Here is a 56,625-nt window from a genome sequence, read left to right as displayed (position 1 = left end):
CTCGTCGTGCGGATCACCCGCAAGGGCGAAGAGAGTAAGGCCGCGGGCAAATATCAGATCGAAGGGCGCACCCTCACCCTCACGCTGAAAATCGCGGGCGTGGAAGACTCGCGCTCGGTCACCGTCGCCAAGCTGACCGACGGTCAACTGCTGGGAACCGGTGAGAAGGGCCGCCCGCTGCTCCTCGTGCGGATGCGGGACAAGTGAATGCGAGCGAACGGCGCCCACTTGAATCAACGACCGCGCGGCCGACGGCACCCGTCGGCCGCACGCCATTTCAGCCTTCCAGATGTGGCTCGGCGACGGTCACCTCGACGCCGCCGCTGGTGTCCGCGGGGTCGTAACGCAGAGTCACGGGCCGCGGCGACGACCGGGTGCAACTCCACAACGACAACTTCAATGTCGCTCCAGGGCGTGTCGCCGTTGTACAGCACATCGGTCGCGCCGCAGCGCGGGGCGGTGGTGCTTGACGTAAGAAATCAGGTGCGCCTGGAGGACGTGCAGTTTGGGCCACATCTTGCCCAGCGCGGACCACTTCTTCACGCCGCGCGGCTCGGCCCCTTCGGAGAACAGCCCGTCGGACTTGCGCCGGATCTTGAAGTACACCTCCGATAGACCGGCGCGGCCGCGCTCGAGCGCGGCCTCGTAGCGGCGGCCCTGCTCGTCCAGCCAGTCCGCGTAGGCGGCGCGGGCCGTGTGGTCGTTCGGGTTCGTGTCCAGCGTGGCGAGGAACCCGCGCTCGTCTGCGGTCATCGTTGCGGCTCCGGGCTAGCGCTCCCACGGCTTGGCGGGGGCGCGGCCGGCGTCGGCCAGGATCGCGCGCATCACCTCGCCGGTCACGTCGCGCCCGCCGCGCAGATTAACGAAAAGTGACTCGATGGTGAAGAAGATGCCGAACGGGAACCCCCACCAGCCGAGGAACAGGCTGACCAGCGTCGGGCCGACCGACTTGCCGAACGTTCCCTCACCGGGGGGCACGAAGTGAATATCCGTCGGCCTCTTGAAGCTCAGCACAACAACCGAAACGGCGTACTGAAAGATCACGAACCGGCCGCCGCGCTCCACCGAATCGACCAGTTCCCGGACCGACATACCGTCAATGCCGTTGATCTGCACGGGCGAATCCCTGAATACAGTGCCGCCCGTTGTGCGGAACCTGTTCCCGCACAACGGGCGGCCCGACGAGCCTACACCGGCGCGAGCGCCTGAGCAATCACTTCCCGCACCCGCTCCTTCGGAATCCGTTCCTGCTTGAGCGTGTCGCGGTCGCGGATCGTAACGGTGCCGTCCTTCATGGTGTCGCCGTCCACCGTGATGCAGAACGGGGTGCCGGCCTCGTCCTGCCGCCGGTAGCGCCGCCCGATGGCGCCGCTCTGGTCGTACACGACGTTGAAGTACGGCTTCAGCGAGCGGTACAGCTCCTTCGCGGCCTCGTCCATCCCGTCCTTGTTGACGAGCGGGAAGATCGCAGCCTTGATCGGCGCGAGCCGCGGGTGGAACCGCATCACGATCCGCGTCTCGGTGCCGCCCTTCGCGTCCGGCACGCTGTCCTCGCTGTACGCCTCGCACAGCACCGCGAGCGTGAACCGGTCGGCCCCGGCCGACGGCTCGATCACGTGCGGCACGAACTGGAACCGCGCCTTCTCCTCCTTTTCGAGCTTCTTCTTCTCTTCCTCGCGCTTGGCCTTATCGTCCTTGAACGGCTCCAGGCGCGTTTGCAGAAGCGCGTTCCAGCCCTCCTCGTCGAAGTATTTGAGATCTTTCCCGCTACGGTGTGCGTGGGCCGAGAGGTCGAAGTTGCCGCGGTGTGCGACCCCTTCAAGTTCCTGCGGCTCGTCCGAGAACGGGAACAGGTACTCGATGTCGGTAGTGCCGATCGAGTAGTGCGCCAGCTCCTCCTTGCCCTGCTCGCGCGGGACGAGGTTGTCGCTCTGGATGCCGAGCGTGCTGTACCACTTCTTGCGCAGGTCGCGCCAGTACTGGTACCACTTCATCGACTCGTCCGGGTGGCAGAAGAACTCGATCTCCATCTGCTCGAACTCGCGCGACCGGAAGGTGAAGTTCCGCGGGTTGATCTCGTTGCGGAACGCCTTCCCAACTTGCGCGATCCCGAACGGCAGCTTCAGTCGTGATGAGTCGAGCACGTTCTTGTAGTTGGCGAAAATCCCCTGCGCGGTTTCGGGCCGCAAGTACACTTTGTTCTCGTCCGACGCGATCGGCCCGGCGTGCGACTCGAACATTAGGTTGAACGCCCGCGGCTCGGTCAAGGTGCCGTCGCAGTCGTCCGTCGGACACGGCCGCGGCCACGACGCCGGGATGGATGCCGCCGCGTGGTGCTCCAGTTGCGGAGCCGCCTTCAGCGCTTTCCCGATGGGGCTCTTCTTCTTATCGAGCTTCGCGATCTTCTCTTTGAGCAGCGGTTCAGCGTCGGTCGCGTTGTCGGCCTCGACCGAAACGGCGTGCGGGGCACCGTCTACAACGGCGCAAGCGAACTGAACTTTGTCGGCGCGGAACCGACGCTTGCACTTGAGGCAGTCCACCATCGGGTCCGAGAACCCGCCGACGTGACCGCTGGCGACCCACACCTGCGGGTTCATGATGATCGCGCAGTCCAGCCCGACCATCCGGATCTCTTGCCCGTCGGGGCCGGGGGGCGGGCAGCGGACCATGTCCTGCCACCACGCCTCCTTGATGTTCCGCTTCAGCTCGACGCCGAGCGGGCCGTAGTCCCAGAACCCGTTGATCCCGCCGTAGATTTCCGAGGACTGGAAGATGAACCCCATGTCCTTGCAGAACTTGGCGAACTTCGCCATGTCCTCGATCTTCTTCGCCATCGCGCGTACCTCTTTCTCTCGACCGGGCCTGTCAGCGGAGCTTCCCGCGGCCCGGTCATGTGCGAAGCCCTTGGCCTGGACCCCGCTAAATGGTGGAGAGCCGCCGCGGGTGTCCGGTTCGGGCGAACCTTGCCGCGCGGCGTGGACATGATATGGACTGGCCTGCCCTCGCGCTTGTGGCCCGCACCGGTCCGGGGCTACAATCGGGACACGCTGCACCGCCACGCACACCCGGAGCCTGTTGTGAAACGAACCGTGTTAGCCGTCGTGCTCGGCGCTTGCGCGCTCGCGGTGGCGCGCACCCCGGCCGCGGAGGTGCCGCCCCCGCGGGTCATCACCGACCGCGACGCGCTGTTCCGCAAGCCGCAGGTGCTCGACCTCGTCATCACCCTCGACAAGAAGGAGACCGAGGCGCTCCAGCGCGACCCGCGGAAGTACGTCAAGTGCCTGCTCAAGGACGGAAAAGACGAGTACGTCGATGTGGGCATCCACTTGAAGGGCGCCGCGGGCAGCTACCGCGACTTCAACGACAAGCCGGGGCTCACGCTGAACGTGGACAAGTTCACCGACGCGCAGCGGTACCGCGGGATGGAGAAGCTCCACCTCGCGAACTCGGCGCAGGACCCGAGCTACCTGTCGGAGCTGATCTGCGGCGAGATGTTCCGCGCCGCGGGCGTGCCGGCCTCCCGGATCAGCTTCGCGAAGCTCACGCTCAACGGCCGCAGCCGCGGGCTCTACTACATCAAAGAGGGGTACGACAAGACGTTCCTCAAGGAGAACTTCGGGAGCAGCAACGGCAACTTCTACGACGGCGGGTTCCTGCGCGAGATCGACCAGCCGCTGGAGGTGAACCCCGGCAAGGGCGACGTGAAGGACCACGCCGACCTGAAGGCGCTGTGGGCCGCGGTGCGCGAGCCGAACGAGCGGAAGCGGTTCGAGAAGCTGGAAAAGCTCCTCGACCTGGACCGGTTCATCAGCTACATGGTGATCGAGATGATCACCTCGGACTGGGACGGGTACCCGTCGAAGTGCAACAACTACCGCATCTACCACGACCCGAAGACGAACAAGATCACCTTCATCCCGTCCGGGATGGACCAGATGTTCCACGACATCAACTGGCCGATCATGCCGGACTGGGGCGGCGGCGTGGCCCGCGAGCTGATGAAGACAAAGGAGGGCAAGAAGCGCTACCTCGCCCGGCTCCGCGAGATCATGGACAAGAAGATCTACAACCCGGTGGCCCTTATCCGCCGGCTCGACGAGTTGGAAGCCGTCGTGCAGCCGGCGCTGGCCACGGTCGATCGCGGCGCGGCCCGCGACTACAAGAACCAGGTGAACCGGCTGCGGTTCGCGATCAAGGAGCGGGAGAAGATCGTCAACGACCAGATCAAGCGCCTGCCGCCGGAAAAGTGACTCCGGGCGGCTCACTCCCGCCCCTCATTCTTTTTGACTCCCGACGTGTACCCGAACCGGGGCGGCGACGCTGGCGTTGCCGCCCCGGTTCGGGTACGCTCAGCGAATCCCGCCTGTGTCCGGCCGTCCGGAGTCCCGCCTCATGCCGATGCGCCTCTCTCTCCCGTTCGCGCTCGGGGCCGCGCTGCTCGCGGTGCGAACCGGCGCCCCCGCAGCGCCGCCGCAACCGGTCGCTTTTGAGCGAGACGTCAAACCGATCTTCGCCAAACACTGCGCGTCGTGCCACGGGGCCGAAAAGCAAAAAGGCGGGTTCCGGCTGGACCGCAAGGCCGACGCCCTCGCCGGCGGCGATTCCGGCAAGGCCATCCAACCCGGCAAATCCGTCGACAGTCACATCCTCAAACTCGTCACGAGCACCGACGCCGACACCCGGATGCCCCCGAAGGGGGCGGGGCTGAGTGCGGCCGAAGTCGCCGTGCTGAAGCGGTGGATCGACGACGGCGCGAAGTGGCCCGACGACGGCTCGGCCGCCGCGAACCCGCTCGACTGGTGGAGCCTTCGGCCGCTCAAGCGGCCCGCCGTTCCCGGCGCTGAGAAGGAGCATCCCGTTGATGCGTTCGTCCGCGCGAAGCTCCGGGAGAAGGGGCTCGCGCCCGCACCCGAGGCCGACCGGCGCACGCTGATCCGGCGCCTGTACTTCGACCTCATCGGCCTGCCGCCGGCGCCGGAGGAGGTGGACACGTTCGTCGCGAGCACGGCCCCGGACGTTTACGAGCGGCTCGTGGACCAGTTGCTCGCGTCACCGCAGTACGGCGAGCGCTGGGCGCGGCACTGGCTCGACGTGGTCCACTTTGGTGAGACGCACGGGTACGATAAGGACAAGCCGCGCCCGAACGCCTGGCCGTACCGCGACTACGTCATCCGCGCGCTCAACACCGACAAGCCCTACGGCCGGTTCGTGGCGGAACAGATCGCCGGCGACGTGCTGTACCCCGGCACCGTTGACGGGATCGAGGCGCTGGGGTTCCTGGCGGCCGGGCCGTGGGACCTCATCGGCCACGCCGAGGTGCCCGAGTCGAAGGTCGATGGCAAGATCGCACGCCACCTCGACCGGGACGACATGGTCGCGAACACGGTCGGCACGTTCATGGGGCTGACGGCCCACTGTGCCCAGTGCCACAACCACAAGTTCGACCCGATCACGCAGGAGGATTACTACAAGCTGCAAGCGGTGTTCGCGGCCCTCGACCGCACCGACCGCGCTTACGATGCGGACCCGAAGGTCGCCGCCCGGCGCGCGGAACTGGAGGGGCGCAAGAAGGCCGCGACGGCCGCACGGGCCGCACTCGAAATTGCGGCCCGGAACAAGGCCGGGGCCGACCTCGCCGCGATCGAGAAGCAGATCGCCGACGCGGCCCGCCCGGCCCCCGCATCCAAGCCGCCGGAGTTCGGCTACCATTCGGCGATCGCGACCAAGCAGGACGCGGTGAAGTGGGTTCAGGTCGATCTCGGCGCGAGCCAGAAACTGGACCATGTTGTGCTGAGGCCGTGTCACGACGACTTCAACGGCATCGGCGCCGGGTTCGGGTTCCCGGTCCGGTTCCGGGTCGAACTGAGCGACGATCCGGCGTTCAACACGAGCACCGTTTTAGCCGACGAAACCGCAAAAGATTTCCCGCCCCCCGGTATGGCGCCGTACCGCGCAACGGCCGGTGCCCGAACGGGCCGATACGTCCGCGTGACGGCAACCAAGCTCGCGCCGCGACAGAACGATTACATTCTCGCGCTAGCCGAACTTGAAGCGCTCGACGCCGCGGGCAAGAACCTCGCCCGCGGTCGCCCGGTGACCGCGCTCGACAGCACCGAGGCGCCGGTGCGGTGGCGGAAGTCGAACCTGACCGACGGGCTGGCCGCTCCGGGGCCGGCACTCACCGCCGGGGAGCGCGCCCGGCTCGCCGAGCGGCGCGACGCACTGCTGCGTGCCGCGCTCGGGGAGAAGGAAGCGGCTCGGCTCGGCGAGCTGGGGGCCGACATCGCCGCGATCGACGCCGAACTCGGCGCGCTCCGGGCCGCCCGCCGGGTGGCATACGTCGGCGCGGTCCACACCGGCAGCGGCACGTTCGTGGGCACCGGCGCGAGCGGCGGCAAGCCGCGGCCGATTCACGTGCTCGCGCGCGGCGACGTGACCAAGCCCGGAAAAGAAGTGGCGCCCGGGGCGATCGGCGCCGTTCCCGGGGCGAACGCGCATTTCGCCTTACCTACCGGTCACAGCGAGGGCGAACGGCGGGCGGCGCTGGCGAAGTGGCTGACGGACACGAACAACCCGCTCACCTGGCGGGTGATGGCGAACCGGGTGTGGCAGTACCACTTCGGCCGCGGGATCGTGGACACGCCGAACGACTTCGGCAAAATGGGGCAACTCCCCACGCACCCCGAACTGCTCGATTACCTCGCCAGCGAGCTGCGCGAGCACCAGTCGCTGAAAAAGCTCCACAAGCGGATCGTCACGAGTCAAACCTACAAGCAGGTTTCTGGTTCGAACGAGGCGAACGCAAAGACCGACGCCGACAACCGCTACCTCTGGCGCCAGAACCGGCGGAAGCTCGAAGCGGAGGCCGTTCGCGACTCGATCCTTGCAGCCGCCGGAAAGCTCGACCTCACCGCCGGCGGGCCGAGCTTCCAGGACTTCGTGATCGAGAAGCCGGAGCACTCGCCGCACTACCAGTACCACCTCCACGACCCAGAAGACGCGAGGACGCACCGGCGCGCGGTCTACCGGTTCGTGGTGCGGTCGAAGCAACAGCCCTTCATGGCCGCGCTCGACTGCGCAGACCCGTCGCTGGCGGTGGAGAAGCGGAACGAGACGCTGACGCCCCAGCAGGCGCTGGCGCTCCTGAACAACCGGCTCTCGGTGGCGATGGCGAAGCACTTCGCGGCCCGGGTCGAGAAGTTGGGCGCCACCGACGCGGAGCGAATGACCGCCGCGTTTCGGCTCGCGCTCGGGCGCGCGCCCACGGCGGCGGAGCGGGACGCGCTCGCGGGCTACGCGAAGGAGCACGGCCTGGCGAACGCGTGCCGCGTGGTGCTGAACCTGAACGAGTTCGTGTTCGTGGATTGACTGGAGCGCGGGCCTCTGGCCCGCTGCCGCACCGCGCGTCCGAACCGCCACGCGGAACGGGGCCGCCAGCGCAGAAGCGGGCCAGAGGCCCAATGGCACTTAACTTCTAGGTCGTTTGTTTCTTAGTCCGTTTCCGCTCGGGGTACCCGCGACTTCGTGGTATGAGCTCGCGCGGGTACTGTCGTCCGGGCGGCCGGTTCGGCAGCACCCGTTGTCCGGCCGCCCGGACGAGCCTCTCGAACCACGCCCCCAAGTGCCCCTCGGGAGGCCCCGGGCGGAGTGCCGGGACCATCGCCCGTACCAAGCTCCAGACCGCCGCGAAGCTGATCCGCCGGGGCTCCACCCCGCGGGCCCCGGCGGCCGCCCGGCGCACCTGGGTGGCCAAGTTGTACGCCAGCAGCCAGGCGCTCAGCTCCTTGTCCACCATGGGCACGGTGCGCCCCCGCATCTGGTCCACCCCCAGGGTCCGCTTCACGTCCCGGATGTCGGTCTCCACATCCGGGCGGCGCCGGTACAACGGGCCCAACTCGGCCCCGGTCCCGTCCACCGTGGCGAACAGCCACCGCGTCAGGTCCGCGCGCACCACCACCTGGTGCCGCCAACCGGTGACCGACGCGTCGGGACCCAGGCCCGGGTTCCCCTTGCGGTCCGCGGCCGTCGGGGTCCACGTCAGGGACCACCGCCCGTCCCCGGCCGGTCGGGCGCCGCGGGCCAGGGACCGGAACCGCGCCTGGGTGAGCCGCACCAGCACCCGGTGCCCGCCCGCGGCGGCCGCGTGGGCCAGCGACCGCCGCTCGAGTACAGGTGCTCACCCGGTGCAGCCTAACGCACGGGAGCATAATATCTTAGCAGCCAGGCACGCACGCATGGCCAAGGATAAAGTTAAGTGCCATTGGGCCTCTGGCCCGCGCTCCGGCGCGGGCAAAGGCACGTTTCAACCGCTCGCCGCTTGCCCTCCGGTACCAACCGCTCACTTCTTCTTGCAGTAGCTCAGCGCCATCAGGGCGTAGCCGGTGACGAGGTTCTTGTCGCCTTCCATCCAGCGGTCGTTCTTGTTCACGAAGCTGCCGTCGGCCTCCTGGCGCTTCGTGATGGCGGCGAGCAGGTCGGCGCGCCAGTCGTGCTTCACGCCTTTCGCGTCGGTGAACTCGTCCACGCCCAGGGCGTCCATCGTCTTGGCGAAGGTGTGGTAGTAGTAGTACAGCCCCCGCTGGCTGTTCGCCTCGGGCATGCCGGGGTTGCTGTCGAGGGTGTAGTTCTTGCCGATCCACTCCAGCGCCTTCTGCACCCGCTTGTCGTCCTTCGACAGCCCGCAGTAGATCATGCTCTTCACGCCCGCGTAGGTCATGCTGCCGTAGCCGCCGGTGTCGCCCTTCGTGTCGTCGCTGCGGCGGTTCTCGCCGCCGTTGGCCCCGGTGTAGATGAAGCTCCCGTCGTTGGCCTTCGCGGCCCACGGCGCCTTGTTGAACTCGCTCTCCAGGTTCTGGCACTTGCTCACGAACACCAGCGCCTTCTTGAACGCCGGGTCGTCCTTCGGCACGCCGGCGGCCTTGAGGGCCTCAAGGAAAAACGCGGTGTTGGACAGGTCGGGGCGGGACTTGTCGCCGGCGTACCCGGCGCCGCCGTAGTAGTCGCTGTCGTCCTTCTTCCCGCGGTTCTCGTCCCACTGGTACTCTTTGAGGTACTTGGCCGCGTTGCCGATCACGCCCTTGTACTTGTCGGCCTTGTTGGCGGCGCTGAGCGCCTGAATGTTGATGCTGGTGGTGTAGTTGATGAGCCCGGCCTTCGAGTCGTTCCCGGCGATGTGCCCGGCCTTCTCGTTCACGAGCCCCTCGATGAACTTGATCCCCTTCGCGACCGGCTCCTCATCCGCCCCGGTGCCGGTGCGGATCAACCCCGTCACCACGATCCCGGTGACGCCGCGGTTCTGCGGCTCGGCGGACCAGCTCCCGTTCTCGTTCTGCGACTTCTTGAGGTACGCGGCGGCCTTCTCGGCGGTCGCCTTGATGGGATCTTCTTTCGGCTGCGCCTTCGGGGCCGCCGGGGCCAGTGCCGCCGCGACCGTGAGGACGAGGGCCGGCACGAGCAAACGCAGTTTGAGCATATCGAGCGCTCCGCAGGAGGGTCAGTGGTGACATCCTACGGAGCAAATCCGGAGCCCAACGAGAAAACGCGGGCGTGTGCGAAGTGCTGACGGTGCGGGTGGTTAAGTCGTGCCCACGGGTGGTCGCGGGGCGCCCACCCGTGGCCGCGGTCACTTGGCCTTCACGTCGTAGCAGTACATCACCGTCTGGTCGCGGATGAGCAGCTTGCCGTTCACGATGACCGGGTGCGGCCAGCTCTGCGGGTACGACTTTTGGTCGGCCGTCGGCAGCTTGAACGACGACACCACCTTCAGTTCGTCCGGCGACGGCTCGATGAGCACCAGCACGCCGTTCTCGTACCGGAAGTACAGCCGGCCGTCGGCGTAGAGGACCGCGGCGGACCGTTGGCCGCCGGCCGGGGGCTTCTCCGGCCCCCACTTGATCTCACCGGTCTTAAGTTCGACGCACACCGGGCTGCCGCCGTTCTGGTCGTGACCGAAGTAGATGTGATCGCCGACCAGCACCATGCCGCCGTGGTGGTTGTTCAGCTCCGGCTTCTTGTACGTCTTCAGCTCCTTCGCCTCGAACCCGCCCTGGCCCTTCGGCACGATCCGGAGCAGCGCGGAGCCGCCGGCGTAGCTGCACGAGACCCAAACGAGGTCGCCCTTGACGATCGGGATCGGGATCTGGGCCACGCCGCCGGTGGCCGCGGTCCCCTTGTACTGCCACAGCACCTTGCCGGTGTCCGCGCTGACGCCGACGAGCCCCGACCCGCTGCCGAGCAGCGCGAGGTACTGCGGCACCCCGCCGATGGTCGCCTTGACCGGCGACGAGTAGCCCTGGCCGGCGAACCCCTTGACCTTCGGGTCGCCGATCTCGCCCGCGTCGGCCTTCCAGACGGTGGCGCCGGTGTCGGCGTTGAGCGCGGCGACCGCGGCGCCCTTGGCCCCCGGGATGCAGACGATCTTGTCGCCGTCGGCCAGCACGGAGTCGCTGTACCCCCACGCCACGCCGGCCTTCCCGCCCGGGGCGCCGCCGAAGTCCTTCTGGTAGTTCTTCGCCCACACCGGCTTGCCGTCCTTCGCGTTCAGGCACGACACGGTGCCGTTCGCGCTGACGGTGTACACCTTGCCGTTGTGAACGGTGGGCGTGCTGGCCGGGCCGTTGGTTTGGTTCAGCAGGTCCCCGGCGGGTGCGGCGAACGGGGAGAACCACAGCTCCGAGCCGTCGGACTCCTTGACGGCCCAAACGCCGTCCTTGTCGTCGCGGGTGCCGACACCGTAAATGACGCCGCCGGCGACCGACGGCGTGCCCCAGCCGAGGCCGAGGTTCTTCGCGGTCCAGAGCACCTTCGGCCCGCCTTCGGGCCACGTCTTGAGGAGGCCGGTTTCGGGCGACACGCCGTCCCGGTTCGGGCCGCGGAACCCCGGCCAGTCCGCGGAAACGGAGGTCGTTGCGGTCGCGCCGATCAGGAACGCGCAAACCAGTAAGCGAACGCGCAGCGTCATTGTGGCAGCAGCTCCGAGGGGGCGGGGGGCGGGCGGATGGGGAGGTACACACTAGTTTAGTGCGCCGGCCGCTGCGGGAGAGCGCGGGAGAAGTGTTCGCCGGTAACGCGGCCGTCCCGGCCGCCGCCCTGTGGGTGAGCGACGCCGCGCGGAACGCGCGACGCGACTTCACCGGCAGAGCGGCGGCCGGGACGGCCGCGTTACCACAAGCAACCGGAACGGATCACCAGTGCCGGTATCCGTATCCGTAGCCGTAACGGTAAGGCGGCGGCGGACCGATGTATACCGGCGGCGCGGGGCGCACAAGGACCACCGGCGGGGGCGATTCGTAGATCACCGGGCCGGGCTCGCGGACCACCACCCGCGTGGGCCGGGCCGCCGGGCGCGTCGTCTGCATTTCCGCAATGACCCGCGCCGACACCCCGTTCCGTTTCAGCTCGCTCAGGTCCGATGCGGTGAGCGAAAAGGTGCTGCCCGTGGAGCGGATCTGGTTGATGATGACCTGATCGTCCTGGCCCTCCTGGGCCATGCGGATCACGTCGAACACCCCGACCCGCTGGCCGGCGGCCTGGGCGTCCGCGAGCGCCGCGGCCTGGGCCACCTCGCGGTCCCGCTGCTCGCGCTTGTCAACATCGTTACCCACGAGCGCGCCGCCCGCGGCCCCGAGTCCGCCCCCGATCAGCGCGCCGGCCACCGGTCGCCCGGTCAGCGCGCCGATCCCGGCCCCGACCGCCGCGCCGCCGGTGCCGCCGATCGCGGCGCCCCGCTCCGTGTTGTTCATGGTCGAGCACCCGGACCCGCCCGCCGCGTACGCGAGCGCACCGAGCGCGAGCAGCCGTCGAAAGTTCGTGTGAACCATCTGACCCTCTGCGTATTCCAACCCGGCAGGGCTTATGGCGAATTCGGGCGGACTGGTCAACCGCGGTTCCGCTCCACCAGTTTAACGGTCCGGCGGCGCGAACTTGCACCGCCCGGCGCCGCACAAGTGGCAACGCCCGTATACCGTGCGGCACGGCCCGCCCAGCCCGCACAAGCGGTCCCGATCCGCCCACCCCCGCCGTTGACGACATGGCCCCACCGTTATCGGCTCTCCACGAACCGCGCCCGCACTCATGATGTCGGTAGTAAGATGGGAAGCGTCGATTCCGCCAGATTTGCTAAAGGACCAGACATGCTGCCCGATCGGCCGGTAGACAACGCCCCGTACCACACGATCACCCACGCGGGGCTCACGATCGAGGGGTGGTCGCGCGCGGCGGTGCAGAGCTACTGGCGCATCCCCGAACTGAAGATCGGGTTCGACCTGGGCGCGCAGCCGTGGGACTTCATGGGCACGCCGAACTGGTTCGTGTCGCACACCCACCTGGACCACGTCGCGGCGCTGCCGGTGTACGTCGCGCGGCGGCGCATGATGAAGATGGACCCGCCGACGGTGTACGTGCCGGCCGAGGGGCTCGAAGACGTCAAGAAGCTGATGGCGGTCATGCACCGCCTGGACCGCGGGCGCCAGTTGGCGCACCTGAAGGGGCTGACCGCCGGCGACGAGATCGAGCTGACGCGCGAGCACGTGGTGACGGTGTTCAACACGGTCCACACGATCCCGAGCCGCGGGTTCGTGGTGTGGGAGCGGCGCAACAAGCTCAAGGACGAGTACATCGGGCTGCCCGGCGACAAGATCAAGGAGCTGAAGCTCGCGGGGACGGCGATCACGCGCGAGGTGCGCATCCCGATCGTGGCCTACACCGGCGACACCGCCCCGGCGGGCCTGGACGCGTGCCCGGCGTGCTTCGACGCGAAGATCCTGATCACCGAGATGAGCTTCGTGCGGGCGGCCCACCGGCGCGACAAGATCCACAAGTTCGGGCACATGCACCTGGACGACTTCGTGGAGCGCGCCCAGCGGTTCAAGAACGAGCTGATCATCGCGGGGCACTTCAGCACCCGGTACCACCCGAACGAGGTGCGGAAGCTGCTCGACAACAAGCTCCCCGCCGACCTGAAGGCGCGGATGCGGTTCTGGGTGTGAGGCGCGCGTTTGGGCTACGCACTTTCTACCATCTGGTACGAGCGGCAGCGTTTCCTGCCCGCGATCCTCGCCGTGGCGTTCAGCGCGGTGCTGGTCGCGGTGCAGTCGGGGCTGGTGCTCGGGCTGCTGTCGGTGCTGTCGATGCCGGTGGACCGCGCGCCGGCCGACGTGTGGGTGGCGTTCCCGTCGGTGCGGAGCGTCGATTTCGGGCGCCCCATCCCGGAGCGGTGGGTGTCCCGGCTGGCGGCCCAGCCCGAAGTGGACCGGGCGGAAGGCGCGATCATCGGGTTCGCGCCGTGGACCCGACAGGGCGCGAATCCGGCCCGGACCACGACGCAGGTGTGCAACGTGGTCGGCGCGCGGCTGGACCCGCGGTCGCTCGCGGCGCCGGACGTGGTGCGCAACAGCCCCGAACTGCTCGCCGCCCTGGCCGAGCCGATGGCGGTGGCGGTGGACGAGTCCGAACTCGACCGGCTCGGGGTCCGCGGGGTCGGGGACACCGCGGAGGTCGTGGGCCGGCGCGTGCGGGTAGCGGGGCTCGTTTCCGGGTGCCGGAGCCTCGGCGGGCCGTACCTGTTTTGCTCGCTCGAAACCGCCCGGGTGCTGCTGGGCTACCAGCCGGATCAGGTGACGTACCTCGTCGCGCGGTGCAAGCACCCGGGCGACGCCGGGGCGGCGGCGCGGCGCATGAACGGCTACCCGCAACTGAGCGCGTTCACGTCGGACGAGTTCTCCGCCCGGTCCCGGCTGCACTGGCTCACGACCACGAAGGCCGGGGTGGCGATCGGGTTCACCGCGCTGCTCGGGCTGCTGGTGGGCGCCGTCGTGACGAGTCAGACGCTGTTCGCCGCGACCGCCGCCAGCCAGCGCGAGTTCGCGACGCTGCGCGCGATGGGCATCCCGAAGTGGCGGCTGAAGTTCTCGGTGCTGGTGCAATCGTTCTGGGTCGGGCTGTTCGGGCTGGCGCTCGCCGCGCCGATCACCCTCGCGCTGGCCGAGGGGGCGAACGCGCTGGGAACGGCGGTGCGGCTGCACCCGTACATTCTGCTCGGCTCCGCGGCGGTCACGATGCTGATGGCGCTCGGGTCCGGGATGGCGGCGCTGCGGTCGTTCCAGGGCGTGGACCCGGCGCACAACATTCGGTGAGTGCCTTTGTTTTGTGGCACAGACATTCCTGTCTGTGCGGCTTCGCGCAGCAAACGAGCACAGACAGGAATGTCTGTGCCACAAAACGAAACACTACTTCACGTCCACCGCGGGCGCGCCGAACTCACGCAGCTTGGGTCGAATGCCGAGACCCGGTTCGGTCGGGGCCGCGAGCCGGCCGTTGACGCGCTGCGGGGCGCCGTCGGCGATCGATCGCGTGACGTAGCTGTTGAAGTCCGTCGAGCTGAACAGGAACTCGGTCGGCGTGCTGTGCGCCAGGTGCGAGATCGCAGCCGTGACGATGTCCCCGCCCCAACTGTCTTCGAGCGTCATCCCGATGCCGAGCGAGACGCACAGGTCGCGGAGCTGCTTGGTCTTCGTCAGCCCGCCGAGCTTGCTGATTTTCAGGTTCACCACGTCCATCGCGCCGTCCGCGTGCGCCCGCATCAGCACGTCGATGCCGTCGATGTTTTCGTCCATCACGAACGGCTGCGTGATCTGCCGCCGCACGGCCCGGCACTCGTCGTAGGTGAGGCACGGCTGCTCGATGTACACGTCGAGGTCGCGCACCGCTTTCGAGATGCGAATCGCTTCGTGCTGGAGCCAGCCGGTGTTGGCGTCCGCGACCAGCCGGTCGCCCGGCTTCAGCACCGCCGCCACGGCCTTGATGCGCTCGATGTCGGTGTCCGGGTCGCCGCCGACCTTCAGTTGGAACCGGCGGTACCCTTCGGCGCGGTAGCCCGCGACGTTGGCGGCCATCGCGTCGGGCGCCTCTTGCGAGATCGCGCGGTAGAGGTGAAAGTCCTCGCCGTACCGCCCGCCGAGCAGCGCGCACACCGGCAGACCGCTCACTTTACCGAGCACGTCCCAGCACGCGACATCGACGGCCGATTTCACATACGGGTGCCCCTTGAGGGCCGCGTCCATGAGGCGGTTGAGCTTGCCGAGCTGGGTCGGGTCCTGGCCGATGAGCGCGGGGGCGATCTCTTTCAGCCCGGCGCGCACGCCGTTGGCATACGCCGGCAGGTACGCCGGGCCGAGCGGGCACACCTCGCCGTAACCCACCACGCCGGCGTCGGTCTCCACCGCGACGACGGTGCTGTCGAACACGGTGACCGACTTACCGCCGGACCACTTGTAGCTGCCCTCGTGCAACGGCAGATCGACCTGCCACGCCGCGATTCGGGTGATGCGCATGACCGCTCCTGAACAAAGGGATTCGACGGGTTCACAGGATCAGACCTACGAAACGGAACACCGGCTTTGCCCTGTGAATCTTCCGAAAGTGAGGCGCGTGCAATGGTGGGAGGGGCTATTGCCGTTGGAGTGCGCACCGGCGGCGAGCCGGTGAGGCCGTGCCTTGAGACGTGCAACGTCTCAAGGCGATTGATGCGGCGTCGGTTGCTCCCGCTCGCGAGAAGTGAAGCACCGCGCGTCGGCCCGCGAAACACGGCCCGACGCGGTGCGTTCAGGTGGGAAGGGGCATCAAACTTGAGCGGCGCCAAGGGGAGCGGTCGCGCGCCAGCGCCGGGTCAGGAGTGCTCCGGCGCCCGCGTACACCAAGCACATTATCACATCGAACGCATGAGCCGGTCCGTGATCGAGTCCCACGCCACACAGCACAAGAACCCAAACGGCGGCCGCGGACACGCGAAACGGCCATTCCCACCGCGCGACCGCCCCGCGCATCACAAAACCGGTCGCGATCACCAGGCACACCGCCCCGATCAGTGTCGGCGGCAGCCCCAGACCCACGACGCCGGAAACCAACCGCCCGAGGGCAAGTGCGGGCGCGCCGGTTAACTCGATGTACGGTATCGCGGTTGCCCGGAACGACTCGCCACGCCTCAGCATCCACCCGCCCGCCACGGTGCCGCAGAACACAGTGACGCCCGCCGTCGCCAGGGAAATCCCAAGGCCGAGGGCCGGAGCGGACGCGCTGCCGAGTACCTGATCCGCAACGACTTTTGCGAAGAACACGCCGCCGCGCGTATCGGCGGGCACGGTCCGCAGGTCCTCGTACCGCTCGACCAGAGCGTCCGACGGAACCCCGCGCCCGTCCGCCGGCATTCGGGTCGCGTTGCCGAGCGTGGTCAGGTCCGCGATCGCCGGTACGACGACCATCGCCAGCGTTGCCGTCCAGCCGATTCCGGCCGCGTAAGCCGCCAGGGTGGCGGTCAGCGCGGCGCTCAAACCGGCCGACACACCTTCCCAGTGGTTCGCCGGGCGTGCGACCCGGGCCACAATCAGACCGATACCGACGAGTGCCACCGCCCCGAGCGCCGCGAGCGCCCAGAGAACCGCGGTGGGCGGTGCGACGGGAACCGCGAGCGCGGGCGCTTCGAGCCCCGGAAACTGGGTGTACGTGTTCGACACGTTAACCAGCAGCACCGCGAACGAGGTGCACGCGACGGCCGCCGTTGCGGGGGCGGCGAGGAGGCCGACCAGCGCCGGCCCGAACGTGCGCCGGAACTGATCCCAAAAACCGTGCCGCGTGCCGGGCGGGACGGAACCGAGGTGATCTGTCACGGCCGTAATCCTCTGAGCCGCGTGCCCCAATCCACGCGGCCCGTCAAATGTAGGACACGGTCAGGATCGGGACGCCCGGATTCGCACTCATGGTTCGACGATCGCGCGGCGGCCGAAAGCCACTTCACGCTTTTACGCGATCAGCTCGTTAATCACGTGGCCGTGAACGTCGGTGAGCCGGCGGTCGATGCCGTTGTGCCGCACCGTCAGTTTGGTGTGGTCGATGCCGAGCAGGTGCAGGACCGTGGCGTGGATGTCGTACACCTCGGTCGGGCTCTTGCGGTCCGCGGGCTTGTACCCGAAGTCGTCGCTCGGGCCGTGCGTGGTCCCGCCCTTGATCCCGCCGCCGCAGAGCCAGTTGGTGAAGCAGTACGGGTTGTGGTCGCGGCCCTTGCCGCCCTGCGACGACGGCATCCGCCCGAACTCGGTCGTCCAGAGGACGATGGTGTCGTCGAGCAGCCCGGTCCGCTTCAGATCGGCGATGAGGGCGGCGGCGCCGCGGGCCATCCCGTGCGCGAGCGGGCCGTGGTCGCGCTTCACGTCCTCGTGCGAGTCCCAGTTGCGCCGCGGGAACCCGTTGTCGTTCCCGCTCCAAATCTGCACGAACCGCACGCCGCGCTCCAGCAGCCGGCGCGCGACGAGGCACTTGCGGCCGAAGTAATCGGTCTCCTCGACCGGGTTGATGTCCTTGTCGAACGTCCCTTTCCCGTGATCGAGCCCGTACAGTTTAAGTGTTTCTTTGGTCTCTCGTGAGAGGTCGAGCGCGTCGGGCGCGGCGAGCTGCATTTTCGCCGCGAGTTCGTAGCTCTTGATGCGCGCCTCCAGCCGCTCGTCGCCCACCCGGGTCGCAAGGTGCTGGCGGTTGAGCCGCGCGAGCAGCGCGCCGCCGGCCTGATCGCTTTCGGGCGTGACGAACGTGGCCCGCTCGTCCGGGAAGAGGTCTTCGATGGGCGTCTTGGTGCCCGGGTAGATTGCGGTGCCCTGGTGCTGGGCGGGCAGGAACGCGCTGTCCCAGTTCTTGGTGCCGTTGGAGGCCAGCCCGCGGTGGTCCGGGAGCACGACGAACGTGGGCAGGTTCGCGTTCAGGGTGCCGAGCCCGTAGCTCACCCAGCACCCCATTCCTGGGAACCCGGGACGGTTGAACCCGGTGGCCTGGAGCAGCGTGCCCTGGCTGTGGACGCCGGTTTTGCCGACCATGTTGTGAACGAACGCCAGTTCGTCGATCACGCCGCCGAGCGGCGCGACGACCTCGCCGAGTCGCTTCCCGCACTTCCCGTAAGGTTTGAATTCCCACACGGGCTTGAGCCACGGCCCCAGGCCGTTCTGGAACGCCTCGACCTGTTCGCCGAAGTTCGCCTCCTGCCCGTGGCGCTTCACGAGTTCGGGCTTGAAGTCGAACAGGTCGATGTGGCTGGCGCCGCCGGCCATGAACAGTTGCACCACGCGTTTGGCTTTGGGCTTGTGGTGCACGCCGCCGTCGGCGCGGGCGCGGTCCGCGCCGAGCAGCGCCGCGAGCGCGAGGCCGCCGAGCCCGCCGCCCGAGTGGAAGAGGAAGTCACGCCGGTTCATAGGTGCCTTTCTGGAGCGCGGGCCAGAGGCCCAATGGCACTTAACTTCTAGGTCGTTTGTTTCTTAGTCCGTTTCCGCTCGGGGTACCCGCGACTTCGTGGTATGAGCTCGCGCGGGTACTGTCGTCCGGGCGGCCGGTTCGGCAGCACCCGTTGTCCGGCCGCCCGGACGAGCCTCTCGAACCACGCCCCCAAGTGCCCCTCGGGAGGCCCCGGGCGGAGTGCCGGGACCATCGCCCGTACCAAGCTCCAGACCGCCGCGAAGCTGATCCGCCGGGGCTCCACCCCGCGGGCCCCGGCGGCCGCCCGGCGCACCTGGGTGGCCAAGTTGTACGCCAGCAGCCAGGCGCTCAGCTCCTTGTCCACCATGGGCACGGTGCGCCCCCGCATCTGGTCCACCCCCAGGGTCCGCTTCACGTCCCGGATGTCGGTCTCCACATCCGGGCGGCGCCGGTACAACGGGCCCAACTCGGCCCCGGTCCCGTCCACCGTGGCGAACAGCCACCGCGTCAGGTCCGCGCGCACCACCACCTGGTGCCGCCAACCGGTGACCGACGCGTCGGGACCCAGGCCCGGGTTCCCCTTGCGGTCCGCGGCCGTCGGGGTCCACGTCAGGGACCACCGCCCGTCCCCGGCCGGTCGGGCGCCGCGGGCCAGGGACCGGAACCGCGCCTGGGTGAGCCGCACCAGCACCCGGTGCCCGCCCGCGGCGGCCGCGTGGGCCAGCGACCGCCGCTCGAGTACAGGTGCTCACCCGGTGCAGCCTAACGCACGGGAGCATAATATCTTAGCAGCCAGGCACGCACGCATGGCCAAGGATAAAGTTAAGTGCCATTGGGCCTCTGGCCCGCGCTCCGGCGCTGGGAGTGAGCGTTGAGTTCACGCGGAGCCGCACCGAACCGCCAACCTCAAGCGGGCCAGAGGCCCGCGCTCCGGCGCCGGAGGCGTGACTACCGTCAAGCGGGCGGGGCGTGCGGGCGAGGGGTAACGTTCACCCCTCACCCGCACGCCCCGTCGCGACTGGCCGGACCGTAAATCAGATCTTCAGCACGCCGGTGCTGTCGCCGAACGCCTTGGCCGGGGCGCCCATCCGCTCGAACAGCGCGAGGTACAGGTTCGTCAGCGGGACGTCGGAGCGCTTCGGGAACACGATGTGCCGCCCGCCGGTGATCGTTCCGCCGCCCTTGCCCGCGAGCAGGATCGGCAGGTCATCGTGATTGTGCCGGTCCCCGTCGCCGATGCCGCTGCCGTACACCAGCATCACGTTGTCCAGCAGGCAACTGCCGTTCGGCTCCTTCACGGCCTTCATCTTGCCGACGAGGTACGCGAACTGCTGCATGTGGAACGCGTTGATCTTCGCGATCTTCTCCAGCTTCTTCGGGTCGCGGCCGTGGTGCGACAGGTCGTGGTGCCCTTCCGGCACGTCGATCATCTTGTACGGGCGGTTGCTCCCGTCGTTCGCGAACGGCAGCGTGGCCACGCGGGTGAGGTCCGTCTGGAAGGCCAGTACCATCAGGTCGGCCATCAGCCGCATGTGGTCCTGGACCTCCTTCGGGATGCCGGTCGGGGCCGCCATGTCCGGCTTCGCGACCGGCTTCTTGTTCGCCTCGCGCGCCTTCTGGATCTGGAGTTCGACCTCGCGGACGCTGCTGAGGTACTCGTCGAGCTTCTTCTGGTCGCCGGAGCCGAGCGTCGCGTTCAGCCCCTTGGCGTCTTCCATCACGAAGTCGAGGACGCTCTTGTTGTACAGCTCGCGCTTGGCCCGCGCCTCCGCGAGCTCCTTCGGGTCGTTTCCGCTGAACAGCCGCTCGAACACGGCCTTGGGGTCGCACTCCTTGGCGTTCGGGGTGGACTCGCCCCGCCACGACAGGTTCGAGGAGTACGCACAGGAGTAGCCGGAGTCGCAGTTGCCGGCCTGCTGCCCCCGCTCGATGCCCAGTTCCAGCGACGGGAACCGGGTCTGGTCGCCGATCACGCTGGCGACGTGCTGGTCGGCGGACATGCCGGCCCGGATGTCCGCGCCGTGAGTCTTACGGGGCTGGCGGCCGGTGAGGAACGCGGACATCGCCCGCGCGTGATCCCCGGGGCCGTCGCCGTTGGCCCGGGCCTTGTCGAGCGCGAGGCCCGAGATCACGTTCACGTACTCTTTGTGCGCGTTGAGCGGCTCCAGGGTGCCGGTCAGTTCCGACAGCGCGCCGGTCACGGACGGCGTCCACTGGGACATGTTCACGCCGTTGGGCACGTACACGAACGCGAGCCGCTTGGGAGCAGCCGCGGCCACTGACGCCGGCGCGGCTGAAGCGAACGACTCGAGGAACGGCAGCGCAATGGCCGTTCCCAGGCCCTTGAGTGCGGTCCGGCGGGAAATGGACTTCGGCATTGGCAGCTCGCTGTGAGGCGTTCCCCGCCCGTGCGGGCGGGGTGATCGGTTTCGGGTGTGGTTCGATCGTCGGTCGGCGGGTCGATCTCGGTGGCAGGGCGGGTCAACAACACGGTTCGTCGGTCGGCACCACGTTATTCGCTGCGCTTACCCTTCCGTTTCTGGAACGGGTCGGACTTCACGACCGCGAGCACCAGCGCGGAGAACTTGTCCCCGTTCTCCTTCGACGCCTTCGTGATCTCGTCCAGAGCGCATTTGTCGTAATACTCTAACCCGCGGCCCAGGCCGAAGGTAAGCAATTTCTCCGCAAAACACGTCCGGAACTGATCCGCCTTGCCCAGCAACACCTTGCGCAGCTCGGCCGGACCGTTGAACTTCAGCCCGCCGGGCAGCTCGCCGCTCGCGTCCACCGGCTTTTTGTTGTCCAGGGCGCGCCAGCCGCCGATGCCGTCGAAGTTCTCCAGCCCGAACCCGAGCGGGTCGAGTTTGGCGTGGCAGGTGGCGCAGCTCGGGTTCGCCCGGTGTTGCTCCATCTGCTCGCGGAGCGTCCCCTTGAGCTGCCCGGTCGGCGGCAATTCGGGCACGTCGGGGGCGGCCGGCGGGGGCGGCGTGCCGAGCACGTTTTCGAGGATCCACTTCCCGCGCTTCACCGGGCTGGTGCGGGTCGGGTTCGAGGTCACGGTGAGGGTGCTGGCCATCGTGATGATGCCGCCGCGGCGGACGTCCGGCAACGTCACCTTGCGGAACTCGGCCCCCTTCACGTCCTTGAGGCCGTAGTGCTCCGCGAGCCGCCCGTTCACGAACGTGTAGTCCGCGTCGAGGAAGTCGAGCACCGGCCGGTCGTTCCGCACCACGTACTCGAAGAACGCCTCGGCCTCCCCCACCATCGCGTTCCGGAGCTGGTCGTCCCAGCCCGGGAAGAACCCCTTGTCCGGGGCCAGCGTCTTCAGGTTCCGCAACTGGAGCCACTGCCCCGCGAAGTTCTCCGACAGCGCCTTCGCCTTCGGGTCCGTCAGCATCCGCTTGACCTGCGATTCCAGGGTCGCGGGCTTCCGCAGCTCGCCCTTGGCCGCGAGCTTGAACAGCTCCTCGTCGGGCATACTGGACCACAGGAAGTAGCTCAGCCGGGTGGCGAACTCGAAGTCGTTGAGCGTGCGGACGTCGTTCGCGTTCTTGGGGTCGTCCTCGATGCGGTAGAGGAAGTGCGGGGACACCAGCACCGCCTTCATCGGGAGCTTGAGCGCGACGTGGAACGGCTCGCCCTGCTTGGTCGCGAGGTCGAACAGCTTCAGCAGCCGCGCCACCTCGTCGGGCTTCACCGGGCGGCGGTAGGCGCGGCGGGCGAAGTTGGTCAGCACCGTCTCGGCCGCCGCCCGCGCGTCCACGCCGGCGCCGGGGCGGGCGATCAGGAGCTGTTTCACAGACGCCGAATCGGGCGGGGGGACCGGGTTGAACGGCCCTTCGATCTCGATCAGCTCCAGCCCGAACTCGCGGACCTTCTTCTCGTTCTTGTCCTCGAACCCGTTGGTGAAGGCGACCGCGACGCGCTTCTCGCCCGCCCGCACCTTCACCGACGCTTCGTAGGTCTTGGCCTTGCCCGGTTCGCCGTCCACGGTGAACGTCTTCACGTCCTCGCCGCCCACCCGCACGGTCACCTTCGGGTGCGCGCCGCCGACGTTCGAGCCCCACCCGCGGAACCGGACCAGGTACTCGCCCTCGGCCGAGAAGTTGAACTTCTCCAGGAACCCCTGCCCCTCCGACTTGAAGACGATCTTCACGCCCGGGTCCTTGGACTTCGCGTCGCGCGGGGTGGCGAGGATGTTCTGCGGGCGGTACGTCTGCTTCGCGCTCTTCGGGGGCTCGGGGACGTTGAGCGCGGTGCCGAGGATCTTCTCGGCCGCCGCGAGGTACTTCTCCAGCAAAATGGGCTGGAACGAGAGCACGTCGCCGATGTTGTCGAACCCGTAGCCCACGTCGTCGGACGGGAACTCCTCGGCCGGCTTGAAGTCCACGCCGCACAGGTCGCGGATGGTGTTGTTGTACTCGGCGCGGTTCAGCCGCCGGATGGTGACCCGGCCCGGGTCCTTGGGCACGTCGGGCGAGCAGTTCACCCGCGTGAGCGAGGACGCGATCCACTCGACGACGAACTCCTTCTCCTCTTTCGTCGGCTGGGGCTTCTTGGACGCTTTCGGCGGCATCTCGCCGGAGGAGATGGTGTGCTGGATCGCGCTCCAGTTTTTGCGATCCTTGCGTGCGGCGGCCTCGGACACGTAGCCGTCGAGCGCCAGACCGCCCTTGGCCTTCTCGCCCTTGTGGCAGTCGACGCAATACTTCTGGAGGAACGGGAGGACTTTGTCTTTGAACGCGGGGTCTTCGGCCTGGGCCGGCGGCGCGGCGCGAACGAACGTTTCGGCCCCGGCGAGGCCGTCGAGGGGTATGGGAGAGCTGGGGGCGGCGGTGGCGCTCGCCTGTTCGCCGCGCGCGAGGAGCAACCCGGCGGCGAGACTGGCCGCGGTCGCGGTACCGAGGAGCGCGAGAAGAACGGGGCGCAGCACCATCGAGGTCTCCCGGTCAGAAAGGCGTTCAGGCGGTGTGCGAGCGAATATTCGAGAGCAGTACCGGCCGGCGGGTTCTTTGATTCGGATTCTAGCGAAGCCGGTTCAAAAACTCAACGAGAAGGTCTGCCGTTCGCACCGGCTCGCTCGATTCGAGGCCCCATCTCCCACGCGCATCTCGCGGCCGTAACCGGGCGTCGCGAGTTCCGTTACCGCGGGTTCACTGACGACGAATGCCACCGCTCATTTCGCTCTCCGCCGCGGCCCGCGCTGCATGGCCTGATCCGGGCGGCTATAACAGGCGCCCGAGCGTGCCACCGCCCCTGCCGCCGCGGTAACCGGATACGTGGCCCCGCTCCCGGGCGGTCGCGGCTCATCAACAAAAGCGGCCGTATTACCGGATACGTGTATGAGAAAAGGTGCGATCATTCGCCTTGGGGCGTTTTGTCGAGGCTGCGCCAGAGGTACCAGAGGGCAACGCTGCGGTACGGTTGCCACGGCTTCGCCACCCGGGTGAGCTTGGCCGGGTCCGGGAGCGTGCGGAGCCGGAATAGGTTTTTCACAGCCACCCTGATCCCGTAGTCCCCCACCGACAGCACGTCCGGGCGCCCCAAACCGAACAATAGGTACATGTCCACGGTCCAAGGGCCGATGCCCTTGATGACCGTGAGCCGCTCGCGGATCGTGTCGTCGTCCAGGCCGGCGATGCTCGGCAGCAGGTCCGGGTTGGCCCGCGCGTGCTCGACGACCGCCCGGAGCGTTCGCTGCTTCGGACCGGACACCCCGCACGCCTTGAACTCCGCTTCCGACAGCGCGGCGAGCTTGTCCATCGGCATGATGCCCTCGCGCTGCCACATCGCCAGCGACGTGCCATCGGCCGGATGTGGCCCCTCCGGCGGCGGGTTCACCGCCCGCGCGAGCCGGTTGTAAATCGACTCCGCCGCCTTCGTCGAGATCTGCTGACCGATCACGCACCGCACCAGCAGCGTGAACGGGTCCTCGCCGCGCGGCATCAGCAGACACGGCCCGACGCGGCCGATCAGCCCGTTCATGACCGGGCAGGCGGCCGACAGGTGCTCCCGGGCCTGTTGGTAGAATGGTGTGGACATGCGGCCAGTATAACAGCGTGCGCCGCGAGATGCGAGCCAAAGTGTCCCGATCGCGTTCGGCGACCGGGCGCTTGAGCTCTGCGACCTCGGATGCGATCCGGTTGGTTGTGCTTGTTTCTTGTGGCACAGACAGTCCTCACGCGGGCGGCAATTGAGGGTGAGGTGCAACGGGTGGCGTGGGGAGCGGGGCGCCGATGGGCACTTGCGGGCGGTTCGCTACCTCTCGAACTACCCGTTCGCTACCAATCCGCTGCCGGTCCGCTGCCGGTTCGCTGCCAGCGGATAATCAACACAAGCGGCAAAGTCGCTCCTGCTTGTGCGACCTTCTCACGCCGCACAGACAGGAATGTCTGTGCCACAAGAAACAAGAGTCAAGCGAGTGGTGTTTGAGTGTGAAGTGCAACGGGTGAGCGTGGGAACGGGGCGCCGACGGGGCAATCGCGGGCCGTTCGCTACCTCTCGGACTACCCGCTCGCTACCAGTCCGCGGCCGGTCCGATGCCAGCGAATAATCCGCACAACCCGCAGGGGCGGCTCGGGTATCCGACACGGCCTGAGTTGCAGCACGCGGGGATGAGGTGTAACGGGGGTTACAGCGCGGCCGTCTGGTCTCACTGCCGCGGCACTCCGCAGCCCGGAGAATCGGCTACTTCGCTACTCGGCGCGGGCCGTCGTAACAGACCGAGCGGTGCCGCTCGATCACGAACTCCCAGTCCAGGCGGTGCGGCGGGTCGAGGTAGTTGCGCCACGCCGCTGCCATCTGCCGGGCAGCCTCGTCGAACGGCACCCCGCCGAAGCCGGTGCCCATCGCGGGGAACGCCACGGTTTCGATCCGGTGCCCGTTCGCGTTGTTGTACGCCTGCACCGCCAGCAGCGCCGCCCAGGTGGCGCAGTAGACCTTGTCGGTGCCGTCGATGTTGCCGGGCACCCGCATCGTCGGCGCGTGGACCAGAAAGGGGAGTGACGCATGGCCCGTTTCCAGCACGAACGCGGTGCCGATCGGCTGTTCGCCGAAGTAGTCGTTCAGGATGCGGTGCTGCACCCGGGCCATCAGCTCTTCGCCGAAGAACCGCACCACCGCGGCGTCGATGCCCGCGGTCATGATGCCGAAGGCGTTGCCGGCGGTCACGAAGCAGTCGTGCGGCCCCAGATCCTCGAACCGCCCCTGAACGACCCGCACGTTGCGCAGGCCGTCGAAGCGGCGCGCGAAGGCGTCGCACATCGCGCGCTCGGGGTGAACCAGCCAGATGGTGTCGATCATATCGGCGCCCGCGCCCGCCGCGACCGCGGCCGGGTCCGGTCAGCGTCAGCCGACACGCGGGCGGTTGTTCGTCGGGGGCTTTTTCGTCAACTTGCGGACGAGCGCGAACAGCGCGACAAGCCCCACCACCCCGAAATAGACCCACACCGCTCCGAGCGTGAACGGGACTTCCGGGGGCGGATCGGTCGCGGGCGCGTCGCTCGCGGCGGGCAACAGCTCTTCGGGGTTCGTCGGGCCTTTTTCCTTCGCGGCCTTCACCACCGCTTCCCGGTGCGCCATCAGCACTTTGCGGTTGCTGTACGCCAGCGAGGAGACGCACTCGTTCATGATCCGCTCGGCCGCCGCGAACTCGCCCCGCGCCGCGTACACCTCCGCGAGCAGCCAGTAGAGCCGGGTGTCGTGCGGGAACCACAGCACCAGTTGCTGCACCGTCGCCAGCGCGTCCGGCGGGAGCTTCGCCCGCTCCGCGGGCACCAGGGCGCCGTCGGCCACCTGGGCGAAATTGACGGGGAAGATGGCGTCCGGCAGCTCGTTCTCCGGCGTGGGCCGGCTGCGGGCTTCTTCCATGCGCAGGCGGAACAGTTTCAGCAGCACCCCGTTGTTAAGCTTCAGTTGCCACGCGAGCTGTTGCGCGGTCAGCCCCGGGAGGCTCTTGGGCGGGGTCTCCTCGTTCGCGATCGTGAGCAGGTTGTACGCCCGCGCCCAGTCCAGCACCTTCGGGTCGCTCGGGCTGGGCTGGGCCGCCGCAATGTGGGCCAGGGTGACGTTACCCAGATAGCCCTGTCGCTGCCGCCCCACCAGAGTGCCGTCGGCGTCGTCGGCCTTACGGAAGCGGAGCAGATCGACGGCCAGCGCCACGTTCTCTTCCTGCGTCCGCTGCGGGACCTTGAGGCGCCGGTCGATGCGGTCCTTGAGCACCCCGCGGTCGCTCCGCACCATCTTCTGCGGGTCGTTGGGGTTAGGGCGTTCGAGGGGCCAGTCCGGGTTCCCGGCGTTCATCAGCACGAGCCGGCGGCGGGCGAACTCACTAAACGGCAGCGGTTCGGGCACGCCCTGGGCGCTCACCGGAACCGCCATCGGTTCGTCCGGGTGGTGCAGCGCCGCACGCGCCGCGGGGCGGGTGAGCAGGGACGCCAATACGACCAGAACAGCGACCCCGCCGTAGCGCCTCACAGTGACACCCTCTGGCACACCGAACAGCGACACACCTGACACATTTGAGGTGCGCGGCGAAAATTTTTTACGACTACTTCGATTGTAATCACGTCAGGCGGGAGTCACGTCCGTGTGCGGGGCAATTTCGTTCCCGTTTGCGGGAACTCTTGCGCCCGGCTCCAGCACGGATACGATTTCTGTAGTACAGTCAACGCCACCGGTCGTATTGATCCAGACGGACCAGAGCGTCCAGGCGATCCCCCAGGGAACGCCCCACGGGCCGAGCGCGAGTGCGAGCAGGCTGAACCACAGGCCCCGCAGGTACCGGACCTGCCAGGAGCCGGTGAGATAGACCGGTGACTGCCGGCGCACTGTGACGAACAGCAACGAGAAACAATACTCGAACCGAACACAGCGCGCCCCGGCCGCGATCCGGGTGCGCAGTTCTTCGGCGAACAGGGGACGGGTGCCGCGCAGTTTGAGGAGATCCGAAGAAGAAGGGACATTCCGGACTGCGGTTTGCATTGCGTCAACTACTCTCAGAAAAGAAGCCCCTGGCGTGCTTTTGCGACCAAAGTGCGGGCACTTCTGCCCGACGCATGAGCAAGCCTGAGACCATAACAAAGACCATGAGCACAATTCCCATGCCGCTACTGGACCTGGTGACCCAGCGCGTGACCGATCGTACCGGCCGCCGGGTGCGGAACCTGGAAGTCGAGATCGCCACCGGCGGCGAGCGCGTGGTGATCCGCGGGCGTGCCAACTCGTACCACGTCAAGCAGCTCGCCCAGGAGGGCGTGTTCGAGGCGCTGCCGAACGTCCGGCTCGAGAACGCGATCGTCGTCGAGTAAGCCGCACGCTCCGCACAACCGGCACAAGCGGCAGATCGGGAGGCACGCTCCGCGTCTGCCGCCGGTTGGGTGTCAGCTCTTCTGCGCTTCGAAGTTGCACGTCACGGTCGTGGAGATGCCGCCGCGCGGGGTCCACACCGACACCACCTTGCACCGCACCGGGTTGCACGCCGCCACGAAGTCGTCCAGCAGCCGGTTCGTCACCTGCTCGTAGAAGATCCCCTGGTTACGGAACCGCTGGAGGTACAGCTTCAGCGACTTCAGCTCCACGCACGTCTCGGCCGGCGTGTAGGTGAACGTGATGGTGCCGAAGTCGGGCTGGCCGGTTTTCGGGCACACGCTGGTAAATTCCGGGCACACGATCTCGACCGCGAACTCGCGCCCGGGGCGGGGGTTCGGGAACGTCTCCAGTTGCTCGACGGACGGCGTTTCGGTCAGTTCCATGCTGCACATCTCGTGGGGTTGCACAGTATGTTGATAGCTGAACGTGCTGACGTCTTGTAGGGCGCGCCGCGCAAAGCGCGGCCGCCGCCGTCCGGAACCATCTCATGTCAAAAGCGGTTGTGCTCCTGAGCGGCGGGCTGGACAGCACCACGGCCCTCGCGGTCGCGCGGGGGCAGGGGTTCGAGTGTTACGCGCTGTCCGTGGATTACGGGCAGCGGCACCGCGTCGAGTTGGAGCGCGCCGCCGTGGTCGCGAAGGCGCTGGGGGTGATCGAGCACCGGACCGTGAAACTGGACCTGCGGGAGATCGGCGGGTCGGCGCTGACGAGCGACCTCGCGGTCCCGAAGGACCGCTCCGACGGCGAAATGGGGCACGGGGTGCCGGTCACGTACGTCCCGGCGCGCAACACGATCCTGCTCGGGGTCGCGCTCGGGTTCGCGGAGGTGGTGGGCGCGTTCGACATTTTCATCGGCGCCAACGTTCTCGATTACAGCGGCTACCCCGACTGCCGCCCGGAGTTCCTGAGCGCCTTCGAGGCGCTCGCGAACCTCGCCACGAAGGCCGGCACCGAAGGCGCGGGGCGGTTCCGGGTTCACTCGCCGCTGCTGAAGTTGACGAAGGCGGAGATCATCCGCGAGGGGGTGAAGCTCGGGGTCGATTACGCGCTAACGCTGAGCTGCTACGACCCCGACGCCGCGGGCCGCGCGTGCGGCCACTGCGACTCGTGCCTGCTCCGCAAGAAGGGCTTCGCCGAGGCGGGCGTCCCGGACCCGACGCCCTACGCGGTCGGCGGGTGAACGAGAACCGGAGGGGCGGGGGACGAATGCCCGGCGTGTGATTCGGGGGAGCGAAAGGCGTCCGTACTACGAGTGTCGCCCACTCACTCCCCGCTCCCGCCCGGACCTTTGCCGAACTTCTCCTTGAGCCCTTTGAGCTTCTCGGGGTCCAGTTTGCTCTTGTCGAACTTGTCGCCGAACTTCTCTTTGAACTGCTTCACCTTCTCGGGGTCCAGCTTGCTCTTGTCGAAGCCGCCCTTCGCGAGCTTCTCCTTGAGCGCTTTGAGCTTTTCGGGGTCCAGTTTGCTCTTGTCGAGCTTCCCGGTTCCCTTTTTCGGGCCAGCCGGCGGGGTGTCGGCCGGCACCTCACGCGGGGGCGGAGCCACATCGACGCCGCGGGCGTCGTAGCTCACCACGCCGGTCAGCACGAGCAGAGCGGCGGCGAACAACTTGCGGAACATTGCGGGCACCTCGTTGGCGGGCACGGAACCGAGCCGATACCCTATCAACACGCGAGTGTCGCACCGGTTACACGCGCCCGATGGACCAATTCCGAGAACCGCAAGAGATGATCGATCTGTCCGTTTCGCTGGGCCGGCTCGCGCTGCGCAACCCCCTGCTGGTGGCCAGCGGCACCTTCGGCTACGCGAAGGAGATGGCCCCGTTCGTGGACTTCGCGAAGTTGGGGGGCGTGATCCCGAAGACCGTCACGCACGCGCCGCGGGCCGGGAACCGGCCGCCGCGCACGGTGGAAACCGCCTCCGGGATGCTCAACGCGATCGGGCTCGACAACGACGGCCTCGAGCACTTCCTCACCCACCACCTCCCGTACCTCAGAACGCTGCCCACGGCGATCGTCGGGAACATCGCGGGCAAGAGCGAGGACGAGTTCGTCGCGATGGCGGCCCGGGTGCATCAGAGCCGGGACGGGTTGGCGGCGCTGGAACTGAACCTGTCGTGCCCGAACGTGGCCGGCGGCACCGACTTCGCCACCGACCCCGAGCTGACGAAGCGCATCATCCGGCGGTGCCGCGACGCCTGCCCGGACCTGCCGCTCATCGCCAAGCTCACGCCGAACGTGACCGACATCACCCTGATCGCCCGGGCCGCGGCCGACGGCGGCGCCGACGCCGTGAGCGCGGTGAACACGTTCGTCGGGATGGCGGTCGACTGGCGGCGCCGGAAGCCGATCCTGGGGAACGTGACCGGCGGGCTGAGCGGGCCGGCGATCAAGCCCCTGGCACTGCGCGCGGTCTGGCGGATCGGGCAACTGAAGGCGGTGCCGGTGATCGCGGTGGGCGGGATCGCGTCGCTCGACGACGTGATGGACTTCCTGGTGGTCGGCGCGAGCGCGGTTCAGATCGGCACCGCGAACTTTTACGACCCGACCGCCAGCGTGCGGATTGTAGACGCGCTCCCGGGAGCGATCGCATCACTCGGCGCGACCGCGGCCCGGCAGGTGGTCGGCACGCTGAACGTGTGACGCCCCGAGCACGGCCGTAACGAGGCGGGGCTTGAGGGAGGGGCCATTCGCCCTTCCCTCAAGCTCCGGGTTCGTCGCGGCTGGCGCTCAGACGGTGGGTTCGGAGATGTTGCGCGCGTAGCGGGCCAGCAGCATCTGCACGGCCTGAATCGTTTGCCATTCGGCGAACCCGATGCGGATCTCGGTGCCGTCCTCGTTCGCGTCGATGTTCTCGACGGCGGTGGTCAACCCTTTGTGGAGGTAGTCGAGGATCTCGGCGAGTCGGGCCGCCTGGGCGGGTGTGAGTTTCTGCGGCAGGGGCGGCACGTCGTCGTCGAACGCGGTCCAGTTGGGGTTGGCCGCCGCGGGCGGCGCCGGGGCCACCGTGCGCTGGCTGTCGGCGACCGAAACGCGACCGGACGCGGCAGCCAGTTCGTCGGCGCGGATCGTCTGCACCTGCCCGCCGGCGTTGGTGATCGGGGCCGCGGCGGCCTTGCGGCGGGCGTCGATCTCCTCCATCGTGCCGAACAGCAGCATGCTGCGGCCGATCGACACCTGATCGCCCGCACGCAGCCGGCGGATCTGGATCGCGGTGCCGTTCACGCGGGTGCCGTTGGTGCTGTCGAGGTCGGTGAGGATGATGTCGGCGTCTTCGACCTGAACCTTGGCGTGAAACCGGCTGACGCGCTCGTCGTTGAGCCGCAGCCCGTTCCCCTCTTCCCGGCCGATCGTGACGGGGATGGGCAGGTCCTTGTAGACCCGGCCCTTATCAACCCCTTCGAGGACCAGGAAGGTAACGGTGCGCATGGATGGGTCCTGTACGGATGCCTGGCCCGGTCAGTGCGGGCGGCCCGGTGAGAGTGGTATAGCACAACCAATTCGGTCGGGCGCAAAAACCGACGACGGGGAACGCGTCACTGCCGCCCATTGTCCGCGTTTCAGGCAGGCGTGTCAATTTCTACCCCCAGGCGGCAAGACAATTACGAAGTCCGGAATGGCGATTAATGTGTTGACGGGTCGTGAGTTACTTACCCCGGAAGGGCACCGACTACACCCGCCCATCCGGTTCGTTGTTGGCAACATTTCAAGAGCTCACGGACCCGCGACACCGCCACGGCGGTGGTCACTCGTTTCCGGGGCTGTTGGCACCCTCTTTCTTGGGCGACACGTGTCGCTGTGCATTGCTGATCGCCCCAATAGGCCTGCCGGCACGTGCCGGCAGGCGAGCCATCAGCGGCGCGAGAAAATGCGGTACGGTCGGTCGAAGAAGCTGATGCGGCGCGGGGGGCTTTGGGTCGGGAGCGTCAGGTCCGGCGTGCCGGGAACGTACCCGACAACTGTGGGCACCGGGGGCTGGCCGTCGGCAACCGGGATCGGGTCGATTCGGTACGCGCCGCCGGGGCCGGGCCACGCGCTCGGCGGCTGCGGCCGGTCCTGCCCGCGCAGGGCCGTGCCCGGGATCGGCGTCCACAGTTGCGGCGGCCCCCACCCGCGCCCGGCCAGGGGCGGGTGCCGGTCGATGTACGGGTTCCGGGACCGGTCGTAGAACAGGTCCTGCGAATAGGTCGCACCGGGGCGCGTGGTCTCCGCGTCAATCAGCCCCGCGTACACCAGTGCCTCCAGCACGATCTGCACGCACACGTACTTCTGCCCCGGGCCGACCGGCTTTCCCGCAAACCGGGTGACCAGCGGGTTCCGCGCCCGGAACAGCGTGAGCTGCATCCCGAACTTCCGCAGGTCGTACTTGCCGCCCTCGGCCGCCAGCGCGAACTCGGTCAGCTTGCGGTCCTGCTCCGCCGTCAGCGGCTCCTGGCGCGGGCGCACCCAGATGTGCCCGGAGTACAAGTTGAGGCGGTAGTCCAGCGGGGTGATCCGCGTCCACGGCGTGAAGCTGAACCCCGATTCCAGCACCCCAAGGCGGCCGTCCGGCATGGTAATGACCACCGCCGAGTGCCCCGGCCGGCCGCTCCGGGCGATCACGTACAGGGCGGTGAACAGCGGATCGGGGTCGCTCAGCAGGAGCACGTCGCCCGCCCGCGGCGCGTACTTCAGGGCGTCGCCACGGGGCACCGCGCGAAGGTCAACAGCGGGCTGGTACAGGTACCCGTGTGGGGCCTCCGCCGGGACGTAAACGGGCGGGTACGCCTTCGGCCCGAGCGGATCAGACTTGGGACCGCCGAGCACGTCGCCGCACGGGGCGAAGGGCAGCGCGAGGGCGAGCACCGGAACGAGATACCAGCTCTTCATGTTCGCACCGGACCGGGACGAAGGGCGGGCCGCGGGACGGTGCGGTCGGCCGCAGGTGTACTCACAGGAGCAACGTTCGCAACGGGGCACTCGGTCCGCTCGTCGGCACCTGTTGTGGCGGCCGTCTTTGTGGCACCGACATTTCTGTCTGTGCGGTGTGAGAAGGCGGCACAGGCAGGAACGTCGGTGCCACAAAAAGCACTCACACTCGAACGACGTGCAACGCTCAGGCAGCGCGGCTCCGCTCCGTTCAACCTACCCCTTGTCCACTCGCGGTAAACTGCGGCACCGGCACGGGGGCCTTCCGCCCGCAAACTTTGCCCGGATTACCCCGAACAACCGGCGTCATTCCACCCGATCCGATCGACAACGCAAAACCGGAGCGAAACGTCCGCGCCCACCACCTCCATACTGTCCCAGGCCGCCGTGCGCAACTTGGTTGCGCGCGGCGATACTGGAGACAACGTAACTCACCTCAAGTTCATTTGATGTGGAGGCGGGTTCAGCGAACGATCTTCACTGTGCCCAAGGGTCGGGGGAGTGGCTAACACGGTGGCCCACGGCAGTCGAAAGGGTGCCCACCTTGACGGCTCTGGCGTTGATGCCCCCGACCGGCGGCGTCCTCGCCTTGTCGCTCGGAACAGTCCCGCCCACAACCACGGCTGGGAGAGGCGGCGTTTCAGCCTTCCCAGCCCGCGAAAGCTAATTCTCATACGTCCAGGTTCCGTCTTCTAGCTTCATCCAAGAACGTTCGCCGTCCGCGGCCTTCACGATGACCCGGTCGTTACCATTCCAGTGGGCACAATTGAAGGGGTCCGAAATTACAAAATCGGTCTGAAAATCTCCGCCGACGGAGTAACTTCTGCGGCCCTGCACTTTCCCAAACCAGATCCTCAGCTTCTTTGTTTCTCCGGATTCCCAACTCGTACTCGCGACCCATTTGCCGTCGGGGCTGAACACCATGCCGGGTGTTGATTCTCTCCACGTGTTGTCCGGCTGTCGCTCCAGCATGTAAGCTCCAATGTCGCCGCTTGCCATTTGCAGTGTGTGGTTATCTTTCCACTCCACCACCCACCACTGAAACGGGCTGGCACCCGTTTCCCAGCGGTACAGTATCGGACCGTCCTTGCTTTTGATGGTCACGGCCAGTTCGCCGGTGGTGTCGGGCACGGCTTCCAGCAACCCGTCGGGCGAGACGACCGGTGTCGAGGATACTCGTCCGCACCCGCCGACGGAACACACGATGAGGAGGGTCGAAAGGAGCTTGCAACGAACCATGTTGAAATTAGCCTCGCATCGGCTCATGCAAAACCACGGCACCGAAGGGTTCGCTCGCTGGGCGGCCAGTTGCGCCCGGTGCGGCGGAGATTCGGCCACTCGGATGTCAGTTCAATCGGGCGGCGTAGGCGAACCCGAACGGCCCGTTGAACAACTGAGGGATTGCCCCCAGCGTGCTGAGGTCGAGCAGCTTCTTGCCCTTCTCCGGCTCCAGGTACTTCGCATCGATCCCCTTCGACCGCAGGCGCTTCTCGTTCAACAGGTCCGCCGGCGGGTCGTCGAGCAGGGCCTTCACGTTCAGCCCCTGTTCGACCGGGTGCTCACGGAAGACGAACGAGATCAGGAACCCCGGCACCAGCCGCTCGCCCTTCAACAGCTCTTCCCCTTGCGCCATCATCGCCAGCCACACGTCGATCCGCTCGTCCGTCATCGGCAGGCCCAACTGATCGGTTTGTTTGGGGTGCGGGAGCCACTCGTAGTCGTCGTCGGTTTCCGCTCGGATGTGCTTCCACGTCTCGCGGTTCAGCTCGCACACCGCCACCAGGTGGAGCCGCGCCCGCCGCAGCCGGGGCGGGTCCACGACCTTGAGGCCGCCGAGCCAGTCCGGGTCGGGCTCGCGGGCCGAAGGGGCCACCTTCGGGAAGATGTCCCGCACCCGCTCCTCGAACCCGGCCTCCTCGTCTATCGACCGGTACCCTTCCACCATCGCCGAGAGCAAATGGCAGTACGAGCGCAGCCACGCCACGTCCCCGCGGTCGAAGTGGACGCGGAACTCGGGGTTGTCCGTCTGGAACCCGAACCGCCCGCCGTTCAGCGTGTTGAGCAGGTCGATCAGGGTCGTGTGGCTCTCGCCGGTGCCGGCGAAGTCGAAGGCGACGTTGGCCAGCCGCAGCCGCAGCTTCACCTTGTCGTCGGTGATGCCGGCGAGTGTGCGCTCGGCCCGCTGGAGGTCCGCGGCGAAGGCGTCGAGGATGCGCCCGAGTGCCCGGTAGCTGATGACTGCCGGCGCGTCGTTCTTCGGCACCGGGAGCCGCAGAAACGGCTGCGTCGCCTTCTCGGACACGCACCCGTACTCGTACAGAGCCCGGCCGAGGTTCTCCACGGCCCGCGCGAACTGGATCATCCCCAGGCCGAACCGGGTCGTGTCGTCCTTCGGGGCGGCGTCGAGGACCACCAACAGGGCCGCTTCCCCCTCCGCGAACCGGCCGTCGTGCAAGAACTTCTCGGCCAGCGGCGATTCGGTGCCGCGGGCGGGGGCCGCGACGATGCAGACGGCGAGTGCGGTCAGGAGCCGAGTCATGGGCACACTCCTTTTGAACCGGCGGACGTGCGGGGCGAAACGGTCGGGAGCGTTTTGAGACTTGAGGGCGGTCGGAGGCGCGACAGCATCCGCCGCGGTACAGTCCGGGATCGGGCACCCGACCGTCGATTCAACGCCGCCAGTTGGGCTCGATACTACTCCTTCCCGAGCACCAAGTCCACGACCCAGCACCCGCGCACGTGCGGCCCCGGCCCTTGGCAGTGCGAACGGATGTCATCGGAGTCGCACCCGGCGTCTTGGAGCGCATCGGCGAGAATCGGCATCGCGCTGAAGTCACGCGATTCGTACATCTGAGCCGCGAGCGCAACTACGGTGTCGGTGCGCCACTCCGGGGAGAACATAACGGCTCGAAATTGGGGACCGGCCATATCAAGTAGGATGAGGCGGTCTCGTTCCCAGAAACTGTCTTGGCCTCGCATCGCCTCGTCATACGCTCGCTTTCAGAGCCACCGCTTTGCCAGGACCGTCTCGGGCGACGATTCGGGAGCCGCCGCCGCGAGTATGGCCCGTTGCCAATAGGGTTTGGGGGCTCGTGAGACGTGAGCCTGATTGACCGCCACCCAACTGGAGTGCAAATCCGCCCCGGTGGAGCGGCCGTCTGCAAACCGCTCAGCGGTATCGATAGCGGTCCGATACGGCTCGCTTGAGGTGCTCTCCCGAACCGCCCGACACAACGCACAGCAAAAAAGCCGCAACTTTCTCCTACTCATCGGAGCGCCGAGTAGCCGCAGCATGTGGAGCGGGTTCTCAAGCGCTAGCCACTCCGCTTCGGTCATGGCTTCACTCCTTTCCCAGCACCAAGTCTACCACCCAGCACCCGCGCACGTGCGGCCCCGGCCCTTGGCAGTGCGAACGGATGTCGTCGGAATCGCACCCGGCTTCCTGAAGCGCGTCCGACAGGGCCGGCATCCCGTCAAAGTTGCGGGATATATACATCTGGGCTGCGATCGCAACCGCGGTGTCGGTGCGCCACTCCGGGGAAAAGGCGACGGGGCGAAACGGGTTGCCGAAGATGTCGCGAAAAATGGCCGTCACGGCTTGACTGGTTTCCGTCCCCGTTCCCAGAGACGTGGCCGCACGGATCACGCAATCCGGGCCGTGCAGCGCGTCGGTCGCGGTGCCGATGGTTTCGCCGGCCGGGTAGCGCCCGCCCGGTTCCGATGTGGCGTAGTGCGCAGCCATCTGTGCTTCCCACGCTGGCCCGGTCGGTAGTTCCATAGTACCGAAAGGTGTTTCGACGACCTCCTCTCCCGCACCGACCGGCACGGGCAGGCTGCTCACGACCGCATGCGCTTTGGCGAGCGCGTTGGCACCGACCCGCCCATCCGCGTAAGCTTCAGCAATGACCACCGCGTGACGACAGGCAGCGGACGGGAACGTGTCCCAGACGAGCCGACAGACCCCGCATGTGAACAGCTTTAACCGCCTCTCAAGTCTCTGGTACCGAGGCGCCTGCGGGTGGTGTTGGAGGAAGCTCTGGAGCGCCACCCGGTCGTCGCACGCCAGCCATTCAGCTTCGGTCATCAGGCCCCCTCTGGAACCGCCCTCAGCACGACCGATGCGCCACCGGGTGCGGCCCCGCCCCGACTCAGTAACCTGCCCACGTATTGCCAGCCCGGTGCGGCCGTTGTATAGACAGGCGACCAGCAATTACCCGGCGTTATGGTGTATGCGCGAATCAAACAGGAGGATGGCGGAATGGCTGATCGATCACGTCGTGCGTTCACGCTCGTGGAGTTGCTTGTAGTGATCGCCATCATTGCCGTTCTTATCGGCCTGCTCCTGCCGGCGGTGCAAAAAGTTCGCGACGCGGCACTGCGGTTGGTGAACGCCAATGCCATCAAGCAGGTCGCCCTTGCCTCTCACAATTACGCAAGTGCTAATCAAGACAAGTGGCCGAGTGTCGATGGCAACATGCACTCGACGGGCGGATATTCTGTCATGTGCATCCTTGGGCCGTTCCTTGAAGCGGACCTAAACCACCCTCCAAAGATGATTCGATTTCGATCTGACCCTTCTCTTACAGTCACCCTACCTGCTCCACTTTTCCCGACGAGTGAGTCGCCCCAGGAGAGCGCGACGAGCATCGCCTTCAACCCCCGCGTGTATTCCGGCGGTCGGTTCTCTGCATCGATTCCTGACGGTTTATCGACGACTATTGCGATCACTGAGCACTACGGCTCTTGCAGCCACACCACGTTCTACTGGAAATATAATGGATCGGTATGTATGGATGGATCTGGGAAGATAATCCCGTGCGAATCTGGAGTTCCACGTCGAGCGACCTTTGCGGATTCGCCTATGTTTTTCGATGTTCGTCCAGAAACGACTATGGGTCAGGGTGGCGCGGTTTCTGTTGGAAGCTTGCCACTGACCTTCCAAGTTCGGCCGACGTTTGAAAAATGCGACCCACGAATTCCGCAATCGTCGTTGTCAGGCGGGCTCCTCTGCGGCCTGGCCGACGGAAGCGTCAGGTTCATAGGCGAAAACACTAGTCACACAACATTTTGGGGCGCAGTCACTCCCGACAAAGGTGAAATTGTCTCTTTAGACTGAGTGGCGCCGGGGCGACTAGCTTCAATCAGTCGCCCCGAGAAAAGAATTCCGACTTCTGTGCGGTCCGCATTTTCAGGAATGCGGCGCGAGCCGCACGGCGGCAGAATCGTGCGACTCAGATTATTTATTGAGCCGGCGCAATTACCCCTTCCGCATCATCTCGATGAGTGCGACCACGAACGCCGGTAGATCCTCGGGCGTGCGGCTCGTGATGACGTTCCCGTCGACGCACACCTCCTGATCGACGTACGTGCCGCCGGCGTTGACCACGTCGTCCTTGATCGAGTGGAAGCACGTCACCTTCCGGCCCTTCAGGCCGGTCGTACTGCACAGCACCCACGGGCCGTGGCAGATCGCCGCGACCGGCTTGTTCTGCGCCAGCGCGTCGCGCACCAGCTTCAGCATCGGCTCGCTGCGGCGGATGTAGTCCGGCGCGAACCCGCCCGGGACCACCACCGCGGCGAAGTCGGCCGCGTGCGCGTCCTTCGCCGCCAGCGTCGCCTTCGCGGGGTAGCCGAGCTTGCTCGGGTACGTCTTGCCCGCCTCGGGGCCGACCAGTTCCACCACGCACCCCGCCTCGCGCAACCGGTACACCGGGTACCACACTTCCATTTCTTGGTACTGCTGCTCCACCAGCACCGCGACCCGTTTTCCGGTCAGGCTCATATCGCGCTCCGTCGTTCGAGGGCGGGCGAACAGGAAGTGTACGCGGCGCTCACTTCAACCGCACCCGGACGAACAACGGCCAGTACAGTTCGGCGTTGTTGACGACCGGCCCCAGGTCGAACGAGTTGACGACATACGAGATCACCAGTTCGTTCCCGGTCGCGAGGTGCGGGTGCGCCTTCGCCGCGTAGCTGAACACCCGCTTGTCCTTTTTCATCTCGGGGCACGTGTACAGCAGCACGGGGTCCGACCACGGGCCTTCGGGGGCCGGCGCGAACCGGCCGACGATGCGGTCCGAGAGGCCGTTTTCGGTGTGGACTAACGCGTATTGCTTGAGGCCGGGAAGGTAGCTCACGGAGAGTTCGACCGCGACTTTGTCGGCCTGCCCCGTGGCGTCCTTCGGGTCGGCCGTCCATTCGCCGTTCGTCAGGAACCGCCACGCCTTGAAGTCCGCCAGCTTGTCCCTGGGAACGCGGGCGGTGAGCAGCTTCCGCACCGGGAACGGCTTGCCCGGCGTTTCCTCGTAGCCGTAAACGTAGGCGAAATCGCCGACCGTCAGCACCGCCGAGCCGAACGCCCACTTGCGCTTGCCCGTCAGGTCCGCGAACGGCACCTTGGTGTACTCGGGCTTCCACGTGAGCGGGTCGGCGTCCGGCCGCGCGACCGTGCCCAGCCACAGGTCGAAGCCCCGGAACCCGAACGCCCCGGGGTCGCTCGTCTTCTCGAACCGGGGGAGGAAGACGTGCAGTTTGTCGTCCGCCGCGTGCCCGGCGAACTGCCAGAACCACCCTTCCCCGTCCGGCGGCGTAAAGAGCGCGGCGGGCTTGCCCTTCGCCCCCTTCTGGACGGCGAACGTGAGCTTCCGATCGGAGCCGGTCCCGTCCTCGACGCCGACGGTGTTGTTGACCAGTTCCACGTCCTTGCGTTTGCCGTCGCGGACGGCGCCGACCCAGGTGTCGCTGAACAGCCACAGCGCCCGCTTCTCGCCGAGCGAAACGGAGAACGCGCCGTCGCCGCCGACCCACCCGTCCTTCTGGCGGAACGAGGCGGTGAGTGCGGCGTCCGGTTCGGCTTTGACGACGGCCGGCGGCGCCGGGGGCGCGCCGAGGCACACGAGTAGCAGCGCGATCACTTCTTCTCGCCCTTCTTGGTGAAAATGACGACGTGCTGCCACGGGAGCGTGCCCACGGTTTTCGTGTGCTCCAGTTCCGGGAACACCGCGGCCTCCTTCAGCACCTGCCGCTCGCTCATCTTGTGGACCAGTTTGATCGCGACCTTGTCGTCTTCCAGCCGGAACTCGACGAACACCAGGCGCCCGCCCGGCTTGAGCGCCGCGACCATCTTCTCCGTCATCTCGTAGGGGAACTCGAACTCGTGGTACACGTCCACCAGGAGGATGAGGTCCACCTGCCCCGCGGGCAGCTTCGGGTCGGCGGCGGTGCCCTTCACGGTCTCGACGTTCGTGAGCTTCTTGTCCTTGGCTTTCTTGGTGACGATGTCGAGCATCTCCTGCTGGATGTCCGACGCGATCACCTTCCCCTTTTCGCCCACCCGCGGCGCCATCATGAACGTGTGATAGCCGCTGCCGGCGCCCACGTCCGCGACCACCATGCCCTCCTTGAGGTCGAGCGCCTTGATGAGCTTTTCGGGGTCTTCCTCCTTGATGCGCTCTTTGCGTTCGAGCCACCCGGCAGCCTGAAAGCCCATGACGTGCGCGATCTCGCGGTCGAGGTAGAACTTCCCGATCCCGTTCGGGTCGTGCTCCTGGCGGTACTCGTACTTCGGCTTCTCGCGCGGCTTCTGCGGTTCGTCGGCGATCCCGACCGCGCACGCCAGCACGAACGCAACACCCCCAGCCAGTACGCATCGCATCACACGCCCCTCACAGCCCGCAGTTCCGGTCTTGCGCATCGTATCCGCTACCGCGCGAAAAATCCGCGCCCTCGTGTTGACAATCACCTTGCGTCGCGCAAGATCGAAAGTGTACAAAATATCACTAATCAACCCGTACCGGGTGCGCCCGGTGCCGGGTCGAAGCGTTCCGTTGCCGCGCCGGGTTTCCGGCCTTATCCCGTTGCGGTCCAATAAAGAAGGTGACGGCCCCATGTCGCACTGGATGAGTTACACCTCTTACTCTCCGTACTTCGACGGCGGCGACATGGCCGATGACGAGGTCGAGTTCCTGCGCGCGATCGCCGAGTTTCAGAAGCGGTTCGGACGGCGCTACCCGACGTGGCTCGAAGCCCTGCACGTCGCGCGCTGTTTGGGATACCGCAAGGTGGCGGCCCCGGTGCCGATCGAGCGCCCGTTACCGCCACGCCAAGAAAAGGGGACGCCCAAAACGCCGACTGGCACCGACTGACGGGGCGAAGCCTGCCCGTCGGCACCAGTCGGCTTCTGCGTGGTCGGTGCTGGCGTTGTGAGGCGGCGGCCGTAAAATGCGTGTACCTTCCCACCCTGAATGCCCGAATGCGGCTCTCCCGATCACGACTGACCAACGCCCTCCGTCACATGGTGGCGGTTGCGGCACTGTTGGCACAGGTGATCGCAACCACCGGGGCGCCGGTCGTTGTTCGCCCTGCGAAGGGCGGGACGGGGGCGATCCCATTTCCGTGCCAGAGCCACCCGTGCGGCTGTCAGACCAGCGAGCAGGGCTGGGCCGGCGACTGTTGCTGCTTCACGCTCGAACAGAAGCTCGCCTGGGCCGAAGAACGCGGGATCACGCCGCCGGAACACGTTCGCCCCGCAGTCGCGGCGCGACAACTCGCCCGCACGAGTAAACAGACCTGCTGCACGAAGAACACGAAATCCTGCTGCGAGAGCGCCCCGCACGCGGACGGCGAGCACGAATCCCAGGCGAGCAAGCCGGTCGTCCGGTGGGTCGCGGGGATGTTCGCGCAGAAGTGCCGCGGCGAAGGCCCCAGCGGACTGCTCAAGCTCGAACTGATCTCGGTTCCCGCGCGGCCCGTGGAGCCGCGCGGGGCGTTCGCCCTGGCCGATTCCGTCCGTGAACCGGTCGTCCACATCACCCCCGTCTCGTTCCGCCCGCCGACCCGGCCGCCGCGAATCTCCTGACGTTTCCGTTGCTTTCGTTCGCGACCCGCTCGCCCCGGAACCGCGCACACCGACCGAACGTCCGTGTCGGCTCGTACCGGCACGTCCCGCACGTACATCAGGAGATTCTCACCGTGAACAAGCGTTCCGGATTTACCCTCATTGAATTGCTCGTCGTGATCGCGATCATCGCGATCCTCATTGGCCTGCTGCTGCCCGCCGTGCAAAAAGTGCGCGAGGCGGCCGCGCGCATGAAGTGCTCCAACAACCTCAAGCAACTCGGCCTCGCGATGCACAATCACGAGAGCGCGCTGGGCGTGTTCCCGCAAGGTCGCAACGCGTACCCCCAGGTCGTGTCCGCCCCCGCCCGGTTGCTGGCCTACGTCGAGCAGGACAACCTGCAACGCCTGGTCGACCCGAACGGCACGCTCGCGGTTGGCGGTCAGAACGACACCGCCGGGAAGAACCGCGTCGGACTGCTGGTGTGTCCGAGCGACCCGCAGAACGGCCAGGTGCCCGGAAGCGTGTACTTCGGCACCAACTACGTGGCGTGCAACGGCACCGGCGTGACGTTCGACGCCACGGGCAACGTCGCCGCGTTCCTGAAGATCGGCGAGGGGAACGGGGTGTTCGCCCAAACCCCCACCCGCATCGGCGACATCACCGACGGCACCTCGAACACGGTCGCGTTCAGCGAGAGCCTGCTCGGCAACGGCGCCGCAATCTCCGCCCCTCCGAGCGATCCGCAAACGGTTCGGCTCGCGGTTCTGGAGGTGAGCGGGGGGAACGATCCGACGCCCGCGGACTGCAACAGCGGCAACGGCACGTGGAACCCGCGGCGCGGCGAGCAGTGGATCAACGGGCACTACGGGAACACGCTTTACAACCACTACTACGGCCCGAACCCGTCCGGGCGGTGGGACTGCGGCAACGGCAGCCACAACAAGGGACTGGCCGCGGCCCGCAGCGCCCACACCGGCGGGGTGAACGCTCTTCTGTGCGACGGCAGTGTGCGGTTCGTGCGCGACACCGTCGACCTTGCCGCGTGGCGTGCGGCCTCGACCCGCGCCAGCGGCGAGGTCCCCGGCGAGTTCTGACCGACGACGCGCGGGCCGGGAGCCGTATGGCACCGCCCGTCCTACCCCCGCACACCAAAGAGCCACACTAATGACGAAGCGTTCCGGATTTACCCTCATTGAGTTGCTCGTAGTGATCGCGATCATCGCGATCCTGATCGGCCTCTTGCTGCCCGCGGTGCAAAAGGTGCGCGAGGCCGCCGCGCGGATGACGTGCCAGAACAACCTCAAACAGCTCGGGCTGGCCGCGCACAACTACGAAGGAGCGATGGGGCAGTTCCCGGCCGGGGCGACGCAGAACGCCAGCCAGTGGGCGTTCTCGTTCCAGGCCCAGTTGCTGCCGCACGTCGAGCAGGACAACCTCCGTAAGCTGGTCGATTTCACGCAGGCCATCACACTCGGGAGCGGCGGGTCGCAGACCCTCAACCCCGTTCACGCCACGCCCGCGAAATCGCCGGTCGGCCTGTTCCTCTGCCCGTCCGACGCGGGGCCGGTCCTGTACCAGAACAACTCGGCGGACTGGACGCCGAACAACTACATGGTGAACATGGGCACCGGCGTGACCGTGCAATCGCTGGCTAACGCGAACGACGGCATCGTCTGGTACACGTCCAAGCTCCGCATCACCGACGTCACGGACGGTACGTCGAACACCCTGCTGATGGCGGAGGCGCTGCGCGGGAACAACATCCAGACCGAGCCCGCCTCGGCCCCAATCGACCCGCTCCGCCAGTACGCCAGCTTCGGCGGCCAAGGCGCGCTGCTCGACGAGGCCACGTGCGCCACCGCCACCCGGTGGGCCGGGAACCGCGGGCGCAGTTGGCTGTGGGGGCGCGAGTTCAACGTCTGCTTCACCACCACGCACCGGCCGAACCAGCGAGCGGCCGACTGCGCCCGGAGCGGGGCCGGGTTCTACAAGGCCGCGAGCGCGCACACCGGCGGCGTGAACGTGCTGCTGTGCGACGGCAGCGTTCGGTTCGTCCGCGACGCCGCGTGGCGCGCGGCCTCGACCCGCTCCAGCGGCGAGGTGCCCGGCGAGTTCTGACCGTCCGTCGGGCGGTCGTAACGACCGCCCGGCATCTCCACCGCTCAACACAAAGGATTCAGCCGATGATCGCGACAGCACCGGACGCCCGCCCCGGCTGGGCGAAGTACGCCGTTCTGCTCGTCCTCGCGGCCTGCGGCCTCGGGGGCGGGTTGTACCTCGCGGGCGGGCCGCCCGAACCGCCCCCAACGGCCGGGGAAGCGGTGCCGCCCACCGTCCCGTGCCGCTTCGCGCTCAGCGCGGCCGACGCGAAGGACACGCTCGAAGCCCCGGCGCTCGCCACCGACGCGGGCGGGCGGGTGTACCTCGCGTGGGCGTCCCGCACCGGCGACGACGAGCGCACCCTCAACCTGGCCAGTTCCGACGACGGCGGCCGGCACTTCGCCCCCGCGCGGGCGGTCGCGCGGTCGGACGTGTTCAAAGCGGTCTCGCAAATGAAAGGTAAGACCGTCACCCGCGAGCTGCGCATGGTGCCGCACCTCGTCGCCGCGGGGCCGGCGCTGCACCTCGCGTGGACCGAAACGGTGCCCGGCGGGAACGGCGTGCGCATGGCGGCGGTCGAATCGCGGGACCGGGGCGACACCTTCGGGGCGCCGGCTCAGGTGCATCAAGGGGCCGGGGCACGGCCCACCTTCACCGCGCTCACCGCCGGCCCGGACGGGGCGCTGCTCGCGTCCTGGCTGGACAACCGGAACAAGGCCCAGCAGTGTTTCGCAGCCGTCCGCCCCGCCGGCGCGGCCGCGTTCGAGCCCGAAGTGGTCGTCCACACCGGGGACGATGACAAGGGTGTGCGCCCGTGCTGCCCGACCGCGAGCCTGATCGCACCGGACGGCACGGCTTACGTTGCGTTCCGCAACGTCGCGAACGGGTACCGCGATATCGCGCTGGGCGTCAAGCGCCTGGGTGCGAGTTCCTTCGACGTGGTCCCCGTGATACCGCCGACGTGGGCGTTCAACGGGTGCCCGCACGACGGTCCGTCGCTGGCGCTCGTCGGGGACACGCTCCACGTAGCCTGGATGGACTCGCGCACCGGCTCGCAGCGGTGCTACCACGCTTCCGCGCGGCGCTCGGATCTGAAATTCGCCGCGCAAGAGTTGAACGCGGGCGCGGGCGGCACGCAGGGCAACACCAAGTTGTTCGCGGACGCCACGGGCACGCTCCACGCCGTGTGGGAGGAGAGCAGCGGTGCGGAACCGGCTCCCGCACCCAAACACCAACACGAGCCCGTCGCGCCGACGGTGGGGGCCGGCGGCGGGCGCGCGATCATGCACCGCGCGATGCCGCCGGGGGCCGCACAGTTCGGCGCGGTGCGTGCCGTTGCGCCGAAGGCCGGCGCGTTTCAGACGCGCCCCGCAATCACTGGCACCCCGACCGGAGAAATCGTGGTCGCGTGGAACGAACTCGACGAGAGCGGCAAGGCCGTAACGGTCGTGCCGCTCGCAGGGGCAGGAGCAGTGAAATGAAACGGCTCTCGTTCCCACTGCTTGCCGCGGCGTTGCTGGTCGCGACCGGCGCGGTCGGGTGGGGAATCGGCACCTGGCGCAAACGGGCGGTTGGACCCGCACCCGCGCCGACCCAACCCCAACCCGCGCCCGCGCCAGTCGCGGACCGCGGGCCGCTCGTGTACCAGATGTACTGCGCGTCGTGTCACGGCCCGGACGGGCACGGCGACGGCCCCTCCGCCGCCACGCTGCGCCCGCCGCCGCGCGACTTCGCCGCCCGCCCGTGGCGGTTCGCGCCCACCCCTGACGCGATCCGGAGAGTCACGCTCGACGGCATTCCGGGGACCGCAATGGCGTCGTTCCGCTCCCTCCCGCCGGCCGATCTGGACGCGGTCGTTGCGCATGTCGAGCGGCTCTCGGCCGGCGGGGGCGGTTCCGTACAGCCGCTTTCCGGGGACGCACAGTTGCTTGCCGCCGCCGGGTTCACAGACCTCACCGGCGCCGCGCCGCCCCCGCTGTCGCTGCTCGACGCGCGTGACCGCACGACGCGGTTGGCGGACCTGAAAGGGCAGCTCGTCCTCCTGCACTTTTGGGGCACCAACTGCACACACTGCGTCAAGGAGGTTCCGGCCCTTCAACGGCTGGAGCGGGGGCACGCCGGCCGCCTCAAAGTGCTGCACGTTTGCACGGACGCCGACACCCCGGCCGACGCGCAGGCGGTGCTCGACAAGTTCGCCCCGGGCGCGCCCGCTCTCGTCGAGGCGAGCGGGGTCGGGGCCGCCCGGTACGAGGTGCAGGCGCTCCCGACGGTCTGGCTGATCGCCCCGGACGGTACAGCGGTCGGCCGCAGCAGCGGGGCGAAGGACTGGGCCGCCGGACCGCAAACGAAGCTGCTCGCCCGGTGGCTCCCGCCCGCGAAATGATTGTGATGGCGCGGAACGCGAGCTAGACTGCGCCCGGTGCTCGCGTTGCCCCTTTCCGCCCCTCCGCGCCGAGGACATCATGTTCGGCACGTCGCCCCCCGTATCTCTTGTCTCGTCCGCCCCGGACGAGGTGTATCACCCGCTGGACCTCCCGCCCGGGACCGTACTCGACCGCTACCGCCTCGACTGCGCCATCGGCCGCGGCGGAATGGGCACGGTGTACGCGGCCTGGGACCTCGACGAGGAGCGATGGGTCGCGGTCAAGGTGCTCGGCGGCGCCATTTCCGACCCGACGCTGTTCGGCCGGTTCCAGCGCGAGGCCGCAACCGTTTCTAAACTCAGACACCCCGGCATCGTCGAACTGTACCACGTCGGCCAGACCGCGCAGGCGTGTTACATCGCGATGCGCCAGGTGCAGGGGACGACGCTCCGCGGGTGGCTCAACCGCCAACCACGCGGAGCGGCCCCGCCGCACGCGGAGCCGCAACCGCCCGGGTCGGCCGCGCCGGAACGGCTGAAGGACGCGCTGCGCGTGTGGCGCGACCTGGTTGCGGCGGTCGCCTACGCGCACTCGGTCGGGGTGGCGCACCGCGACCTGAAGCCGGAAAACGTAATGGTCGAACCGGACGGGCGGGTTGTGGTGATCGACTTCGGTCTCGCCCGGTCGTTCACCGACACCACGCTCACCACGCACAGCGGCCCCATCGGCACGCCGATGTACATGGCGCCCGAGCAACTCGGCGGGAACCCCGCGGGGCCGGCGTCGGACGTGTACGCGCTCGGCCTGATCGGGTACGAGTTGCTGTCCCTCACGCTCCCGTTCCGGGGCCGAACGGTCGAGGCCCTGCTGGGCGAAGTGCTGCACAAGCCGATCCCGCCGCTCACGGGGCGCAACCCGGCTGTGCCGCCCGACTTGGCAAACGTCGTCCACCGCGCCACCGCCAAATCCCCCGGCGAGCGGTACGCGGACGCGGGCGAGTTGCTCGCCGACCTGGACCGCCACCTCGCCGGCGCGCGCGTGACCGCGACCGGGTACCGGTACCGTTTCAACCCGATCGAGGTGTTCGCCGCCCGCCCTCGGGGGGTGTCCGCCGCGGTGTACGCGAACTTCGCGTTCGGCGCGTTCTTCCTGATCTGCACCGCGTTCCTGCTGCTCAGCAAGCCGATGAGCAACGACCTGCCCGAGTTCGCCGGCATCGCGGCCGTGCACCTGTTCGCCGGCGGGCAAATGTCGACCGGGTGCCGGTGGGCGCGGGTCGGCGGCTGGTGCGTCGTGTGTCTCACCCTGTGGCTGATCGCGGTTTCGGTGTCCCGCGAGCCGTCCGCGCTGCTGTTGGCGCTCGGCGCACTGTTCTTGACCGTCGCCGCGGCGAACCTGGTGGCACTGTCTTCCCCCCGCGGGCGAGAGTGGTTCGCGCTCGCCCGGGAGAAGCGCCGCGCTTTCGAGCTTGAGCGATCGGGAGCCGTGGCGCCCGGTGCCTGAGCGGCGCCACGGCGGTCGCCGGCACAACCGGACCTCCTGCAACGTCCGTCGGCCCAAAATTGTCTCCGCCCGCCAACGAACCGCCACCGGCCCCGTTGTACCCTGCGAGAGGGACGGAACGGGCGCAAGATTCAGCCGGTGCTGGACAACCGGCCGCACGGGCGGTTAAGGTGGGTGCGGGAGTTGCCGCCGTTCTGTGCGAGTGCGGTCGCGGGGAATCGTGCCCTCGCGGACTGACCGGATCGACGAGCGGGCAACGACCCGAATCTACCCAATCGCCTTGCCTCCCTGATCGCCGGACGAACGACGCGTGACCCGTGAACCGGACCCAGCCCTCCCGGGGGCGGACGGCGAACCGCTCGCCGGTTCCCCTTCCGAACCGCTGTCCGAGGAGGCCGAATGGATACGGGCCGCCCAGAACGGCGACCGGTCTGCGTTCGCGTTGCTCATCGACGCGTACTGGGACCGGTTGTACCGCTGGCTGTACCACCTGACCCGCGACCGGCACACGGCCGAGGACCTGACCCAGGAAACGTTCCTCCGGGCACTGGCCGCGGTGAAATCGTTCCGGCCGGGGAGCAACTTCCGGGCGTGGGTGTTCCGCATCGGGCACAACAACTTCGTGAACCAGAAGCGGTCCGAGCGGCGCACCAAGCACCAGTTGTCCGACGACGCGCTGGCGCCGGAACTGAGCACCGCCGAGAACGCCGCGGAGAACCGCGAGGTGCTGGAAGTGGTGAGCCGAGCGGTCGCGGACCTGCCGTCCGATTTCCGGGCCGCCCTGCTGCTCCGGGTCGAGGAAGGGCTGTCGTTCCGCGAGGTGGCGAAGGTGCTCAACACGACCGAGGAAACGGCCCGGTGGCGGGTGTTCAAGGCCCGCCAGAAGCTAATGAAGGTGCTCTCACCCGACTTGCTTCCCCCCGGCGCGGTGCCGGAAGAGGCGAAAGAAGAAAAGTAGCGGCCGCGAAATGCACAAACGTCTCACGACAGACAACGAACAGTGTTACTAATTGACATTATTCATTCTGCCGCCCATGTGCGTTCTTTTGCGGTCGTGCCGTCCTTGGTGTCGAGATGAACTGTCAGGCCGTTCAGAACCAGATCATCGCTCTGGCAGACCCGCGGCACCTGCCGCCGTCGCTGCTCGCGCACGTCGCCACTTGCGAGGCCTGTCAGGGATGGGCGCGGCACGCCGCGCGGCTCGAGTCGCTGCTCAAACGGTTACCCGTGCCGCCCGCCCCCCGCGACCGAAAAGGGGCGCTCATCGGCGAGCTGATGGCGGCCGATCCGGTCATCCAACCGATGGTTGCGCCGGCGCCCCGCCCGGGTGTTGTAATCTCATTGGTGCGGCTGGCGCGTGAGAACCCGTCCCACATCGGCGGGCTGGCCGCCGCGGTGTTGATTACGGTCGGGATAATGTGGTACGGCACCCGGCCGCGGGCGGTGCCGCACGAGTTCGTGGAGTCGCACGAGCACCCCCTCCTGCGAAAGATGGTGGCCCGCGACGTGGCGCTGACACGCGCGGACGGCCCCGTCAAGCGGCTCGAGGCGCTCGGCGGGATGGCCGAAGACCTCGCCGGCGAGACCCGTGGCATGGCCCGGATTGCCCCGTCCGCGGAGCTGAAAGACTTCGCCCGGTGGTACGATAAAGTGGTGAAGGACGGCATGGTGCGGCAGGCCAAAGAGCTGCCGCTTCACATGGACGCAGGCGAGAAGCGGCGCCTGCTCGATAACCTGAAGGGCCGCCTGGAGGCGGACGCCGCCGAGGCGGACAAGCTGGCAAACGAGGCCCCGCAGGACGCGCAACCGACGCTCAAGCGGATGGCGGACACTGCCCGCGAAGGCGCACGGGAGCTGTCGCTCGCCAAGGGGAAATGACGATGGCCCGCTGGGCATACATCACCGCCGTGTTCGTCGCCCTCGCGGCGTGGGCCGGCGCGCAAGGCCCGGGGACTGCCTCAGCGTCGCTGAGCCCCGCCGACCAGCTCCGGCTGCTCAAAGCGAACGGCTTGCTGATCGACAACCTCGTGGACCACGGGATCCAGTTGTCACGCGCGGACACGCCCGAAGACCGGGCGCAACAGTGCCATAAGGCCGCCCGGGTGCTCGCGAACGCCGCTCAACACGCCGCCGACAAGCAAGAGGCCGAACGGGTGGCCGAACTCACCGGCCTGTTCCACAACGTGGTTCGCGACGCACTACTCCCGACGCTTGCGGACGGGAACCGGCTCGTCACCCCGGGGTCGCCGAGCGAGCGGAAGTTGCTTGAGACCCACGCCGCACTCGTGCAGGACGTGCGCGACCTGAAGGCCGCTATCCCGGCAACCGGGAAGGTCGCCGAAAACGATCGCGTCCGCGCCGAGCTCAAGAAGCTCAATGAGCTCGGGGAAATGAAGCTGCCCGCCAGCCGTCGGCCGAACGACTAACCGCCCGCGGGCGCCGCTACGACAGCTCTCCCTTGGCCAGCCGCTCCATGACCGGGCGCAGTTCCGCGAACGCCTTTGCTCGGTGACTCATCTGCTGCTTCACTTCCGGCGGCAGCTCCCCGAACGTCTTTCCGTACTCCGGCACCAGGAACAGCGGGTCGTAACCGAACCCGCCCGCCCCGCGGCGCTCGCCCACAATGGCGCCGTGGCACCGGCCTTCCACCGACGCGATGACCTTGCCGGTCGGGTCGGCGAGCACCGCGGTGCTGACGTAATACGCCGCCCGGTCGGCGCCGCCGAGGTGCGCCATCTCGCGCAACAGTTTGTCGTTGTTAGCTTGGTCGTCGCCGTGCGTTCCGGCGTAGCGTGCGGAGTACACGCCCGGCGCGCCGCCCAGCGCAGGGACGCACAGCCCGCTGTCCTCACCGATCACCCACGCGCCCAACACCGGCGCGAGCTGGGTCGCCTTGAGGGCCGCGTTCCCGACAAAAGTGTCGGCCGTCTCTTCGACCTCTGGCGCGTCGGGGTAGGGGGTCAGGTCAGTCAGGTCCAGGGGAAGGTCGCCGAGGAGGGCGACCATCTCCTTCAGCTTCTTCTTGTTCCGGCTCCCGAGCACCAAGCGAATCATGACGAATTCCGTTGCAGAAAGAGCGACCCAGAGCAGCAGACATGGTGGCCACAAAAAAGCACAAAGGGCACAAAAGGAAACCAAAGCAAGAGACGAGCTAAATTCGTTATTCGGTTTTCTTTTGTGCCCTTTGTGCTTTTTTGTGGCCACCATGTCTTGAACTACTTCTTCTCTCCGACTGCCGCCGCGACGATGTTGGCCACCTCGCGGCGGAGCGGGCTCGCGTTCCCTTTGTCGTTGGGGTGAACGCGATTCGTCAGGATGATGATCGCCGTTTTCGACCGAGGATCGACCCACACGCTTGTTCCCGTGAACCCGGTGTGCCCGAAGCCCTCGCCCTTCTTGAACCGGTCGCCGCGCGGGGCCGAGAAGCTCGTGTCCACGTCCCACCCGAACGACCGCGAGCCCTTGAGCCCCTTGGCCGCCTTATCGGCCACCGGCACGTCGTGCGGTTCCGTGAACAACTTTACGGTCGCCGCGTCCAGAACGCGCGCGGCGTCGAGTTCGCCGTCGCGGAGCAGCATCCGGCAGTAGCGGACCATGTCGTCGGCGGTGGAGAACAGACCGGCGTGGCCGGCGACGCCGCCCATTTTAAACGCCCGCGGGTCGTGAACCGTTCCCAGGATGATGCCGCCGTCGCGCAGCCCGGTCGGCGCGACCCGCGCATTGAGCGCGACCGGGGGTGAGTAACCGGAGTCGGTCATCTTGAGCGGCTCGAAGACGTTTTTCTTCGCGAACTGATCGAGCGGCGTTCCGCTCAGGCGTTCCACCAGTTCGCCGAGCACGATGAACCCGACATCGCTGTACTTGAACCGCGTGCCCGCCGGCACTTCGAGCTTCAGACCGGCCACCCGCTCCAGCGCCTTGGCCTGCCCGTCGGCGTAATCACGAATGTCGTTATCGGCGGTCAGGCCCGACGTGTGCAGCAACAGGTGTTCGACAGTCACCTTGTCCTTCCCGTTGGCCGCGAACTCGGGCCAGTGCTTGCTGACAAGGTCTTCGGGCTTCAGCTTCCCCTGCTGAATCAGCAGCATGACCGAGGTGCCGGTCGCGACGGGCTTCGTAAGCGAGGCCATGTCGAACACCGCGTCGGGCGTCATGACGGCTTCGTCTGGTTTTACCGACCGGTTGCCGAACGCCTTCCGGTAGACCACCGCGTCCGCGTGGACCACAGCCACGACCGCCCCGGGGCACTCGCCGCGTTTGATCGCACCCGTGACCGCGGCATCGATCTCCGCGAGCTTGGTCTTGTCGAGGTCCGCGGCGCGGGCCGGCTGACCGCCCAAAAGCATAAGAAGGGCGAAGGAAAGATGCGGTCGCAAGACGTATTTTGAACTCATCTCTTCTGCTTCCCTGTGTTCGTTTGGTGCTTTTTGGCGGCCGATCGAAGCTTATTCGATGGACGACAGGAGCCCCTGCATTTCGCCCTGGGCGTGGAAGTCACGGGCGCGACCGGTGACCTCCACCCCGGTGCGCAGCACCGCGGCGGCCTCTTCGGTGCGGTCCAGCCGGACCAGCGCTTGGCCGCACTGTAAGTACGCCGGCACGTAAGGGTTCGCCGCGGTGCGTGCGATCAGGTCGCGGAGAACGTTCACGCATTCGGCGTCGTCGCCGGCGCTGGCGTGTTCCATCGCCAGCCCGTACCGCAAAAAGGCGTCCTCGGGGTCCTCGGCCAAGAGCGCTTCGATCTGCGCCATGCGCGGGGTGCGGGCCATAACGTGTCGTCGCTCCGGGCGAAATCGGCGGCGCGGGAAAAGGTCTCAAGTCGCCGTGCCGTTAACCCTACACTCAAGGGCGCGAAGCGACAACGCGCCGCACAACCGGCACAACCGGCGCACCTCGCCGATCCGGACAATCGTTCTGTTTGCGCCACCGTGCACGCGCGGCGCAGGTGTGCCACAAAGAGGCGCGACGGGCCGTTCCGCGCGCTCGGTGCGTGCAGCGGTTCGGCCGCGCGGGCCGAACTAGAAGCCTGTGCTCGGAAGGATTCCGCCGCTGGCACGGGGGCCACATGGGTTCGGTGACTGTCACCTCGCTACTCCGGTTCGCGCGTCGCCGGCTGCTCGCGCCGGCCGCGCTCTCGGCCGCAGCCGTCGGGCTGGCGGCGCTGTCGCCCGCGTTCTCGGAGCCGCCGCCCACGCTGACCGCGGGCGAGCGCGTTACAACACCGCTCAAGCGCCGCGACCACGTCGTGGACGTGTACGACCGGCTCAAGGCGAGCGTGGTCAACATCCACAGCGAGCGCACGGTCACCGCCCCCGGCGACGACCCCTTCGCCCGGCAGCCGGTCCAGCCCCAGCGCGTCAACGGCATGGGCACCGGCATCGTGGTCGACCCGCGCGGCTACATCCTCACGAACTTCCACGTGGTGGACGACGTGAACAGCCTGCGGGTGCGGTTGCACGACGGCGCCGGGTACCAGGCCCGGATCATCTCGACGGACAAAGAGGCCGACCTCGCCCTCATCAAGATCGAGCCCGGCAAGGCGCTGCCGGTGATCGGGTTGGGCACGTCCTCGGACCTGATGGTGGGCGAATCGGTCATCGCGATCGGCAACGCGTTCGGCTACGAGCACTCGGTCACCGAGGGGCGCGTGTCGTTCAAGGGCCGCGACGTGTCGCTCAACAAGGACATGGGCTACAAGGGGCTGATCCAGACCAGCGCCCCGATCAACCCCGGGAACAGCGGCGGCCCGCTCCTCAACGTGCTCGGCGAGGTGGTGGGGGTGAACGTCGCGATCCGGGCCGGGGCGCAGAACATCGGCTTCGCGCTGGCGGTGGACGCCGTCATCCCGCGGGCCGCCGACCTGATCGGCGTGCGCCGCCGGCTCGGCGTGCGCCACGGGCTGACGCTCCGCGACCAGGTGACCCGCGAGGCCACGGAAAGCGCGTCGCGGCGGATCGTGACCGTCGAGCACGTTGAAGCCAACTCGCCGGCCGCCGCCGCCGGGTTCAAGCAGGGCGACGTGCTCGACCAGATCGACGACATCAGCGTGGCCACGTCCATCGACTTCGAGCGCGGGCTGATCGACCGCGCCGTCGGGGCCAAGATCCCCGTCAAGGTGAAGCGGGCGGGCGTCCCCACGGACCTGGAGGTGTCGCTCCAGCCGGCCCCGAAGGTGGCGCTCGCGGCCCCCGATTCGGTGTGGAGGAAGCTCGGCCTGAAGGTGGCGCCGGTGGGCGCGGACGCGGTCGCGAAGGCGAACCCGCAGCTCCGCGGGGGGCTGCTGGTGACGGAGATCGCGGCCGGCAGCGTCGCCGCGACCGCCGGCGTCCAGAAGGGCGACGTGCTGGTCGGCCTCCACCTGTGGGAGACGCTCAACATCGATAACGTGACGTTCGTGCTGAATCACAAGGATCTAACCACGTTCCTGCCGCTGAAGTACTTCGTCGCACGGGACGGCAAGCTGAAAGACGGGCTCATCACCAACGTGCCCTGATCGAACACGGTCGGAAGCACCCTCCTCGCGCCGCCTCGGGTCTCGCCACCCGGGGCGGTGTTTTTCCGCTGGTATGTAGAGCCTCAAGTCGCTCCACACAAACGAGTTACACCGCCCTGGCAGCTACTTCCGGCGCTCCAGTTTGAGCCGCAGGTACGCGGCCTGACGCATCCGAACGTCCGTCGGCGCGTCGGGGTCGAATTCGAGCGGCAACTGCTCCTTCGCGAGGTACTTCAGCACCTCGAACGCCCGCGTCCGCAGCGTCGCGTCGCGGCGCTCCAGCGCTTCGAGCAGCAGCGGGATCGCGACCGGCCCCCGGGCGACCAGTTCCACCATCGACGCCTTCAGTGTGCGGTCGTCGGCCAGTCCCTCGACCGCGCGGCGGAGCTTCTCCAGTTCCAATGTCGCGGCCAGAGAGCCCGCCTTATGAACGGTGGCCGGCGGCGGCGTGTCGGTCCCGAACGGCGACGGCGGGGCCGGCAGCGCGGCCGGGAACGCCGGTGGGGGCGTCACGGTCGATGCCAGCGTCGGGGGCGGGGGGGCCGTTGCCACGCTCTCCGCCTGTTGCGCGCGTGGGGACGCAGCCGGGGGCCGCGACACCGATAACGGGACCGCCGAAACCGACGGCCTGAAGACCGGCGTCGCGACACCCGAGTCCGCGCCCTTCGCCGCACGCTGCGCGTCGAAGTGCCGGGTGAACTGGTCCTCCTCGAACGTGCGGCCGAGGTACGAATCGACCGCAACCTTGTCGTTGACGAGTTCCAGCGGCGTGCCGCGGGTCACCACTTTACCGGCGGTGATGAGGTACACGCGGTCGGCCGTGCGGAACACCTCGCGGACGTTGTGGTCGGTGATCAGGATGCCGATCCCGGCGTCGGCCAGTTCGCGGATGTTGGCCCGGATGTCCTCGGTGGTGATCGGATCGACCGCGGCGAACGGCTCGTCGAGCAGGATCAGGAGCGGCTCGCACACGAGGCACCGGGCGATTTCGAGGCGCCGCTTTTCGCCGCCCGAGCAGCGCCCCGCGGTGCTCTTGCGCACCGTGTCGAGCTTGAACCGGCTCAGCGCCTCGTTGGTGCGCTGCCACCGCTCGGCCCGGGTCAGCCGGCGGCCGAGCTTGCGGCTCCGGGGGAGCGCCTCAAGAATCGCGAGCAAGTTCCCTTCCACGCTCAACTTGCGGAACACGCTGGGCTCTTGCGACAGGTACCCCATCCCGCGCCGGGCGCGCTGGTACATCGGCAGCGTGGTCACGTCCTCGCCGTTGAAGGTCACTTTCCCTTCGTTCGGCTGGACCTGACCCGTTGCCATGCGGAAGCTGGTGGTCTTACCGGCACCGTTCGGCCCCAGCAGGCCGACGATCTCGCCCGCGTTCACGTTGAACGACACGCCGTTCACCACGGCTCGACTGCCGTAATACTTGACCAGCCCTTCCACTTCGAGCAGCGGCATGCGCGCGGTCCCCCGACTGAGTTCGGACGCGGTGATTACCCGAAGCGGGTGGCCCACGCAAGCGGGAGTGAAAACGGACCCGGCTCCTCGTTTCGACCGGATTCCGCCGTCGGTCTGATTCACGGCCCGGCTGGTGTCTATTTCTTGTGGCACAGACATTCCTGTCTGTGCGGCCTTATTGCGCTGCACAGACAGGAATGACTGTGCCACGAAGACAAAACCCAAAACAGACACCACCAGACGGACCATCAATGAGCGGAGGTCCGTCTCGCGTCCCCGGAAGAAGCGACAGCGGAAACAAGCCGCACCCCGTACCCCGAATTAAACCTTGCAGGCATATCATCTTACGCCATCAAACCGTGTGGCAACTTGGCTCCCTTCGGCCGGTCGCCTGTTCCGCATCTGCGGATTGTGCGGGCGATTCTTGGGTAGCGGAACGGTAGCGAATGAGTAGTTCGGAGGTAGCGACCCGCCAGTTCCTCGCCCGCGAATGTCCCGTCGGCACCCCAGTCGATTCTGCTGTACCCCCCGTTACACCCCACGCCCCCGAGTGCTGCCGGGACCGCTTCCGGCGGTCGTGCCCAGGAAGTTCGGCGGTAGTGCGCGGGTAGCGACCGATCCATTCTCCGCCCTGCTGGGCTTCCATCGTGGTAGCTCCGGGGTAGTGCGCGGGTAGCGGCGGCAGCGAAGTGCCAGCTCCCCGCAGCAGTTTCATCGGCGCCTGACTCACGGTCCGGCTGGTGGTGTCTGTTTCTTGTGGCACCGACATTCCTTCTCTATGCCACAAAGACAGAACCCAAAACGGACACCAACAGCCGGTTCGTGTATGAGCCGGGCAGTGGACTCCGCTGCCCCCTGCCCTGGGAAGGCGCAGGCGCCGGTCAGCGGCTCCATAACAGTCCTGATGGCAAGACGGCGCCGGTGCGCCCCGGGGCCATTCCGTGTGTGTGTAACGGGGCGGGCTACGAAGACCCTTCCCCCAAGGGGAAAGGGGCTCAACGCAAACGGACTCATCCGAATCACGCATTGCGGGAGCACGAAATGCCGAACTCCACACCCTGGGCGAACCCAGGGTCGGGGTTCCGGAACGGGCAGATCATCGTGTTGCGCGTCATACTACCCTGGCCCGGCTTGTACCCCGGGCGCGCCTCGCCGAATCTCTCTTCCAGCACCTCTAACCGCGATACGTGCGCGAGCAGGTACTCGCGCCAACCCTCGCCGGAACGACTCGATCTGTGCCGGAACCACGCCTGAAGCGCCGGGTGGCCCGCGCGGTTCACCCCGACGACGTGCGGCTCGACGGTACGCAGGCCCGGTGCGTTGCCGTGAGCGTAGTGGAACCGGGCTCAGCAGGCGGCCGTGGTTGTGCTG

51 protein-coding genes and 1 pseudogene (1 of these 52 only partly in view) are annotated in these 56,625 nt (G+C 67.6%); 20 read left to right on the top strand and 32 right to left on the bottom strand.

The window, feature by feature from the left end:
- Positions 1–207, top strand: partial view of a TIGR03066 family protein gene (locus R5W23_RS05145; RefSeq protein ID WP_261190079.1) — the 3' portion only. 165 nt of this gene lie to the left of the window's left edge; the window shows 207 of its 372 coding nt (coding positions 166–372); its start codon lies off the left edge, out of view; it ends in the stop codon at positions 205–207.
- Between the two features lie 189 nt (positions 208–396).
- Here the strand turns inward: R5W23_RS05145 and R5W23_RS05140 are convergent, their stop codons facing one another.
- From R5W23_RS05140 to R5W23_RS05130, 3 genes are all read right to left on the bottom strand, one after another.
- A complete protein-coding gene (locus R5W23_RS05140) occupies positions 397–753 on the bottom strand; it encodes a TIGR02996 domain-containing protein (protein ID WP_320685401.1) in 357 nt (118 codons plus the stop codon).
- Positions 754–768: 15 nt separating this feature from the next.
- The gene (locus R5W23_RS05135) at positions 769–1,092 is read right to left on the bottom strand and encodes a hypothetical protein (RefSeq protein ID WP_320685400.1); all 324 of its coding nucleotides are present in this window, start codon (positions 1,090–1,092) and stop codon (positions 769–771) included.
- Positions 1,093–1,187: 95 nt separating this feature from the next.
- On the bottom strand, positions 1,188–2,834 hold the full coding sequence (locus tag R5W23_RS05130; protein ID WP_320685399.1) for a glycine--tRNA ligase: 1,647 nt from the start codon (positions 2,832–2,834) through the stop codon (positions 1,188–1,190).
- A 243-nt stretch (positions 2,835–3,077) separates the two neighbouring features.
- Here R5W23_RS05130 and R5W23_RS05125 point away from each other — a divergent pair, with 243 nt between their 5' ends.
- Together R5W23_RS05125 and R5W23_RS05120 are read left to right on the top strand one after the other, a co-directional pair.
- Positions 3,078–4,250 carry a CotH kinase family protein gene (locus tag R5W23_RS05125; RefSeq protein WP_320685398.1) on the top strand — a complete coding sequence of 391 codons (1,173 nt, stop codon included), beginning with the start codon at positions 3,078–3,080 and terminating at the stop codon, positions 4,248–4,250.
- 142 nt (positions 4,251–4,392) lie between these two features.
- The gene (locus tag R5W23_RS05120) at positions 4,393–7,368 is read left to right on the top strand and encodes a DUF1553 domain-containing protein (protein WP_320685397.1); all 2,976 of its coding nucleotides are present in this window, start codon (positions 4,393–4,395) and stop codon (positions 7,366–7,368) included.
- A 106-nt stretch (positions 7,369–7,474) separates the two neighbouring features.
- Here the strand turns inward: R5W23_RS05120 and R5W23_RS05115 are convergent, their stop codons facing one another.
- From R5W23_RS05115 to R5W23_RS05100, 4 genes are all read right to left on the bottom strand, one after another.
- The gene (locus R5W23_RS05115) at positions 7,475–8,119 is read right to left on the bottom strand and encodes a transposase (protein WP_320685389.1); all 645 of its coding nucleotides are present in this window, start codon (positions 8,117–8,119) and stop codon (positions 7,475–7,477) included.
- A 219-nt stretch (positions 8,120–8,338) separates the two neighbouring features.
- The gene (locus R5W23_RS05110; RefSeq protein WP_320685396.1) at positions 8,339–9,472 is read right to left on the bottom strand and encodes a prenyltransferase/squalene oxidase repeat-containing protein; all 1,134 of its coding nucleotides are present in this window, start codon (positions 9,470–9,472) and stop codon (positions 8,339–8,341) included.
- A gap of 150 nt (positions 9,473–9,622) precedes the next feature.
- Positions 9,623–10,960 (bottom strand): PQQ-binding-like beta-propeller repeat protein, encoded by a 1,338-nt coding sequence (locus R5W23_RS05105; protein WP_320685395.1) that lies wholly within the window; start codon positions 10,958–10,960, stop codon positions 9,623–9,625.
- A gap of 223 nt (positions 10,961–11,183) precedes the next feature.
- Positions 11,184–11,819 (bottom strand): glycine zipper domain-containing protein, encoded by a 636-nt coding sequence (locus tag R5W23_RS05100; protein ID WP_320685394.1) that lies wholly within the window; start codon positions 11,817–11,819, stop codon positions 11,184–11,186.
- Positions 11,820–12,131: 312 nt separating this feature from the next.
- Here R5W23_RS05100 and R5W23_RS05095 point away from each other — a divergent pair, with 312 nt between their 5' ends.
- Both R5W23_RS05095 and R5W23_RS05090 read left to right on the top strand, forming a co-directional pair.
- The gene (locus tag R5W23_RS05095; protein WP_010042919.1) at positions 12,132–12,986 is read left to right on the top strand and encodes an MBL fold metallo-hydrolase; all 855 of its coding nucleotides are present in this window, start codon (positions 12,132–12,134) and stop codon (positions 12,984–12,986) included.
- Positions 12,987–12,995: 9 nt separating this feature from the next.
- Positions 12,996–14,132, top strand: a complete 1,137-nt coding sequence (locus R5W23_RS05090) for an ABC transporter permease (RefSeq protein WP_320685393.1) — start codon at positions 12,996–12,998, stop codon at positions 14,130–14,132.
- 93 nt (positions 14,133–14,225) lie between these two features.
- Here R5W23_RS05090 and R5W23_RS05085 read toward each other — a convergent pair whose 3' ends face one another.
- The 10 genes from R5W23_RS05085 to R5W23_RS05040 all read right to left on the bottom strand — a co-directional run bounded on the left by R5W23_RS05085 (position 14,226) and on the right by R5W23_RS05040 (position 27,213).
- Complete coding sequence (locus tag R5W23_RS05085) at positions 14,226–15,329, bottom strand: cis-3-hydroxy-L-proline dehydratase (RefSeq protein WP_320685392.1); 1,104 nt, start codon at positions 15,327–15,329, stop codon at positions 14,226–14,228.
- Between the two features lie 288 nt (positions 15,330–15,617).
- Entirely contained in the window at positions 15,618–16,661 is a 1,044-nt protein-coding gene (locus R5W23_RS05080) for a hypothetical protein (protein WP_320685391.1), read from the bottom strand.
- A gap of 132 nt (positions 16,662–16,793) precedes the next feature.
- Positions 16,794–18,230 (bottom strand): DUF1501 domain-containing protein, encoded by a 1,437-nt coding sequence (locus tag R5W23_RS05075; protein WP_320685390.1) that lies wholly within the window; start codon positions 18,228–18,230, stop codon positions 16,794–16,796.
- Between the two features lie 47 nt (positions 18,231–18,277).
- Positions 18,278–18,922, bottom strand: a complete 645-nt coding sequence (locus R5W23_RS05070) for a transposase (RefSeq protein ID WP_320685389.1) — start codon at positions 18,920–18,922, stop codon at positions 18,278–18,280.
- A gap of 343 nt (positions 18,923–19,265) precedes the next feature.
- Entirely contained in the window at positions 19,266–20,609 is a 1,344-nt protein-coding gene (locus tag R5W23_RS05065; protein WP_261190760.1) for a DUF1552 domain-containing protein, read from the bottom strand.
- A 134-nt stretch (positions 20,610–20,743) separates the two neighbouring features.
- Complete coding sequence (locus tag R5W23_RS05060; protein WP_320685388.1) at positions 20,744–23,167, bottom strand: DUF1592 domain-containing protein; 2,424 nt, start codon at positions 23,165–23,167, stop codon at positions 20,744–20,746.
- A 422-nt stretch (positions 23,168–23,589) separates the two neighbouring features.
- Positions 23,590–24,273 (bottom strand): DNA-3-methyladenine glycosylase family protein, encoded by a 684-nt coding sequence (locus tag R5W23_RS05055; RefSeq protein WP_320685387.1) that lies wholly within the window; start codon positions 24,271–24,273, stop codon positions 23,590–23,592.
- Between the two features lie 645 nt (positions 24,274–24,918).
- A complete protein-coding gene (locus R5W23_RS05050) occupies positions 24,919–25,533 on the bottom strand; it encodes a macro domain-containing protein (protein WP_320685386.1) in 615 nt (204 codons plus the stop codon).
- Between the two features lie 45 nt (positions 25,534–25,578).
- Positions 25,579–26,706 carry a tetratricopeptide repeat protein gene (locus R5W23_RS05045; RefSeq protein ID WP_320685385.1) on the bottom strand — a complete coding sequence of 376 codons (1,128 nt, stop codon included), beginning with the start codon at positions 26,704–26,706 and terminating at the stop codon, positions 25,579–25,581.
- Positions 26,707–26,799: 93 nt separating this feature from the next.
- Positions 26,800–27,213: a hypothetical protein gene (locus R5W23_RS05040; RefSeq protein WP_320685384.1), complete on the bottom strand. Its 414-nt coding sequence runs from the start codon at positions 27,211–27,213 to the stop codon at positions 26,800–26,802.
- Between the two features lie 104 nt (positions 27,214–27,317).
- On the opposite strand from R5W23_RS05040, the gene R5W23_RS05035 reads away from it, so the two are divergent.
- Positions 27,318–27,539 carry a hypothetical protein gene (locus R5W23_RS05035; protein WP_261188249.1) on the top strand — a complete coding sequence of 74 codons (222 nt, stop codon included), beginning with the start codon at positions 27,318–27,320 and terminating at the stop codon, positions 27,537–27,539.
- A gap of 72 nt (positions 27,540–27,611) precedes the next feature.
- Here the strand turns inward: R5W23_RS05035 and queF are convergent, their stop codons facing one another.
- On the bottom strand, positions 27,612–27,977 hold the full coding sequence (queF, locus tag R5W23_RS05030) for a preQ(1) synthase (protein WP_029601099.1): 366 nt from the start codon (positions 27,975–27,977) through the stop codon (positions 27,612–27,614).
- A 98-nt stretch (positions 27,978–28,075) separates the two neighbouring features.
- On the opposite strand from queF, the pseudogene queC reads away from it, so the two are divergent.
- A pseudogene (queC, locus tag R5W23_RS05025) lies at positions 28,076–28,780 on the top strand (7-cyano-7-deazaguanine synthase QueC); the annotation flags it as partial.
- Between the two features lie 83 nt (positions 28,781–28,863).
- Here the strand turns inward: queC and R5W23_RS05020 are convergent.
- On the bottom strand, positions 28,864–29,220 hold the full coding sequence (locus R5W23_RS05020; RefSeq protein ID WP_320685383.1) for a hypothetical protein: 357 nt from the start codon (positions 29,218–29,220) through the stop codon (positions 28,864–28,866).
- Positions 29,221–29,327: 107 nt separating this feature from the next.
- Between R5W23_RS05020 and R5W23_RS05015 the strand changes: the two genes are divergently transcribed.
- A complete protein-coding gene (locus tag R5W23_RS05015) occupies positions 29,328–30,242 on the top strand; it encodes a dihydroorotate dehydrogenase (protein WP_320685382.1) in 915 nt (304 codons plus the stop codon).
- An 87-nt stretch (positions 30,243–30,329) separates the two neighbouring features.
- On the opposite strand, the gene R5W23_RS05010 is transcribed toward R5W23_RS05015, so the two are convergent.
- From R5W23_RS05010 to R5W23_RS04985, 6 genes are all read right to left on the bottom strand, one after another.
- A complete protein-coding gene (locus tag R5W23_RS05010; protein WP_261188246.1) occupies positions 30,330–31,028 on the bottom strand; it encodes an FHA domain-containing protein in 699 nt (232 codons plus the stop codon).
- Between the two features lie 423 nt (positions 31,029–31,451).
- Positions 31,452–32,468 carry a hypothetical protein gene (locus tag R5W23_RS05005; RefSeq protein WP_320685381.1) on the bottom strand — a complete coding sequence of 339 codons (1,017 nt, stop codon included), beginning with the start codon at positions 32,466–32,468 and terminating at the stop codon, positions 31,452–31,454.
- A gap of 702 nt (positions 32,469–33,170) precedes the next feature.
- The gene (locus tag R5W23_RS05000; RefSeq protein ID WP_320685380.1) at positions 33,171–33,773 is read right to left on the bottom strand and encodes a hypothetical protein; all 603 of its coding nucleotides are present in this window, start codon (positions 33,771–33,773) and stop codon (positions 33,171–33,173) included.
- A gap of 79 nt (positions 33,774–33,852) precedes the next feature.
- Complete coding sequence (locus R5W23_RS04995) at positions 33,853–35,046, bottom strand: hypothetical protein (protein ID WP_320685379.1); 1,194 nt, start codon at positions 35,044–35,046, stop codon at positions 33,853–33,855.
- Between the two features lie 155 nt (positions 35,047–35,201).
- Positions 35,202–35,408, bottom strand: coding sequence for a hypothetical protein (locus R5W23_RS04990; protein WP_320685378.1), 207 nt, complete (start codon positions 35,406–35,408; stop codon positions 35,202–35,204).
- 439 nt (positions 35,409–35,847) lie between these two features.
- On the bottom strand, positions 35,848–36,591 hold the full coding sequence (locus R5W23_RS04985; RefSeq protein WP_320685377.1) for a hypothetical protein: 744 nt from the start codon (positions 36,589–36,591) through the stop codon (positions 35,848–35,850).
- 174 nt (positions 36,592–36,765) lie between these two features.
- Here R5W23_RS04985 and R5W23_RS04980 point away from each other — a divergent pair, with 174 nt between their 5' ends.
- Complete coding sequence (locus tag R5W23_RS04980; RefSeq protein WP_320685376.1) at positions 36,766–37,623, top strand: prepilin-type N-terminal cleavage/methylation domain-containing protein; 858 nt, start codon at positions 36,766–36,768, stop codon at positions 37,621–37,623.
- 141 nt (positions 37,624–37,764) lie between these two features.
- Here R5W23_RS04980 and R5W23_RS04975 read toward each other — a convergent pair whose 3' ends face one another.
- The 3 genes from R5W23_RS04975 to R5W23_RS04965 are packed head-to-tail and all read right to left on the bottom strand — an operon-like array spanning position 37,765 to position 40,161.
- Positions 37,765–38,289 (bottom strand): type 1 glutamine amidotransferase domain-containing protein, encoded by a 525-nt coding sequence (locus R5W23_RS04975; protein ID WP_320685375.1) that lies wholly within the window; start codon positions 38,287–38,289, stop codon positions 37,765–37,767.
- A gap of 49 nt (positions 38,290–38,338) precedes the next feature.
- Positions 38,339–39,421 (bottom strand): DUF4185 domain-containing protein, encoded by a 1,083-nt coding sequence (locus tag R5W23_RS04970; protein WP_320685374.1) that lies wholly within the window; start codon positions 39,419–39,421, stop codon positions 38,339–38,341.
- Positions 39,418–40,161 carry a class I SAM-dependent methyltransferase gene (locus R5W23_RS04965; protein ID WP_261188238.1) on the bottom strand — a complete coding sequence of 248 codons (744 nt, stop codon included), beginning with the start codon at positions 40,159–40,161 and terminating at the stop codon, positions 39,418–39,420. Before R5W23_RS04965 ends, R5W23_RS04970 begins: the two co-directional genes overlap by 4 nt.
- A 232-nt stretch (positions 40,162–40,393) precedes the next feature.
- Here R5W23_RS04965 and R5W23_RS04960 point away from each other — a divergent pair, with 232 nt between their 5' ends.
- The 10 genes from R5W23_RS04960 to R5W23_RS04915 all read left to right on the top strand — a co-directional run bounded on the left by R5W23_RS04960 (position 40,394) and on the right by R5W23_RS04915 (position 49,738).
- Positions 40,394–40,651: a hypothetical protein gene (locus tag R5W23_RS04960; RefSeq protein WP_261188237.1), complete on the top strand. Its 258-nt coding sequence runs from the start codon at positions 40,394–40,396 to the stop codon at positions 40,649–40,651.
- Between the two features lie 107 nt (positions 40,652–40,758).
- The gene (locus R5W23_RS04955; RefSeq protein ID WP_320685373.1) at positions 40,759–41,364 is read left to right on the top strand and encodes a hypothetical protein; all 606 of its coding nucleotides are present in this window, start codon (positions 40,759–40,761) and stop codon (positions 41,362–41,364) included.
- Positions 41,365–41,477: 113 nt separating this feature from the next.
- Complete coding sequence (locus tag R5W23_RS04950) at positions 41,478–42,440, top strand: DUF1559 domain-containing protein (RefSeq protein ID WP_320685372.1); 963 nt, start codon at positions 41,478–41,480, stop codon at positions 42,438–42,440.
- A gap of 70 nt (positions 42,441–42,510) precedes the next feature.
- Positions 42,511–43,464 carry a DUF1559 domain-containing protein gene (locus R5W23_RS04945; protein WP_320685371.1) on the top strand — a complete coding sequence of 318 codons (954 nt, stop codon included), beginning with the start codon at positions 42,511–42,513 and terminating at the stop codon, positions 43,462–43,464.
- Between the two features lie 65 nt (positions 43,465–43,529).
- On the top strand, positions 43,530–44,927 hold the full coding sequence (locus R5W23_RS04940; protein ID WP_320685370.1) for a hypothetical protein: 1,398 nt from the start codon (positions 43,530–43,532) through the stop codon (positions 44,925–44,927).
- The gene (locus R5W23_RS04935; protein WP_261188234.1) at positions 44,924–45,829 is read left to right on the top strand and encodes a c-type cytochrome; all 906 of its coding nucleotides are present in this window, start codon (positions 44,924–44,926) and stop codon (positions 45,827–45,829) included. The genes R5W23_RS04940 and R5W23_RS04935 overlap by 4 nt, the downstream gene beginning before the upstream one ends.
- A gap of 79 nt (positions 45,830–45,908) precedes the next feature.
- Positions 45,909–47,312, top strand: a complete 1,404-nt coding sequence (locus R5W23_RS04930; RefSeq protein WP_261188233.1) for a serine/threonine-protein kinase — start codon at positions 45,909–45,911, stop codon at positions 47,310–47,312.
- Between the two features lie 310 nt (positions 47,313–47,622).
- Positions 47,623–48,270 (top strand): RNA polymerase sigma factor, encoded by a 648-nt coding sequence (locus tag R5W23_RS04925; protein ID WP_320685369.1) that lies wholly within the window; start codon positions 47,623–47,625, stop codon positions 48,268–48,270.
- 116 nt (positions 48,271–48,386) lie between these two features.
- Positions 48,387–49,190 (top strand): hypothetical protein, encoded by an 804-nt coding sequence (locus R5W23_RS04920; RefSeq protein ID WP_261188231.1) that lies wholly within the window; start codon positions 48,387–48,389, stop codon positions 49,188–49,190.
- A gap of 2 nt (positions 49,191–49,192) precedes the next feature.
- A complete protein-coding gene (locus R5W23_RS04915; protein ID WP_261188230.1) occupies positions 49,193–49,738 on the top strand; it encodes a hypothetical protein in 546 nt (181 codons plus the stop codon).
- 16 nt (positions 49,739–49,754) lie between these two features.
- Here the strand turns inward: R5W23_RS04915 and rdgB are convergent, their stop codons facing one another.
- From rdgB to R5W23_RS04900, 3 genes are all read right to left on the bottom strand, one after another.
- Entirely contained in the window at positions 49,755–50,366 is a 612-nt protein-coding gene (gene rdgB, locus R5W23_RS04910) for an RdgB/HAM1 family non-canonical purine NTP pyrophosphatase (protein WP_261188229.1), read from the bottom strand.
- 161 nt (positions 50,367–50,527) lie between these two features.
- A complete protein-coding gene (locus tag R5W23_RS04905) occupies positions 50,528–51,706 on the bottom strand; it encodes a serine hydrolase domain-containing protein (RefSeq protein ID WP_320685368.1) in 1,179 nt (392 codons plus the stop codon).
- Between the two features lie 51 nt (positions 51,707–51,757).
- Positions 51,758–52,081 (bottom strand): hypothetical protein, encoded by a 324-nt coding sequence (locus R5W23_RS04900; protein WP_320685367.1) that lies wholly within the window; start codon positions 52,079–52,081, stop codon positions 51,758–51,760.
- Positions 52,082–52,377: 296 nt separating this feature from the next.
- Here R5W23_RS04900 and R5W23_RS04895 point away from each other — a divergent pair, with 296 nt between their 5' ends.
- A complete protein-coding gene (locus R5W23_RS04895) occupies positions 52,378–53,805 on the top strand; it encodes a trypsin-like peptidase domain-containing protein (RefSeq protein WP_261188226.1) in 1,428 nt (475 codons plus the stop codon).
- A gap of 123 nt (positions 53,806–53,928) precedes the next feature.
- Here the strand turns inward: R5W23_RS04895 and lptB are convergent, their stop codons facing one another.
- Positions 53,929–55,254 (bottom strand): LPS export ABC transporter ATP-binding protein, encoded by a 1,326-nt coding sequence (gene lptB, locus R5W23_RS04890; RefSeq protein ID WP_320685366.1) that lies wholly within the window; start codon positions 55,252–55,254, stop codon positions 53,929–53,931.
- Positions 55,255–56,625: the final 1,371 nt, after the last annotated feature.

The organism is Gemmata algarum (genome assembly GCF_034097035.1).
GTDB lineage: Bacteria > Planctomycetota > Planctomycetia > Gemmatales > Gemmataceae > Gemmata > Gemmata algarum.
The sequence above is the reverse complement of the archived record's forward strand: the minus strand, read 5'-3'. Positions and strand labels throughout refer to the sequence as shown.

What these genes read in the sequence shown, in the direction of transcription:
- R5W23_RS05140 (WP_320685401.1), bottom strand. Translation starts at nt 753, where the DNA reads ATGACCGCAGACGAGCGCGGGTTCCTCGCCACGCTGGACACGAACCCG.
- R5W23_RS05135 (WP_320685400.1), bottom strand. Translation starts at nt 1,092, where the DNA reads ATGTCGGTCCGGGAACTGGTCGATTCGGTGGAGCGCGGCGGCCGGTTC.
- R5W23_RS05130 (WP_320685399.1), bottom strand. Translation starts at nt 2,834, where the DNA reads ATGGCGAAGAAGATCGAGGACATGGCGAAGTTCGCCAAGTTCTGCAAG.
- R5W23_RS05120 (WP_320685397.1), top strand. Translation starts at nt 4,393, where the DNA reads ATGCCGATGCGCCTCTCTCTCCCGTTCGCGCTCGGGGCCGCGCTGCTC.
- R5W23_RS05110 (WP_320685396.1), bottom strand. Translation starts at nt 9,472, where the DNA reads ATGCTCAAACTGCGTTTGCTCGTGCCGGCCCTCGTCCTCACGGTCGCG.
- R5W23_RS05105 (WP_320685395.1), bottom strand. Translation starts at nt 10,960, where the DNA reads ATGACGCTGCGCGTTCGCTTACTGGTTTGCGCGTTCCTGATCGGCGCG.
- R5W23_RS05100 (WP_320685394.1), bottom strand. Translation starts at nt 11,819, where the DNA reads ATGGTTCACACGAACTTTCGACGGCTGCTCGCGCTCGGTGCGCTCGCG.
- R5W23_RS05095 (WP_010042919.1), top strand. Translation starts at nt 12,132, where the DNA reads ATGCTGCCCGATCGGCCGGTAGACAACGCCCCGTACCACACGATCACC.
- R5W23_RS05085 (WP_320685392.1), bottom strand. Translation starts at nt 15,329, where the DNA reads ATGCGCATCACCCGAATCGCGGCGTGGCAGGTCGATCTGCCGTTGCAC.
- R5W23_RS05075 (WP_320685390.1), bottom strand. Translation starts at nt 18,230, where the DNA reads ATGAACCGGCGTGACTTCCTCTTCCACTCGGGCGGCGGGCTCGGCGGC.
- R5W23_RS05065 (WP_261190760.1), bottom strand. Translation starts at nt 20,609, where the DNA reads ATGCCGAAGTCCATTTCCCGCCGGACCGCACTCAAGGGCCTGGGAACG.
- R5W23_RS05060 (WP_320685388.1), bottom strand. Translation starts at nt 23,167, where the DNA reads ATGGTGCTGCGCCCCGTTCTTCTCGCGCTCCTCGGTACCGCGACCGCG.
- R5W23_RS05055 (WP_320685387.1), bottom strand. Translation starts at nt 24,273, where the DNA reads ATGTCCACACCATTCTACCAACAGGCCCGGGAGCACCTGTCGGCCGCC.
- R5W23_RS05050 (WP_320685386.1), bottom strand. Translation starts at nt 25,533, where the DNA reads ATGATCGACACCATCTGGCTGGTTCACCCCGAGCGCGCGATGTGCGAC.
- R5W23_RS05040 (WP_320685384.1), bottom strand. Translation starts at nt 27,213, where the DNA reads ATGCAAACCGCAGTCCGGAATGTCCCTTCTTCTTCGGATCTCCTCAAA.
- R5W23_RS05035 (WP_261188249.1), top strand. Translation starts at nt 27,318, where the DNA reads ATGAGCACAATTCCCATGCCGCTACTGGACCTGGTGACCCAGCGCGTG.
- R5W23_RS05020 (WP_320685383.1), bottom strand. Translation starts at nt 29,220, where the DNA reads ATGTTCCGCAAGTTGTTCGCCGCCGCTCTGCTCGTGCTGACCGGCGTG.
- R5W23_RS05015 (WP_320685382.1), top strand. Translation starts at nt 29,328, where the DNA reads ATGATCGATCTGTCCGTTTCGCTGGGCCGGCTCGCGCTGCGCAACCCC.
- R5W23_RS05010 (WP_261188246.1), bottom strand. Translation starts at nt 31,028, where the DNA reads ATGCGCACCGTTACCTTCCTGGTCCTCGAAGGGGTTGATAAGGGCCGG.
- R5W23_RS05005 (WP_320685381.1), bottom strand. Translation starts at nt 32,468, where the DNA reads ATGAAGAGCTGGTATCTCGTTCCGGTGCTCGCCCTCGCGCTGCCCTTC.
- R5W23_RS05000 (WP_320685380.1), bottom strand. Translation starts at nt 33,773, where the DNA reads ATGAGCCGATGCGAGGCTAATTTCAACATGGTTCGTTGCAAGCTCCTT.
- R5W23_RS04995 (WP_320685379.1), bottom strand. Translation starts at nt 35,046, where the DNA reads ATGACTCGGCTCCTGACCGCACTCGCCGTCTGCATCGTCGCGGCCCCC.
- R5W23_RS04990 (WP_320685378.1), bottom strand. Translation starts at nt 35,408, where the DNA reads ATGTTCTCCCCGGAGTGGCGCACCGACACCGTAGTTGCGCTCGCGGCT.
- R5W23_RS04985 (WP_320685377.1), bottom strand. Translation starts at nt 36,591, where the DNA reads ATGACCGAAGCTGAATGGCTGGCGTGCGACGACCGGGTGGCGCTCCAG.
- R5W23_RS04980 (WP_320685376.1), top strand. Translation starts at nt 36,766, where the DNA reads ATGGCTGATCGATCACGTCGTGCGTTCACGCTCGTGGAGTTGCTTGTA.
- R5W23_RS04975 (WP_320685375.1), bottom strand. Translation starts at nt 38,289, where the DNA reads ATGAGCCTGACCGGAAAACGGGTCGCGGTGCTGGTGGAGCAGCAGTAC.
- R5W23_RS04965 (WP_261188238.1), bottom strand. Translation starts at nt 40,161, where the DNA reads ATGCGATGCGTACTGGCTGGGGGTGTTGCGTTCGTGCTGGCGTGCGCG.
- R5W23_RS04960 (WP_261188237.1), top strand. Translation starts at nt 40,394, where the DNA reads ATGTCGCACTGGATGAGTTACACCTCTTACTCTCCGTACTTCGACGGC.
- R5W23_RS04955 (WP_320685373.1), top strand. Translation starts at nt 40,759, where the DNA reads ATGCGGCTCTCCCGATCACGACTGACCAACGCCCTCCGTCACATGGTG.
- R5W23_RS04945 (WP_320685371.1), top strand. Translation starts at nt 42,511, where the DNA reads ATGACGAAGCGTTCCGGATTTACCCTCATTGAGTTGCTCGTAGTGATC.
- R5W23_RS04940 (WP_320685370.1), top strand. Translation starts at nt 43,530, where the DNA reads ATGATCGCGACAGCACCGGACGCCCGCCCCGGCTGGGCGAAGTACGCC.
- R5W23_RS04935 (WP_261188234.1), top strand. Translation starts at nt 44,924, where the DNA reads ATGAAACGGCTCTCGTTCCCACTGCTTGCCGCGGCGTTGCTGGTCGCG.
- R5W23_RS04930 (WP_261188233.1), top strand. Translation starts at nt 45,909, where the DNA reads ATGTTCGGCACGTCGCCCCCCGTATCTCTTGTCTCGTCCGCCCCGGAC.
- R5W23_RS04920 (WP_261188231.1), top strand. Translation starts at nt 48,387, where the DNA reads ATGAACTGTCAGGCCGTTCAGAACCAGATCATCGCTCTGGCAGACCCG.
- R5W23_RS04915 (WP_261188230.1), top strand. Translation starts at nt 49,193, where the DNA reads ATGGCCCGCTGGGCATACATCACCGCCGTGTTCGTCGCCCTCGCGGCG.
- rdgB (WP_261188229.1), bottom strand. Translation starts at nt 50,366, where the DNA reads ATGATTCGCTTGGTGCTCGGGAGCCGGAACAAGAAGAAGCTGAAGGAG.
- R5W23_RS04905 (WP_320685368.1), bottom strand. Translation starts at nt 51,706, where the DNA reads ATGAGTTCAAAATACGTCTTGCGACCGCATCTTTCCTTCGCCCTTCTT.
- R5W23_RS04900 (WP_320685367.1), bottom strand. Translation starts at nt 52,081, where the DNA reads ATGGCCCGCACCCCGCGCATGGCGCAGATCGAAGCGCTCTTGGCCGAG.
- R5W23_RS04895 (WP_261188226.1), top strand. Translation starts at nt 52,378, where the DNA reads ATGGGTTCGGTGACTGTCACCTCGCTACTCCGGTTCGCGCGTCGCCGG.
- lptB (WP_320685366.1), bottom strand. Translation starts at nt 55,254, where the DNA reads ATGCCGCTGCTCGAAGTGGAAGGGCTGGTCAAGTATTACGGCAGTCGA.